The 56,549-nt window shown below is 72.6% G+C and carries 49 protein-coding genes (2 of these 49 cut by a window edge); 7 read left to right on the forward strand and 42 right to left on the reverse strand.

The window, feature by feature from the left end; translation table 11 throughout:
* The 5 genes from DEU31_RS14550 to DEU31_RS14570 all read right to left on the reverse strand — a co-directional run.
* Nucleotides 1-229, reverse strand: the start of a protein-coding gene (locus DEU31_RS14550; protein ID WP_133677658.1) for an amino acid carrier protein. 1,472 nt of this gene lie to the left of the window's left edge; the window shows 229 of its 1,701 coding nt (coding positions 1-229); its start codon is at nt 227-229; its stop codon lies off the left edge, out of view.
* A 400-nt stretch (nt 230-629) separates the two neighbouring features.
* The gene (gatB, locus tag DEU31_RS14555) at nt 630-2,141 is read right to left on the reverse strand and encodes an Asp-tRNA(Asn)/Glu-tRNA(Gln) amidotransferase subunit GatB (RefSeq protein ID WP_010552295.1); all 1,512 of its coding nucleotides are present in this window, start codon (nt 2,139-2,141) and stop codon (nt 630-632) included.
* Complete coding sequence (gene gatA, locus DEU31_RS14560) at nt 2,138-3,664, reverse strand: Asp-tRNA(Asn)/Glu-tRNA(Gln) amidotransferase subunit GatA (RefSeq protein WP_010552296.1); 1,527 nt, start codon at nt 3,662-3,664, stop codon at nt 2,138-2,140. The genes gatB and gatA overlap by 4 nt, the downstream gene beginning before the upstream one ends.
* An 8-nt stretch (nt 3,665-3,672) precedes the next feature.
* Nucleotides 3,673-3,969 (reverse strand): Asp-tRNA(Asn)/Glu-tRNA(Gln) amidotransferase subunit GatC, encoded by a 297-nt coding sequence (gene gatC / locus DEU31_RS14565; protein WP_133677659.1) that lies wholly within the window; start codon nt 3,967-3,969, stop codon nt 3,673-3,675.
* Nucleotides 3,970-4,050: 81 nt separating this feature from the next.
* Nucleotides 4,051-4,854, reverse strand: coding sequence for a GNAT family N-acetyltransferase (locus DEU31_RS14570; RefSeq protein WP_133677660.1), 804 nt, complete (start codon nt 4,852-4,854; stop codon nt 4,051-4,053).
* A gap of 100 nt (nt 4,855-4,954) precedes the next feature.
* Here DEU31_RS14570 and DEU31_RS14575 point away from each other — a divergent pair, with 100 nt between their 5' ends.
* Entirely contained in the window at nt 4,955-5,209 is a 255-nt protein-coding gene (locus DEU31_RS14575) for a hypothetical protein (protein WP_133677661.1), read from the forward strand.
* Nucleotides 5,210-5,215: 6 nt separating this feature from the next.
* On the opposite strand, the gene DEU31_RS14580 is transcribed toward DEU31_RS14575, so the two are convergent.
* Nucleotides 5,216-6,115 carry a hypothetical protein gene (locus DEU31_RS14580; protein ID WP_010552300.1) on the reverse strand — a complete coding sequence of 300 codons (900 nt, stop codon included), beginning with the start codon at nt 6,113-6,115 and terminating at the stop codon, nt 5,216-5,218.
* Nucleotides 6,112-6,663 carry a hypothetical protein gene (locus DEU31_RS14585; protein WP_010552301.1) on the reverse strand — a complete coding sequence of 184 codons (552 nt, stop codon included), beginning with the start codon at nt 6,661-6,663 and terminating at the stop codon, nt 6,112-6,114. The genes DEU31_RS14580 and DEU31_RS14585 overlap by 4 nt, the downstream gene beginning before the upstream one ends.
* 166 nt (nt 6,664-6,829) lie before the next feature.
* On the opposite strand from DEU31_RS14585, the gene DEU31_RS14590 reads away from it, so the two are divergent.
* Nucleotides 6,830-9,049: a RecQ family ATP-dependent DNA helicase gene (locus DEU31_RS14590; protein ID WP_133677662.1), complete on the forward strand. Its 2,220-nt coding sequence runs from the start codon at nt 6,830-6,832 to the stop codon at nt 9,047-9,049.
* Nucleotides 9,050-9,061: 12 nt separating this feature from the next.
* On the opposite strand, the gene DEU31_RS14595 is transcribed toward DEU31_RS14590, so the two are convergent.
* The 11 genes from DEU31_RS14595 to DEU31_RS14645 form a co-directional block, all read right to left on the reverse strand.
* Complete coding sequence (locus DEU31_RS14595; protein WP_208109996.1) at nt 9,062-10,309, reverse strand: hypothetical protein; 1,248 nt, start codon at nt 10,307-10,309, stop codon at nt 9,062-9,064.
* 129 nt (nt 10,310-10,438) lie between these two features.
* Nucleotides 10,439-12,997, reverse strand: a complete 2,559-nt coding sequence (locus DEU31_RS14600; protein ID WP_166649527.1) for an NAD-dependent DNA ligase LigA — start codon at nt 12,995-12,997, stop codon at nt 10,439-10,441.
* 51 nt (nt 12,998-13,048) lie between these two features.
* On the reverse strand, nt 13,049-14,173 hold the full coding sequence (locus tag DEU31_RS14605) for a hypothetical protein (protein ID WP_133677664.1): 1,125 nt from the start codon (nt 14,171-14,173) through the stop codon (nt 13,049-13,051).
* Nucleotides 14,170-15,285 (reverse strand): tRNA 2-thiouridine(34) synthase MnmA, encoded by a 1,116-nt coding sequence (gene mnmA / locus DEU31_RS14610; protein WP_133677665.1) that lies wholly within the window; start codon nt 15,283-15,285, stop codon nt 14,170-14,172. The genes DEU31_RS14605 and mnmA overlap by 4 nt, the downstream gene beginning before the upstream one ends.
* Nucleotides 15,286-15,399: 114 nt before the next feature.
* Nucleotides 15,400-16,593 carry a cysteine desulfurase family protein gene (locus DEU31_RS14615; RefSeq protein WP_010549575.1) on the reverse strand — a complete coding sequence of 398 codons (1,194 nt, stop codon included), beginning with the start codon at nt 16,591-16,593 and terminating at the stop codon, nt 15,400-15,402.
* Complete coding sequence (locus DEU31_RS14620; protein WP_010549576.1) at nt 16,590-17,561, reverse strand: hypothetical protein; 972 nt, start codon at nt 17,559-17,561, stop codon at nt 16,590-16,592. The genes DEU31_RS14615 and DEU31_RS14620 overlap by 4 nt, the downstream gene beginning before the upstream one ends.
* On the reverse strand, nt 17,558-18,541 hold the full coding sequence (locus DEU31_RS14625; protein WP_243733853.1) for a vWA domain-containing protein: 984 nt from the start codon (nt 18,539-18,541) through the stop codon (nt 17,558-17,560). The genes DEU31_RS14620 and DEU31_RS14625 overlap by 4 nt, the downstream gene beginning before the upstream one ends.
* Nucleotides 18,542-18,552: 11 nt before the next feature.
* Nucleotides 18,553-19,569 (reverse strand): vWA domain-containing protein, encoded by a 1,017-nt coding sequence (locus DEU31_RS14630; protein WP_239639325.1) that lies wholly within the window; start codon nt 19,567-19,569, stop codon nt 18,553-18,555.
* Nucleotides 19,566-20,081 (reverse strand): hypothetical protein, encoded by a 516-nt coding sequence (locus DEU31_RS14635; protein ID WP_010549579.1) that lies wholly within the window; start codon nt 20,079-20,081, stop codon nt 19,566-19,568. Before DEU31_RS14635 ends, DEU31_RS14630 begins: the two co-directional genes overlap by 4 nt.
* A complete protein-coding gene (locus DEU31_RS14640; RefSeq protein ID WP_010549580.1) occupies nt 20,068-20,964 on the reverse strand; it encodes a DUF58 domain-containing protein in 897 nt (298 codons plus the stop codon). The genes DEU31_RS14635 and DEU31_RS14640 overlap by 14 nt, the downstream gene beginning before the upstream one ends.
* Before the next feature lie 24 nt (nt 20,965-20,988).
* Nucleotides 20,989-22,179: a MoxR family ATPase gene (locus tag DEU31_RS14645; protein WP_100199636.1), complete on the reverse strand. Its 1,191-nt coding sequence runs from the start codon at nt 22,177-22,179 to the stop codon at nt 20,989-20,991.
* A gap of 320 nt (nt 22,180-22,499) precedes the next feature.
* Here DEU31_RS14645 and glgX point away from each other — a divergent pair, with 320 nt between their 5' ends.
* The 3 genes from glgX to glgB all read left to right on the forward strand — a co-directional run bounded on the left by glgX (nt 22,500) and on the right by glgB (nt 29,046).
* Nucleotides 22,500-24,710: a glycogen debranching protein GlgX gene (gene glgX, locus DEU31_RS14650; RefSeq protein WP_133677667.1), complete on the forward strand. Its 2,211-nt coding sequence runs from the start codon at nt 22,500-22,502 to the stop codon at nt 24,708-24,710.
* Nucleotides 24,711-24,806: 96 nt separating this feature from the next.
* Nucleotides 24,807-26,834 carry an alpha-1,4-glucan--maltose-1-phosphate maltosyltransferase gene (locus tag DEU31_RS14655; protein ID WP_133677668.1) on the forward strand — a complete coding sequence of 676 codons (2,028 nt, stop codon included), beginning with the start codon at nt 24,807-24,809 and terminating at the stop codon, nt 26,832-26,834.
* A gap of 1 nt (nt 26,835) precedes the next feature.
* Nucleotides 26,836-29,046 carry a 1,4-alpha-glucan branching protein GlgB gene (gene glgB / locus DEU31_RS14660; RefSeq protein ID WP_133677669.1) on the forward strand — a complete coding sequence of 737 codons (2,211 nt, stop codon included), beginning with the start codon at nt 26,836-26,838 and terminating at the stop codon, nt 29,044-29,046.
* A gap of 112 nt (nt 29,047-29,158) precedes the next feature.
* On the opposite strand, the gene DEU31_RS14665 is transcribed toward glgB, so the two are convergent.
* The 3 genes from DEU31_RS14665 to DEU31_RS14675 form a co-directional block, all read right to left on the reverse strand.
* A complete protein-coding gene (locus DEU31_RS14665; RefSeq protein ID WP_133677670.1) occupies nt 29,159-30,052 on the reverse strand; it encodes a co-chaperone YbbN in 894 nt (297 codons plus the stop codon).
* Nucleotides 30,053-30,223: 171 nt separating this feature from the next.
* Entirely contained in the window at nt 30,224-31,312 is a 1,089-nt protein-coding gene (locus DEU31_RS14670; protein WP_133677671.1) for a hypothetical protein, read from the reverse strand.
* A complete protein-coding gene (locus DEU31_RS14675; protein ID WP_133677672.1) occupies nt 31,309-32,283 on the reverse strand; it encodes a hypothetical protein in 975 nt (324 codons plus the stop codon). Before DEU31_RS14675 ends, DEU31_RS14670 begins: the two co-directional genes overlap by 4 nt.
* 233 nt (nt 32,284-32,516) lie before the next feature.
* Here DEU31_RS14675 and nucS point away from each other — a divergent pair, with 233 nt between their 5' ends.
* Nucleotides 32,517-33,224: an endonuclease NucS gene (nucS, locus tag DEU31_RS14680; protein WP_062950313.1), complete on the forward strand. Its 708-nt coding sequence runs from the start codon at nt 32,517-32,519 to the stop codon at nt 33,222-33,224.
* 34 nt (nt 33,225-33,258) lie between these two features.
* The gene (locus DEU31_RS14685) at nt 33,259-34,497 is read left to right on the forward strand and encodes an amidohydrolase family protein (protein WP_133677673.1); all 1,239 of its coding nucleotides are present in this window, start codon (nt 33,259-33,261) and stop codon (nt 34,495-34,497) included.
* A 106-nt stretch (nt 34,498-34,603) separates the two neighbouring features.
* On the opposite strand, the gene DEU31_RS14690 is transcribed toward DEU31_RS14685, so the two are convergent.
* The 21 genes from DEU31_RS14690 to DEU31_RS14790 form a co-directional block, all read right to left on the reverse strand.
* Nucleotides 34,604-35,053, reverse strand: a complete 450-nt coding sequence (locus DEU31_RS14690; RefSeq protein WP_133677674.1) for a DUF2550 family protein — start codon at nt 35,051-35,053, stop codon at nt 34,604-34,606.
* Nucleotides 35,054-35,070: 17 nt separating this feature from the next.
* Nucleotides 35,071-35,352, reverse strand: coding sequence for a F0F1 ATP synthase subunit epsilon (locus DEU31_RS14695; RefSeq protein ID WP_133677675.1), 282 nt, complete (start codon nt 35,350-35,352; stop codon nt 35,071-35,073).
* On the reverse strand, nt 35,349-36,821 hold the full coding sequence (gene atpD, locus DEU31_RS14700; RefSeq protein ID WP_010549592.1) for a F0F1 ATP synthase subunit beta: 1,473 nt from the start codon (nt 36,819-36,821) through the stop codon (nt 35,349-35,351). The genes DEU31_RS14695 and atpD overlap by 4 nt, the downstream gene beginning before the upstream one ends.
* Nucleotides 36,822-36,883: 62 nt before the next feature.
* Nucleotides 36,884-37,798, reverse strand: a complete 915-nt coding sequence (locus DEU31_RS14705; protein ID WP_133677676.1) for a F0F1 ATP synthase subunit gamma — start codon at nt 37,796-37,798, stop codon at nt 36,884-36,886.
* A 72-nt stretch (nt 37,799-37,870) separates the two neighbouring features.
* A complete protein-coding gene (gene atpA / locus DEU31_RS14710) occupies nt 37,871-39,496 on the reverse strand; it encodes a F0F1 ATP synthase subunit alpha (RefSeq protein ID WP_010549594.1) in 1,626 nt (541 codons plus the stop codon).
* 83 nt (nt 39,497-39,579) lie between these two features.
* Nucleotides 39,580-40,392: a F0F1 ATP synthase subunit delta gene (locus DEU31_RS14715; RefSeq protein ID WP_010549595.1), complete on the reverse strand. Its 813-nt coding sequence runs from the start codon at nt 40,390-40,392 to the stop codon at nt 39,580-39,582.
* 9 nt (nt 40,393-40,401) lie between these two features.
* Entirely contained in the window at nt 40,402-40,947 is a 546-nt protein-coding gene (locus tag DEU31_RS14720; RefSeq protein WP_010549596.1) for a F0F1 ATP synthase subunit B, read from the reverse strand.
* Between the two features lie 10 nt (nt 40,948-40,957).
* A complete protein-coding gene (gene atpE / locus DEU31_RS14725; protein ID WP_010549597.1) occupies nt 40,958-41,185 on the reverse strand; it encodes an ATP synthase F0 subunit C in 228 nt (75 codons plus the stop codon).
* A 110-nt stretch (nt 41,186-41,295) separates the two neighbouring features.
* Nucleotides 41,296-42,192, reverse strand: coding sequence for a F0F1 ATP synthase subunit A (gene atpB / locus DEU31_RS14730; RefSeq protein WP_010549598.1), 897 nt, complete (start codon nt 42,190-42,192; stop codon nt 41,296-41,298).
* Nucleotides 42,193-42,325: 133 nt separating this feature from the next.
* On the reverse strand, nt 42,326-42,805 hold the full coding sequence (locus tag DEU31_RS14735; protein WP_010549599.1) for a hypothetical protein: 480 nt from the start codon (nt 42,803-42,805) through the stop codon (nt 42,326-42,328).
* The gene (locus tag DEU31_RS14740; RefSeq protein ID WP_010549600.1) at nt 42,789-43,913 is read right to left on the reverse strand and encodes an MraY family glycosyltransferase; all 1,125 of its coding nucleotides are present in this window, start codon (nt 43,911-43,913) and stop codon (nt 42,789-42,791) included. The genes DEU31_RS14735 and DEU31_RS14740 overlap by 17 nt, the downstream gene beginning before the upstream one ends.
* Nucleotides 43,910-44,956 carry an L-threonylcarbamoyladenylate synthase gene (locus tag DEU31_RS14745; RefSeq protein ID WP_133677677.1) on the reverse strand — a complete coding sequence of 349 codons (1,047 nt, stop codon included), beginning with the start codon at nt 44,954-44,956 and terminating at the stop codon, nt 43,910-43,912. Before DEU31_RS14745 ends, DEU31_RS14740 begins: the two co-directional genes overlap by 4 nt.
* Nucleotides 44,953-45,951 carry a peptide chain release factor N(5)-glutamine methyltransferase gene (prmC, locus tag DEU31_RS14750; RefSeq protein ID WP_166649528.1) on the reverse strand — a complete coding sequence of 333 codons (999 nt, stop codon included), beginning with the start codon at nt 45,949-45,951 and terminating at the stop codon, nt 44,953-44,955. The genes DEU31_RS14745 and prmC overlap by 4 nt, the downstream gene beginning before the upstream one ends.
* Nucleotides 45,948-47,084 carry a peptide chain release factor 1 gene (prfA, locus tag DEU31_RS14755; RefSeq protein ID WP_133677678.1) on the reverse strand — a complete coding sequence of 379 codons (1,137 nt, stop codon included), beginning with the start codon at nt 47,082-47,084 and terminating at the stop codon, nt 45,948-45,950. The genes prmC and prfA overlap by 4 nt, the downstream gene beginning before the upstream one ends.
* A gap of 143 nt (nt 47,085-47,227) precedes the next feature.
* A complete protein-coding gene (rpmE, locus tag DEU31_RS14760) occupies nt 47,228-47,440 on the reverse strand; it encodes a 50S ribosomal protein L31 (RefSeq protein WP_010549604.1) in 213 nt (70 codons plus the stop codon).
* Between the two features lie 191 nt (nt 47,441-47,631).
* Nucleotides 47,632-48,612 carry a LacI family DNA-binding transcriptional regulator gene (locus tag DEU31_RS14765; protein ID WP_010549605.1) on the reverse strand — a complete coding sequence of 327 codons (981 nt, stop codon included), beginning with the start codon at nt 48,610-48,612 and terminating at the stop codon, nt 47,632-47,634.
* Nucleotides 48,609-50,627: an aldo/keto reductase gene (locus DEU31_RS14770; protein ID WP_133677679.1), complete on the reverse strand. Its 2,019-nt coding sequence runs from the start codon at nt 50,625-50,627 to the stop codon at nt 48,609-48,611. The genes DEU31_RS14765 and DEU31_RS14770 overlap by 4 nt, the downstream gene beginning before the upstream one ends.
* Before the next feature lie 271 nt (nt 50,628-50,898).
* Nucleotides 50,899-53,040, reverse strand: a complete 2,142-nt coding sequence (rho, locus tag DEU31_RS14775) for a transcription termination factor Rho (protein WP_133677680.1) — start codon at nt 53,038-53,040, stop codon at nt 50,899-50,901.
* A gap of 342 nt (nt 53,041-53,382) precedes the next feature.
* Nucleotides 53,383-54,297, reverse strand: coding sequence for a homoserine kinase (gene thrB, locus DEU31_RS14780; protein ID WP_010549608.1), 915 nt, complete (start codon nt 54,295-54,297; stop codon nt 53,383-53,385).
* Nucleotides 54,294-55,352, reverse strand: a complete 1,059-nt coding sequence (gene thrC, locus DEU31_RS14785) for a threonine synthase (protein ID WP_133677681.1) — start codon at nt 55,350-55,352, stop codon at nt 54,294-54,296. The genes thrB and thrC overlap by 4 nt, the downstream gene beginning before the upstream one ends.
* 4 nt (nt 55,353-55,356) lie before the next feature.
* Nucleotides 55,357-56,549: the 3' portion of a homoserine dehydrogenase gene (locus DEU31_RS14790; RefSeq protein ID WP_010549610.1), read on the reverse strand. Its footprint extends 163 nt past the window's final position; 1,193 of the gene's 1,356 nt are visible here — the last part of the coding sequence; its start codon lies beyond the right edge, outside the window; its stop codon occupies nt 55,357-55,359.

Below are 56,549 nucleotides of genomic sequence, written 5' to 3' on the forward strand. Positions count from 1 at the left end.
CGGGATCGGTCTTGGCGGTGTACCGCCCGCGGATCACCTGGATCGAGTGCTTGAGCCCGGTGATCGGCTGGAAGCGCAGCCAGACGGTCAGGAAGATCGCGGCCGCCATCAGCCACACGACGATGATCGGGACGCCGCCGAAGATCGGCGCCTCGTAGAACACGACGGCGCTGAGGAAGGCGGCGATGGGGCCGAAGATCGTCTCGACGGCCGCGTCTATTCCAGGCATCTGAGGGGGTTCTCCTTCGGCGGGGGTCCGCCGGGTCGGGGACTCGGGGCCCGCAGGGCGCCGGTCACCGAGGAGGGAGGCGGCACAGCGGACGACGAACGACTGTACCCAGGGGTAACCTGCGCGCTCCGCCGCACGCCGCGCACCTCCGACTGAGCGGAACCTGTGCATGACATGGGCTTTCGCCCGCCACCTCGGCGTGCTTGTCCGACAATCCGGCCAACAGATCCTTTACCCGCTCTTGACCTGAGCCGTGGAGACGCTCACATCGGCGCAGCGGTCAGAAGGTCCGCAGCGCACCGCGGTCCGCGTCCGCGCGGAGCCTCTCGGCGTCGACGCAGACAGGACGGGCCGCCCCTGCGCGGGGCGGCCCGTCCTTCGTGCGCTGTGCGGCGAGGGCTCAGCTGACGCCGAGCTTCTCCATGATGATCTCGCGGACGCGGCCGGCGTCGGCCTGGCCGCGGGTGGCCTTCATGATCGGGCCGATCAGGGCGCCGATCGCCTGGACCTTGCCGCCCTGGATCTTCGCGACCACGTCGGGGTTGTCGGCGATCGCCTGGTCCACGGCGGAGGTGAGCACGGAGTCGTCGGAGACGACGGCCAGGCCCTCGGCCTCGACGATCGCGGCGGGGTCGCCGTTGCCGTCGAGGACCTTCACCAGCACCTGCTTGGCGATCTTGTCGTTGATCTTCTTCCCGTCGACCAGGCCCTGCAGCTCGGCGACCTGCGCCGGGGTGATCTCAAGGTCCTCGATCTCGACGTCGCGGTCCTTCGCCACGCGGGCGAGCTCGCCCATCCACCACTTGCGGGCGGACTGGGCGGTGGCGCCGGCGGTGACGGTCTGCTCGATGAGGTCCAGGGCGCCTGCGTTGATGACGTCGCGCATCTCGAGGTCGGTGAAGCCCCACTCCCCCAGCAGGCGGCGCCGACGGGCGGCGGGCAGCTCGGGCAGCGCGGCGCGGATCTCCTCGACCCACTCGCGGCTCGGCGCGACGGGCACCAGGTCCGGCTCGGGGAAGTAGCGGTAGTCCTCCGCGTCGGACTTCGGACGGCCCGAGGAGGTGCCGCCGGTGTCCTCATGGAAGTGGCGGGTCTCCTGGACGATCGACTCGCCGGCGTCGAGCAGCCCGGCCTGACGGGAGATCTCGAAGCGCACGGTCCGCTCGATGGAGCGGAAGGAGTTGACGTTCTTGGTCTCGGTGCGGGTGCCGAGCGGGGCGCTCGGGTCCGTGCGCAGGGAGACGTTGACGTCGGCGCGGACGTTGCCGCGCTCCATCCGCGCCTCGGAGACGTCCAGGGCCCGGAAGATGTCGCGCAGGGTGCGGACGTACGCGGCGGCGACCTCGGGGGCGCGGCCCTTGGTGTCCGGGATCGGCTTGGTGACGATCTCGACCAGCGGCACGCCGGCGCGGTTGTAGTCCACCTGGGAGTGGGTGGCGCCGTGGATGCGGCCGGTCGCGCCGCCGACGTGGGTGTTCTTGCCCGCGTCCTCCTCCATGTGGGCGCGCTCGATCTCGACGCGCACGATCTCCCCGTCCTCGAGCTCGACGTCGACCCAGCCGTCGAAGGCGATGGGCTCGTCGTACTGCGAGGTCTGGAAGTTCTTGGTGAGGTCGGGGTAGAAGTACTGCTTGCGCGCGAAGCGGCAGGTCTCGGCGATGGAGCAGTTCAGCGCCAGGCCGATCCGGATCGCGTACTCCACGGCCTTCTCGTTCACGACCGGCAGCGAGCCGGGCAGGCCCAGCGAGGTGGGGGTGATCGCGGTGTTCGGCTCGGCGGCGAAGATGTTCGGCGCGCCGTCGAACATCTTGGTCGCGGTGCCCAGCTCGACATGGACCTCGATGCCGAGGACCGGATCGTAGCGGTCGATCGCCTCGTCGAAGTCGACGGGGGTGATGTCGGTGGTGGTCATCGGGCTGCGCCTCCTGCGAGCTCGGGAGCCTTGGCCAGCAGCGGTCCGCCCCAGGAGTCCTCGAGCAGCGCCTCGAGGGCGCCGCCCACCTGGTACAGGCGCTCGTCGGCGCGGGCCGGGGCGAGGAACTGGATGCCGGCGGGCAGGCCGTCCTCGGCGAGACCCGAGGGCAGGGAGATGCCCGGGGTGCCGGCGAGGTTGGCGGGGATGGTGGCGATGTCGTTCATGTACATCGCGGTGGGGTCGTCGATCTTCTCGCCGAGGCGGAAGGCGACGGTCGGCGAGGTCGGCGAGGCGAGCACGTCGACCTTCTCGAAGGCGGCGGCGAAGTCGCGCTGGACGAGGGTGCGGACCTTCTGGGCGCTGCCGTAGTAGGCGTCGTAGTAGCCGGCCGACAGCGCGTAGGTGCCCAGCAGGATGCGGCGCTTGACCTCGTCGCCGAAGCCGGCGCCGCGGGTCGCCTTCATGACGTTCTCGGCGGTGGGGTGGTCCTCGGGGATCACCCGCAGGCCGAAGCGCATGCCGTCGAACTTGGCGAGGTTCGAGGAGGCCTCCGAGGGCATGATCAGGTAGTAGGCGCCGAGCGCGTACTCGAAGTTCGGGCAGGAGACCCGGACGATCTCGGCGCCGGCGCGCTCGAGCTGGTCGAGGGACTCGGTGAAGCGGGCCCGGACCTCAGGCGCGAAGCCCTCTCCCTCGAGCTCCTCGATCACGCCGATGCGCAGGCCCTTGACGTCGCGCTTGCGGGCCGCCTCGGCGAAGGCGCCGACGGGGTCCGGCAGCGAGGTCGAGTCGCGCAGGTCGTGCCCGGCGATCAGCTCGTGCAGCAGCGCCGAGTCCTCGACGGTGCGGGTGACGGGCCCGGCCTGGTCCAGGGAGCTGGCCATGGCGATCAGGCCGTAGCGGGAGACGGAGCCGTAGGTGGGCTTGACGCCCACGGTGCCGGTGACGGCGCCGGGCTGGCGGATCGAGCCGCCCGTGTCGGTGCCGATCGCGAGCGGGGCCTCGAAGGCGCCGACGGCCGCGGCGGAGCCGCCGCCCGAGCCGCCGGGGATCCGGTCGCGGTCCCAGGGGTTGCGGGTGGGGCCGTAGGCGCTGGTCTCGGTGGAGGAGCCCATCGCGAACTCGTCCATGTTGGTCTTGCCGAGGATCGGCAGGCCCGCGGCGCGGAGCTTCTCGACGAGGGTCGCGTCGTACGGCGGGACCCAGCCCTCGAGGATCTTGGAGCCGGCGGTGGTGGGCTGGCCCTTGGTGACCAGGACGTCCTTGACGGCGATCGGCACGCCCGCGAGGGGGTGCAGCTCCTCGCCGGCCTCGCGGCGGGAGTCGACGTCGCGGGCGGTCGCGAGAGCCTCCTCCTCGTTGACGTGGAGGAAGGCGTTCAGGTCGCCGTCGACGGCCGCGATGCGGTCGAGGTGGGCGCGGGTGAGCTCCTCGGAGGAGGTCTCGCCGGCCTGCAGCGCGGCGGCCTGGGCGGCGGCGCTGCGGCGGATCATGTCGGGGGTGCTGGTGGAGTCGGTCATGCTCTCTCTCACTCCTCGCCCAGGATCTGCGGGACGGCGAAGCGGCCGTCCTGCACATCGGGGGCGCCGGCCAGCGCCTCCTCCTGCGTGAGGGTCTCGGTCACGACGTCCTCGCGGAAGACGTTCGTCATGGCAATGGGGTGGGAGGTCGCGGGGACGTCCTCGGAGGCGACCTCGGAGACGGAGGCGACAGCATCCATGATGGAGTCGAACTCGCCGGCGAAGCGGGCGATCTCCTCCTCGGTGAGCTGGATCCGTGCGAGGTCGGCGAGGCGTGCGACGTCATCTCGTCCGATCGAAGGCATGGGGACAGTCTAGGACGGGCGCGCGCTCCGGTTCGACGGCCGCGCAGGGGCGCCGCTCACGCGCGGGTGCGGCGGGCCGGCTCAGGGCCGGGTGAGGTAGCGGTATTCGCCGCAGGGCGTGAAGCCTTCGCCGCGGTACAGGGCGCGGGCGGCGGTGTTCCCGGTCTCGACCTCGAGCAGGGCGAGGTCCGCGCCCTGGACGGCGGCGAGGGAGAGCAGGGAGCGCACGACGGCTCGGCCGAGCCCCTCCCGTCGGCGGCCCGGGTCCACGGCGATCTGGTCGAGCACGGCGATCGTGCGGCGGCGATGCGGGACGAGGGCGGCGCGGCCGACGACGTCGATCTCGCGGGATTCCGGGTCGGTGAGGGCGAGGTAGATCGCGGGGGTGCCGGCCATGAGATCGCGCAGCGTCTCGCGGGCGCCCTCCTCGGGGCGCGGGGCGAGTCGCCAGGAGGCCTCGAGCCAGTCCTCGGGCGGTGCGCCGACGGTGATCGCGGCGCGGGGGTCGGGAGCGGTGCGGTGGTCGGCGAGCGGGCGGAGCAGGACATGGACAGGTGGTCCGGCTGCATAGCCGCGCTGCTCGAGAGCCGCGCGGACGGGCTCGTGGTCGAGGCCGTTGGCGGTGAACAGGCGGAAGGTGGGCGTCTCCCCCGCCGCGCCGAGGAGGCTCTCGATCCTCGTCAGTGCCGCATCGAGCGCCGCGGTGTCCGTCGGCGGGTCGATCGGGACGACGCTGTTGGCGCGGCGGGTCACGCCGCGGGAGCGCTGCACCGCGAAGCCGTCCACCTCGAGGCGTGACAGCGCCCGCCAGCCGCCGAGAAGCGTCTCGAGGAGGGCGGCGCCTGCGAGGGCCGGGGACGAGGTGGGGCGGGACCGCTTCGGCATGGCGGCGAGTGTACGGCGGGGACGGGACGGCGGCCGGTCCGCAGCGACCGGCGGAGGGTTAGACTTCCGTCTCCGCCGCATCGCACCGAAGGGACCCGCCATGTCCGTCGATCCGAACATCGATTACACCTCGCACGATCCTGAGGACGGCGAGCAGGCCTCCGAGGATCCGAGAATCCGCGAGGCGCAGGAGCTCGAGGCCCGGATGCGTCGGGCGCTGGCCACGAAGGAGAACCCGCTGAGCGACTCCGAGTCCACTTCGGAGCGTCTGCGCCGGCTGGAGCGCGAGGGCGCGCCGTCGGCCGAGTCCGCGGAGTCCGCTGAGGGCTCCGGGGACTCCGAGCCCGAGTCCTGAGCCCGCTCAGCGCCGCTCCGGCGGCGGCATGAGCAGCAGCGGCAGGTAGAGCACGCCCGAGAGGTTGTACGGGAAGGTGATCCGCATGATCACCTTGATCCCCCAGTGCATCGAGAAGGCACCGGCGGCGAACAGCCATCCGAGGCGTCGGTCCGCGAGGGCCAGCGGTGCGCCGAGCTCGAGCACGAGCGATCCCGCCGCCATCACCGTGAACAGCCCGGTGTGCGGGCCGAGAACGCGCAGCAGCGGGTTCGAGCCCTCGCCGAGCATCTCCTTGCGCAGCGAGTCCACCGCGACCTGACTGCGCATCGACGCGCCGCTCGCCCAGCGCATCCCGTCGGGGCCTGTGAGCTTCGCGAGACCTGCCAACAGGTAGGTCAGGGTGACCGCGCCGTTCATCACAGCAGGCGTCGCGCCGTACATCCACGAGCGCCGCTCGGGCAGCAGGATCCGGTCGCGCAGCAGGGCGTCCACGCTGAGCGCGTCGGCCGCGGGGGCGGCACCGAGCACCATCGTGTGCAGCACCAGGTTGTTCTCGTGGTGGAAGACCATCGACCAGGAGTTGCGGTAGCTGAAGTTCCAGGTCTGCAGCGCCGAGTGCAGCGGGCCGGTGACCCGGTGCCCGATCCCGGCGGTGAACAGCGCCCCCGTGACCAGGGAGGCATCCAGCAGCGCGTCCGCGACCCGGGGCGGGAGCGGCTTCTTCAGCACCCGCGCCACGCCCACGGGGTCGAAGCTCTCGGTCGCGGTGCGGTGCACTCCTTGATACAGCGAGCGGCGGCGGCCGACGTGCCACAGGTGGTAGCCGCCGACGGCGAGGCGCAGCAGGGCGGGGGCGGTCGGGGGCGCGGCGGGGGCCAGGTGACGCCGGGCGGTGTCCGCGAGACGGCGCAGCAGGGGGCTCATCGTCCGGCCTCCACCACAGCGGCGGGGCGACGGCCCGGGACGGGCGCCGCGCCGACCAGCTCGATCGAGCGGGTGAAGTCCTCGCGTTCGCTGCCGCGCAGGTAGGAATCGAGGTGGTAGCGGCCGCGGACCATGCGGACCTCGAGGATCCCGCGGTCCTCGGCGCGGTCGCGGGCGGCGAGCAGCGCGGCGGCGTGCTCGGCGAGGCGCTGACCGTGGCCGTCGCGTACCCGCCTGCGGACCTGGCGGCGCACGGCGTTCAGCCCGCCGGTGCCGAGATAGCTGTAGTGCAGGGGCCGGGAGGTGCCGTCGGCGTCGATGCCGAGCAGGTGCGCGACCCGGTAGTGGGCGGAGCGCCGGGCGGAGAACATCGGGTAGTGCGAGAAGGGGAAGGAGTCCCGCACCTCACCCTCCGCGGCGTAGCGGCGGGCGGGCAGGGCCACGGCGGTGAGCAGGGCTCCCGCGAGGAGGCCGGCGAGGAGGCGGGTGGCAGGGGTGTCGGGGACGGAGGCTCCGGCGGAGCGACGGTGCAGCGCTGAGGAGGTCATGGCCGGAACACTAGAGGGACCGGATGAGACGGGGTGCGCAGGGGATGAGAGGTGCATGAGAGCTGTCTCAGACACCCGCCCAGGACCGTTCCCCCCCCAGCGTGCGCGTGTCCACGACGCTGCCTCGGGGTCGTCGGGCGTCGGCCCGGCTTGCCACACTGGGTCCATGAGCACGACGCCGCACTCCCCCGCCGCCCCGACCGACAGCGCCGCGCTGCACGAGGAGGCCCTCGAGTCGCTGCGCGCCCTGACCGGGCGAGAGGACGCCCGCTTCCACCCCGGCCAGTTCGAGGCGATCCAGGCTCTGGTCGCCGAGCGGCGCCGCGTGCTGGTCGTCCAGCGCACCGGCTGGGGGAAGTCGGCGGTGTACTTCCTCTCCGCGCTGCTGCAGCGGCGGCGCGGCGCCGGGCCGGCGCTGATCATCTCCCCGCTGATCGCGCTGATGCGCGATCAGGTCGCCGCCGCGAGACGGGCCGGGGTGCGGGCCGAGGCGATCAGCTCCGCGAACCCCACCGAGTGGCGCGACATCGAGGAGGGGCTCGCGGCGGATGAGATCGACGTGCTGCTGGTCTCCCCCGAGCGTCTGGTGAATCCCCGCTTCCGCGAGGAGCAGCTGCCGCGCCTGGTGGACCGCTGCGGGCTGCTGGTGATCGACGAGGCCCACTGCATCTCCGACTGGGGCCACGACTTCCGCCCCGACTATCGCCGGCTGCGGGATCTCGTCGCCGAGCTCGGCTCCGAGGTGCCCGTCCTCGCGACCACCGCGACGGCGAACTCGCGCGTGGTCGCCGACGTCGCCGAGCAGCTCGGCACCGGCGGGGCCGACGGGGAGGTGCTGACTCTGCGCGGTTCGCTCACCAGGGAGTCGCTTCGGCTGGGGTCGATGAGCCTCGCCGATGACCGGCAGCGCCTGGACTACCTGGTGCGGCACCTGGACTCCTTCGAGGGCTCGGGGATCATCTATGCCCTGACCGTCTCCGCCGCGGAGGATCTCGCCTCCCTGCTGGACCGGCCCGGCAGGCGGGTGCGCGCCTATACGGGCCGCACCGATCCGGAGGAGCGGGCCGAGCTCGAGCAGGCGCTGAAGGACAACGAGGTCAAGGCCCTTGCCGCGACCAGCGCGCTGGGGATGGGCTTCGACAAGCCGGACCTCGGCTTCGTGATCCACCTCGGGGCGCCCTCCTCCCCCGTCGCCTACTACCAGCAGGTGGGCCGCGCGGGCCGTGCGACCGACCGGGCGGACGTGCTGCTGCTGCCGGGGAAGGAGGACCGGGCGATCTGGGAGTACTTCGCGACCGCCTCGATGCCCACCCAGGAGTCCGCCTCGCAGGTCCTCGCCGCGCTCGCGGAATCGGGGGCGCCGCTGAGCACCCCGGCGCTCGAGGCGCGGGTGGACGTGCGCCGCAGCGCCCTCGAGCTGCTGCTGAAGGTGCTCGCCGTCGACGGCGCGGTCCAGAACGTCAAGGGCGGCTGGGTCTCCACCGGCGCGCCCTGGCACTACGACGCCGAGCGCTACGAGACCGTCGCCCGCGCCCGCCGCGAGGAGCAGCAGGCGATGCTCGAGTACGAGGCGCTCTCCGGCGGGCCCGAGCAGTGCCGGATGGTGTTCCTCGCCCGTCAGCTCGACGATGAGACCGCCGTGCCCTGCGGCCGCTGCGATGTGTGCGCAGGGCCCTGGTACCCGGCGCCGGACGCACCGGCGACCAGCGCGAGTGAGGGCGGCGCCGACGACGGGGCCGATGCCCGCGTCGCGGCGCTGCTGGAGCGGGTCGGCGTGCCGGTCGAGCCGCGGGCGAGCTGGCCCTCGGGCCTGGACCGGCTGCTCGGCACCGGCGCGCCGAAGGGGCGGATCCCCGAGAGCGAGCGCGCCGCGGAGGGCCGGGTCATCGCACGCATGTCGGACCTGGGCTGGGCGGTGCCGCTGCGGGAGCTGCTGGGCACCGACGAGGACGGCCGGCCCGTCGACGCGGTCGTCCCCGAGCGGATCGGTGACCGGATCGTCGAGGTGCTGAAGGACTGGGACTGGCAGCAGCGCCCCGCCGCTGTGGTCGCCGTCCCCTCGACCACTCGCCCTCAGCTGGTGGGCTCCCTCGCGGCGGGCATCGCCTCGATCGGGCGGCTCGAGGACCTCGGCGCTCTCGACCTCGCCCCGGGCGCGGGGCCGCTGCGCGGCGGCGGGAACAGCGCCTTCCGCGTCGCGGACCTGTGGGAGCGCTTCGCCGTGGGTGCCGAGCTGCAGGCGCGGCTCGACGCTCTTGATGGCGCGCCGATCATGCTGGTCGACGACGTGATCGACACGCGCTGGACGATGGCCGTCGCCGCGCGGCTGCTGCGCCGCGCAGGCTCCGGTCCGGTGCTGCCGCTGGCGCTCGCGCAGCAGGCGTGAGCGGCAGGCCGGTCAGCTGTAGCCGGCCTGCTTCACGGCGAACACCGCACGGAATCCCTCGCCCTCGGTGAGGGACCACAGGAGGTCGGAGCCGTCAGCGTCCTCCCAGTAGCTGATCGACTGTCCCCAGGAGACCCAGGGATAGGTGGTGAGCGCTCCCTCGCCGGACCAGTAGCTCAGGGTCTTGTGGCGGGAGCTGTTGAACCACCACCGCCCGTTGTGGGAGCCGACGCCGTTGAGGAAGTGCAGCGGCACCTCGAGCACCTCGCTTGCGGTCGTGGTCCCGGCGAAAGTGGGACCACCCTCCTGGAAGTCGAAGCGCACCGCACGGGTGGTGCCCGTGGGGTAGTTGTCGCAGCTGTCATCGCAGCGGTACTCGGTCATCACGATCGAGCGGGTCACACGATCCAGCGAGATCGTGGACCACACCAGCGGCTCGGTGCCCTCGTCCACCTCCGAGGAGATGGTGCCGACCTGCGGCAGGACGTAGGCGTAGTTGTGCGCGTGGAAGGTGTCGCCCACCCGACCGATCTGGTCCTTCGTGCCGCCGGTGTCCGTGGTGAGGATCTTGCTCATGTCGAACACCCTCATCCCGCCGGGCTTCGCGGCGGAGTCCGCGACGTAGAGCAGGTCCCCGTACCAGGCGATCCCGCCGGCATGGATCTCCACGTCCTGGAAGCTGGGCTCCTCCGCGGACTCGGTCGGTTCGACGAGCAGGATCCGTCGATACTTGTTCGGATAGTTCGCGTCCCAGTCGATGAGGTTGATGCGACTGGACTTCGGGGAGTTGTTGTAGAAGCTGACGGCGATCACCTGGCGCCCGTCGTAGCGACCGTCCCCCGCGGTGCCCACGGCATCGCGGCTGGTGGCGATCCCCTGCGGGAAGGCGTCGGGGTCGTTCTCGTCGCTCGTGGCGAAGCGGAAGCCGTGGACCTGGGTGTCGATCACCGTGGCGGGGGTGCGCTCGTGGTTGGCGTCGTCCATCACCTGGCTGACGCTCGCCCGCCCGGCCTGCTCGAGCAGCGCTTCGACCCGTGCGGTGTACTTCGTGTAGTCGGCGGTCAGACGGAAGGCGGCCGGATCCACCGTCGTGGGTGCGGGGGCGGCCTGGGCGGGAGCGAGCGAAGCCCCGGTCGCGGCGACAGCACCGAGCAGGCCGGCTCCGCGCAGCAGCGTGCGTCGGTCGACCCCGAGGCGGGGCGCAGGTGGATGAGAGGTCGTGGTCGGGTCGGAGTGCTGTGCGTGACGCTGGGCGCTCATGGTCGAGCGGCCTTCCTGTCGGGTGCGATGTGCATCACGCACCCTTCCATCACGGGTGAGCGGTGTCGAGACCGTCGGCCCGCTCGACCTCGCCCGGCGGCGAGGACGGCAGCTGCGCTCACGGCCGGGTCACTCCGACTCGGCGTCGTCCCCGTCGGCGCCGTCGTCCCCGGCCTCCTCCGGCAGGGCGACCGCGTCCGGACCGCCGTCGAGCAGGGCCACGAACCCGGCCTCGTCGAGGATGCGCAGGCCGAGGTCGCGGGCCTTGGTCTCCTTCGAGCCGGCGTTCTCGCCGACCACCACGAAGTCGGTCTTCTTCGAGACCGAGCCGGAGGCCTTCCCGCCGCGGGTGATGATCGCCTCCTTCGCGCCGTCGCGGGTGAAGCCGTCGAGCCCTCCGGTGACCACCACGGTGAGGCCCTCGAGGGTCTTCACCAAGCCCTCCTCGACCTCGTCGGCCATCCGCACGCCGGAGGCGGCCCAGCCGTCGACGATCTCGCGGTGCCAGTCGGTCTCGAACCACTCCACCACGGCCTCGGCGATGATCTGACCGACCCCGTCGGTCTCGGCGAGCTGCTCGACGCCCGCCTCCCGGATCGCGTCCATCGTGCCGTAGGCGGTGGCGAGCGAGCGCGCGGCGGCCGGGCCCACGTGCCGGATCGACAACGCCACCAGCACCCGCCACAGCGGCTGGTCCTTCGCCTTCTCGAGCTCCGCGACCAGCTCCTCGGTGGTCTTCAGCGCCGCGGGCTCCTTGACCTGCTTCCAGGTGCTCTCGCGCTTGTAATGGCGGAACTGGGGGCGGGTCCAGAAGGCGGGCTGGATGCGCCAGTCCCCCGTCGGCACGCCGTCACGCCGCTCCGGCTGCCACACGAACACGTCGGCGAGCGCGTCGGCGGTGAGGTCGAAGAGGTCCGCGCCGGTGTCGATCACGGGCTCCTGCACGGCGGGCAGCAGCGGGTCGTCCACCGAGGTGATGCGCAGCAGCGGCACCCCGTCGGTGCCCTGGACCACGTCGCCGTTCTTGACGACCGCGAAGGCGTCGAGCTCGGTGTCGGAGACGTCGCGGATCGGGAGGTAGACCGCGTGGCCCTCGGCAAGCGCCGCGAGCGCCTCGGGGCGGCGCTTGTCCGGGTCGGTCAGCGCGATCGCGCTCTCCTCGCCGAGCGACTCGATGTCGAAGGCGCCGCGGGAGGCGGCGTGCTCGACCCGGCCGGTGACCTGGGCGGGGCAGTTGCGGCGGTTCGGGCAGCGCCAGTCCTTGTCCCCCTCCTTCTCGGGTCGGATCTCGGTGCCGCAGGCGGGGCACTCCGTCGGCATGACGAAGGGGCGCTCGGTGCCGTCGCGCAGCGACTCGACCGGGCCGAGGATCTCGGGGATCACGTCCCCGGCCTTGCGCAGCACGATCGTGTCGCCGATCAGCACGCCCTTGCGCTCGACGTCGAACTGGTTGTGCAGAGTCGCCTTCTCGACGGTGGAGCCCGCGACCAGCACGGGCTCCATGATCCCGAAGGGGGTGACGCGGCCGGTGCGGCCCACCTGCACCTGGATGTCCAGCAGCTTGGTGGTGACCTCCTCGGGCGGGAACTTCACCGCGGTCGCCCAGCGCGGGGCGCGGGAGGTGGAGCCCAGCGCGCGCTGCTGGGCGAAGGAGTCGACCTTGACGACGATGCCGTCGATCTCGTGCTCGAGGTCGTGGCGGTGCTCCCCGTGGTGCTCGACGTAGGCGGCGACCTCGTCGACCGTGTCGGCGACGCCGAGGTGGGCGCTGGTGGGCAGGCCCCAGGACTTCAGCAGCTCGTACATCTCGGACTGGGAGTCGACCGGCGGGTCCGGCCAGGCGCCGAGGCCGTGGACGGTCAGGCGCAGCGAGCCCAGGCGCGCCTCCCCGGCCTCGCGCTCGAGGCCGTCCTTCTTCTCCAGCTGCTGGCGCAGGCCTCCCGCGGCGGTGTTGCGGGGGTTGGCGAAGGTGGGGAAGCGGCGGGTCGCGGCGAGCATCTCGCGGTCCTCGTCGAAGGCGCGGGTGCCGGTGGTGCTGCGCGCCTCCCAGCGGGTGCGGGACTCGGCCACGGCGCGCTCGCGCAGCTCGACCTGCAGGTCGTTCAGCGCCGCGAAGGCCTTGGTGGGCATGAACACCTCGCCGCGCACCTCCACCAGCGGCGGATGCCCCTCCCCCTCGAGCTTCTGCGGGATCCCCTCGATGCGCAGCGCGTTGGCGGTGACGTCCTCGCCGGTGCGGCCGTCTCCGCGGGTCGCGGCCGTGACGAGCTGGCCGTTCTCGTAGCGGAGGTTGATCGCGAGCCCGTCGATCTTCAGCTCGTTCAGGAAGCGCACCGGGGCGCTGAGCTCCGCGGCGGCGTGCTCGCACCACTCGCGCAGCTCCTCGAGGGAGAAGACGTTGTCCAGCGACTGCATCCGCTCGGCGTGCACGATCGTGGGCAGGCCCCCGGCCGCTGCGCCGCCGACGGTGCGGGTGGGCGAGTCCTCGGAGGCCAGCTGCGGGTTCTCCTCCTCCAGCGCCCGCAGCTCCTTCTCCAGCGCGTCGTACTCGCCGTCGGCCATGGTCGGGGCGTCGTGCTCGTAGTAGTCCACCCGCGCCTGCTCGATGCGGGCGGTGAGCTCGGCGATGCGCTGCTGGGCATCGGCGGTCTCGTCGGCGGGGCGGGGATCGGGCTCGTTCGTCGTCACCGGGCCATTGTCGCGCACAGGGCCGACGGGCCGCGCCCTCCCGGGCCGGGATCAGGCGGAGACGCGCTCCGCCCAGGTGGGGGCGATCCGGAGCATCGCCTCGAGCGCGGACTCGTCCAGCAGGGTCGAGTGCTCGGGCTGGGCGGAGGGATCCACCCGGCCGGAGTGCAGGCCGTGGGAGGCGCCGGTGTGCACGATGACCGTGACGCCCGCGGCATCGGTCTCCGCGTGTCCGAGGCGCCTCCAGGTCTCCAGCATCGTCTCGAGCTCGGGGGCGAGGTTCCCACCGGGGCGGGGGTCGACCACGATCTCGAAGGCGCAGCCGTCGTCGGCGGCCTCGGCGATGCCCTCCCAGAGCGCGCGGCCCTCAGGGGTGGACAGCGAGGGCAGGCGGCGCGGGGCGATCGCCATGCGCCGGGCGCCCGCCTCGCGCGCCGCCCGCAGCAGGGCGATGTCGGCACCGACGCCGAGGGTCACGTCGCGGGCGTCCAGGCCGTAGTCCTCCAGCGCCACGTACAGCGAGCGCCACAGCACCGCGATCTCGGGAGCAGGGAGCGGGTCGTAGCGCCGGCGGCCCGAGGGCGTGGGGATGCGGCCCTGGTGGATCGCGGCGACCGCGTCCTCGCGCACCAGCACGTGCTGGTGGCCGCCGGGCACGCGCTCGCGCAGCTCGGTGAGGTGGTCCACCAGCCCCTCGGCCAGCAGCATCGGCAGGTCCCGCACCGCGCCGGGATCGGCGAGGGTCCGCTCCCCGGACTGCAGGAAGGTGGCGCCGGCGAGGGTCGCGGGCCCGAGGGTCGTGCCCATCACCGTGCCCTCGTAGCCGAGCCAGGCGATCCGGGCCGCGTCCAGCACCCGGGCCCGCAGCTCGCGGGCGTGCTGCCAGGCCAGTCCCGCCCCGGCGCCGAGCCGCCAGCCGTAGCTGACCAGGTCGCCGGTGGTCTCGGCGAGCAGCGCGAGGGTCGCGGGCAGCAGGTGGTCGGTCTCGTCCAGGCCGAGCGCGGAGGGCAGGTAGAGCCGGGTCGCGATCTGCTCCTCGAGGTCGTCGCCCAGCAGGGCGCGCAGGCGCAGCAGCGCGGCGAGGTGCGGGTCGTCGGGCAGATCGAGGCGCTGGGCCTCCTCCGCGGTCGGGGCGCGGAAGGTGCCGTCACCGGTGAGGGTGAGCAGGGGGCTCATGGGCGACGCTCCAGGGTGGCGGCGGCGAGCACGCGGTCGCCGTCGTAGAGGACGAGGGTCTGGCCGGGCGCGACGCCGCGCACCGGGGTGTCGAGGGCGACGCGCAGCAGGCCGTCGGCCGTGCCGCCGCTCGCGGGTGTCGTCGCCGCGGCGGGGACCTCGAGGATCCTTCCGGGCAGCGCCTCGCCGTGGGCGCGGATCTGCGCGGTGACGGCGCGGCCGGCCTCGAGCGGCTCGAAGGCGATCAGGTCGGTGGCGACCAGCTCGCGGCGGGAGAGCAGCTCGGCCGCACCGATCACCACCTGTCGGGAAGCGGGGTCGATGTCGACCACGTAGCGGGGTGCGCCGTCGGCGGCGGGCTGCTGGATCCCCAGGCCCCGGCGCTGGCCGACGGTGAAGCCGTGGGTGCCGCGATGGGTGCCGAGCACCGTGCCGCACGTGTCGACGACCTCCCCGGGCGCCTCGCCGAGGTGCCGCTCGAGGAAACCGCGGGTGTCGCCGTCGGCGACGAAGCAGATGTCATAGCTGTCGGGCTTGGTGGAGACGCCGAGCCCGCGCTTCCGCGCCTCGGCGCGGACGGCCTCCTTGGTCTCGTCCTCACCGAGCGGGAAGAGGGAGCGTCGGGCCGCCTCCGGGCCCATCACGGCCAGGACGTAGGACTGGTCCTTGGCCTGGTTGCGGGAGCGGTGCAGGGAGGGGGCACCGCCGGGGCCGTCGGCGCGGATCGAGGCGTAGTGCCCGGTGCACACCGCGTCGAAGCCCAGCGCCGTGGCCCGCTCGAGGAGGGAGGCGAACTTGATCCGCTCGTTGCAGCGCACGCACGGGTTGGGGGTGCGGCCGGCCGCGTACTCGGTGAGGAAGTCCTCCACGACCAGGTCGTGGAAGTCGTCGGAGAGGTCCCAGACGTAGTAGGGGATGCCGATCCTCTCGGCGGCGACGCGCGCGTCGGAGGCGTCCTCGACGGTGCAGCAGCCGCGGGAGCCGGTGCGGGTCTGGTCGCGGCTCTTCGACAGCGCCATGTGCACGCCGACCACCTCATGGCCGGCCTCGGCGGCCCGTGCGGCCGCCACGGCGGAGTCCACGCCGCCGCTCATCGCCGCGAGCACCTTCATGGTGCGTCCTCCTCCGTGGTGCGTCCCTGCCCGCCCCTGCGGGCGCATCCCCACGAGTCTACGGAGCCGGGGCCCCTCCCCCAGAGCCCTGGGGACGTGAGATGCGCCCCGTGCTCAGCGGCGCAGGGAGCCGACGGCGCGGGCCCGCTGGAGCGCCTCCGGCAGCGCGGCCAGCAGCAGCTCGACGTCGCGCTCGGTGCTCGTCCAGCCCAGCGACAGCCGCAGCGCGCCGCGGGAGTCCTCGTCGGAGACGCCCATCGCGGCGAGGACGGGGCTGGCCTGGGTGACCCCGGCCGAGCAGGCCGAGCCCGCGGAGGAGTCGATCCCGCGCTCGTCCAGCAGGAACAGCAGCGCATCGCTGTCCGCGCCGGGCAGCACGAGATGGAGGATGTGCCCGGACTGCGGGGAGTCCTCCGGCAGCGTGAAGCGGACCGACGGGTCGATCTGAGCGATCCCGCGACGCAGGCGCGCGGCGAGCTGCCGCACCTCGGCGGAGCGCTGCTCCCGCTCCGCGAGTGCCTCCTCGAGCGCGGCGGCGAAGGCCGCGGCCTGGGCGGCGTCCAGGGTGCCGGAACGGACCCCGCGCTGCTGTCCGCCGCCGGTGCTGGTCGGGGCGAAGGGCAGGCCCGGCCGCGCCACCAGCACGCCGACGCCGACGGGGGCGCCGATCTTGTGCCCGGACAGGGACATCAGGTCCACGTCCTCGGGGCCGGGCAGAGCCATGTGCCCGGCGGCCTGGACCGCGTCGGTGTGCAGGAGGGTGCCGTGGGCGCGAGCCGCCTCGGCGAGCGCGGCGATGTCCTGGACGGCGCCGGTCTCGTTGTTCACCAGCGCGGCGCTGAGCACGCCGACACGGGAGTCGGCCAGCGCCTGCTCGACCCCGTCGGGCCGCAGCACGCCGTGGGGGTCGACGGGCAGCTCCCGCAGCTCGAACGGCTCGGTGCCGGCGGCGAGAGCGCGGGCGGTGGCGAGCACGGCGGGATGGTCGGTCGCGGCGACCGCGACGGCGGTGCGGCCCGGGTCCTTCGCCCGCACCCCGAGCGGCGCGCCGCGCAGCGCGAGGTTGTCCGCCTCGGTGCCGCCGGAGGTCATGATCAGCCAGCTGCGGGGCACGCCGAGCAGCTCCGCGATGCGGCTCAGCGCGGTATCGAGCACTCCGCGGGCGCGTCGGCCCGCGGTGTGGACCGAGGAGGGGTTGCCCCAGGCGGTCGAGGCCTCGAGGAAGGCGTCCCGGGCGGCGGGGCGCAGGACCGTGGTCGCGGCGTGGTCGAGGTAGGCGCGCTCCGGGCTCGTCGCGCCGGCGGTCACCAGGGACGCTCCGGGTCCTGCGGCGAGCCGCCGGTCTCGTCGCCGCCGTCGCCGCCCTGGGCGTCGCGGTTGCGCTGCTCGACCTCGTCGTCCTTGCTGTCCTCCTCGGAGGGGCCGTCGGTGGGCTTCTCCTCCTCGGGGCCGTCCCCCTCGGGGTCGTCCTGCTTCGGCGTCCCGGGGTCCTGCTGCTGGGGGGTGCCGCCCTGGTCCTCGCCCTCGCCGCCCTGCTCGGTGCCGCGCTCGTCGGGATCGTTGCCGGCCTCCTCGTCGGCGCCGCGGCGCTTCTCCTCGACCCGCTCGCCGTTCTCCTCGGTGGTCTCGGAGTCCTCGTTGCCGGTGCCCTCGCCGGTGCCCTCGCCGCCACCGCCGCCGCCCTGGCCCTGACCCTCGCCCTCGCCGCCGCCTCCGCCGCCGGCGCACGGAGCGAGCAGCTCCTCGGCCTCGAAGAGCCGGTCGGCACGGGCCTGGGGGTCCTCGATCAGGTCGGCCTGGCGCTCGATGGAGAGCGCGAGGTTGTTGAGGATCTTGCACTGGGCGTGCATCGGGGAGTTCAGGTCGCTGTGGGAGTTCCACTCCTCCAGCGCGATCCGCAGCTCGGCCTCCGCGGCCGCGTCCTCCCCCTGCTGGAGGAGGGCCGTGCCCTCGGAGAGGTGCGGGAGGTAGGGCTCGAACCAGTTGGCGACCTGCACCGGGGCGAGGCGCTCGATCGCGGCCGGGTAGTCCTGCTCCCCGTAGGCGTCCAGGTGGGTGGCCTGCGCGATCGGCATGGAGACGAACTTCAGCGCCAGCAGGGCCAGGGCCAGGATCGGCAGGGCGAGGATCGCGAACACGATGATCCGCACCTTCCGCAGCCGGGCCCGGTTCAGCCCGAAGTCCTTCGCGCTGCCGCGGGTGTCCTGCGCGAGCGCGGGCGGCCGGGACTCGTCGCGGGCCGGCGTCGCGGGGCGCGGGTCGAGGGACGTGCTCATCGCTGTGCTCCTCGGATGTCGTGGCGGTCCAGCCGGCGCGGGAGGCGGTAGGTCATCTCCCCCAGCTCCCAGATCAGCAGGGCCGTCAGCGGGATCGAGGCGAGCCAGTACCAGTCGTCGAAGCTCGCCACGCCGCGGGTGGACTCCGTCGGGACCGGGCGCAGGGTGATGCCGTCCATGGTGCCCTCGATCGGGGCCTCGGGGTCGGTGCGGTGCAGATACGGCACGCCGAGCTCGCCCGCGATGGTCTGCAGCTGCTGCTCGTCGATCGTGGAGATGCCGGGCTGCCCGTCGGAGCCGGTGATGTACTCGCCGTGGTCCTCGCCGCCCTGGATCTTCATCGGCCCGCCCTCGGCCGTGCCGTAGCCGAGCACGCCGCCGCCGTCGACGAAGCCGGCCGCCTGCGAGAAGGACTCCGACTCCTGCTCGTCGGTGTTCTCGCCGTCGGAGAGGAAGTACACCAGCACGGACGAGTCGGGGTCCTCGCGCTTCGCGTCGGAGATCTCCCTCAGCAGGGACGGCAGCGGCCGGTCCACGTTGGAGCCCGTCGAATAGGCGGTGGGCTCGGTGGTCAGGGTGTCGACCCAGGCCTTCGCGGCGCCCGCGTCGGTGGTCAGCGGGAGCTGCTCGGTGGCGGTGGAGTCGAAGGCGATGATCGAGTAGCGGGCGCCCTCGGTCATGGACATCACCTGCTGCATGTCCTGCTTCACGCCCTCCAGGCGCGGCTGCTCGCCGGCGTAGTCCTCGGCGTTCATCGAGCCGGTGCGGTCCACGACGAAGAACACGTTCGCGTTCATGCGCTGGGTCTGCTCCCCCTCGATCGGGGTGACCGGACGCAGCGCGACCACGAGCAGCAGCAGCACCATCAGGGTGCGTCGCGCCCAGGCACCGCGCTGGCGGGGACGGCGCACGACCATCACCGTGCACAGCACCAGCATCGCCCCGAACAGCGGGATGATCGCCCACAGGGGCATCAACATCTGAAGGTGCATCAGCGCGACCTCCAGCCCAGCACGAGGATCCCCACCAGGGACAGGAAGGTCAGGGTGAAGCCGATCGCGGGATGGTCGGTGCGCACCACGGACGGCTCCGCCCCGAGCACCTCGGCCTGATTCTTCTGGATCTCTCCGATGATCGAGGGGATCGCCTGGGGGTCGGAGGACTCGTACAGCTCGCCGTCCTGGTCCTCGGTCGCCGTCTGCAGCTCCTCGAAGCAGCCGGGGCCGCACTCGTAGGCGCCGGGGTAGAAGGTGTACAGGTCGATCTCGCGGTCGGCGACGCGCTGGGTCGCCTCCTGCAGGGTGAACACCGGCTCGCCGTTGACCTCGTTGTCGGTCGCGAAGATGATCGAGCGCGACCGGTCCTGCTCCGCCTGGTCGAAGACCTGCGCGCAGGACGCGAGCCCGTCGGGCACGATCGAGGCCTCGTCGGGGATGCCCTTGGTGCCCTCGACGAACTCGACGTACTGGCGCACCTTCTCCTCGGGGTAGTCCTTGTTCCCGAGCCGGTAGCCGAACTCGTCGAAGTCGATCGCCTCCGCGCCCTCGCGCAGCTCGCGCTCGATCAGGTCGTAGTCGTTGGTCAGCGGGAAGACGGTGCGGCTGGTCGAGTTGAAGATCGTCAGCGCCACCCGCTCCCCCTCGAAGGAGTCGACCATCTCCGCGAAGGTGGAGAGGATCTCGGTGTCGTACTCGTACATCGAGCCGGACACGTCCAGGCACAGCACGATGTCGCGGCTGGCGAACTCGGGCGTCTCGATCCGCTCGCTCGCGATCCGGCCCGAGAGCAGCGAGGCGGCGAGCACCGCGAGCACGGCGATGCCGACCTGGGCGGCGCGCACCACGCGGGCGGCCCGTTGGGCCCGGGCGAAGCTCGGGATCCGGTCCATGTACTGCGAGTTCGCGATCAGCACCGGGGAGCGCCGCAGGGAGCGACGGTTCCAGAACGTGATCGCCCAGACCACGATCGCGGCCAGCAGCAGCAGAGCGGTGACCCACCAGAAGGTCATGACCATTCCCGGATCACCTCCCGCGCGCGCCGCACCGACTCCCGCAGCTCGCGGTCCGAGGCCAGGGCGAAGTCGGGCTCGTAGAGATCCGCGATCAGCTCGCCGACCGCGCGGGTGCGCTGATCGGCGCGCAGCGTGGCGAGGTCCTGGCTGGTGACGTCGTGGCCGGTGGTGCGCTTGACGAAGCGGCGCATGACGCCGGTGAGCTCGTGGTGGCCCTCGCGGGCGCCGAGCTCCTCGGCCTCGTGCCGGTCGGCGAGCTCGTTCACGGCGCGCAGGAACTCGGCCTTCAGCGACTCGAGGTCGCTGGGGCGCAGGCGGTAGGCGATCCGCTTCTCGATCGCGCGGGTGATCTTCAGCGTCCCCACGATCAGGGCGATGATCACCAGCACGCACAGCACCGCGAGGATCACCCAGGCGATCGAGTACTGGGGCGGGTCGATGATCTCGCCGGGCGCGGGCTCGGCGAGCAGGCGCGCCGCGGGGCGCAGCAGCGGGTCAGGCACGGGCATGGCGGTACTCCCGGGCGCGCAGCATCGCGATCATGTCGTCCACGACCGTGGTCTCGCCGCGCGTGAGCAGGTGGCTGACGTGGAGGCGATCGAGCATCTCGGTGATGCCCTCGCTGCGGGCGCGGCGGTAGGCGGCCACGTCCCGGGCGACCTTCGCCGAGGTGCGCGCCATGGACGCGATCTCGCGCGGGGCGTCGACGTCGACCACGTCGTGGTCGAGCTCCTCGCCCTGCAGCGGGTCCGCATCGGCGATGCGGATCACCAGCAGGTCGTGGCGGGTGGTCAGGCGGCGCAGCAGCGTGAAGTCCTCCACGGAGGGATGGGCCTCGTCGGTGATCAGGGTCATCAGCGTCGAGCGGGTGGTGACGCGGAAGGCGCGCTCGAGCAGCCAGGCGCTGTCCGCGCTCGGGGACGCCGTGGTGGTGCCCTGCTGGATGGTGCGCAGCAGCAGCTCGAGATGGCCGTCGCTGGAGCGGGAGGGCAGCTGGAGCGGCGAGGACTCGCTGCCGCCGACCATGCCGACCAGGTCACCGCTCTTCTGGGCCAGGAAGCACACCATCCCGGCGGCGAGGATCATCGCGTCGCGCTTGGAGGAGCCGTCGGCCGCGGTCGCCGCCATCGACGAGGAGGTGTCCGCCACGATCGAGAGGTGCCGCACCCGCTCCTCGTTGAACTGGCGGATCAGCGGCTCGCCGGAGCGGGCCGTGGCCTTCCAGTCGATGTCGGAGATCTTGTCCCCGGGCTGGTAGTACTTCAGGTCGTCGAAGTCCTCGCCGCTGCCCTTGAACAGCGAACGGCCGCGGCCCTGGATGAGGCCGCGCGCCCGGTTCGAGGTGTGCAGGTCCACCCGGGCCTTGACCCGGGTGAGGAGCGAGGTCGCCATCGCGGTCCTTTCGTGCGCGGCAGGTCAGGGCATCGGCACGGCGTGGAACACCGCGTCGATGATCTGCTCGGGCTTGATGCCGCTGGCGAGCGCGTCGAAGGTCAGCACGAGGCGGTGGCGCAGCACGCCGTAGCGCATGGCGCGCACGTCATCGGGGGTGACGTAGTCGCGGCCGTGCAGCAGGGCGTGCGCCTGCCCCACCCGCATCAGTGCGAGGGAGCCGCGGGGGCTCGCGCCGACGCGCACCGACTGGGTGAGGTTCGGGACGGGGCGGGGGCCGGAGCCGCGCGTGGTGAAGACCAGGTCGATGATGTACCGCTTCACGGCGGGGTCGACGTAGACCTGGTCGACCATCTGCTGCAGGAAGCGGACGTCCTCGAGGGTGACGGTGCCGACGGCCTCGCGGGGGCCGGTGAGGCTGCCGGCGGTGGAGCGGTCGAGGATCTCGTGCTCCTCGGCGGGGCGCGGGTAGGTGAGGATCTCCTTCATCAGGAAGCGGTCCATCTGCGCCTCGGGGAGGACGTAGGTGCCCTCCTCCTCGATCGGGTTCTGGGTCGCCAGCACCATGAACGGCTCGGGCAGGCGGTACACCTCGCCGCCGATGGAGGTCTGCCGCTCCTGCATCGCCTCGAGCATCGCCGACTGCGTCTTGGCGCTGGAGCGGTTGATCTCGTCCAGCAGCACCACGTTCGCGTGGACCGGCCCGAGCTGGGTGGTGAAGGTGCCCGAGCCGTAGTTGAAGATCTGGGTGCCGATGATGTCGTTGGGCATCAGGTCGGGGGTGCACTGGATACGGGCGAAGGAGCCCGTGATCGAGGAGGCCAGCGCGCTCGCGGCGGTGGTCTTCGCCAGGCCCGGCACCGATTCCAGCAGCACGTGCCCGCCGGCGGCCAGCGCGGTCAGCAGCGACAGGCGCAGGTTCTCCTGGCCCACCACGCGCGACTGGAACACCTTCGTGATCGTCGAGACGATCGCGCCGCTGCGCTCGAGGTCGCCGGGGGAGATCGCGCGGGCGGCGGGGGCGAAGCCGCCGGGCCGTCGCGCAGGGGCGCTGTGGCCCTGGGCCGCCTGGCCCTGGACGCCCTGAGTCGGGGCGCCCGGTCCGGAGGCGCTCGGTCCTGAGGCGCTCGGGGCTGAGCCCTGCGGCGCGGGGCGGGCGGGCGGCGCCGGGGGGCGCGCCGAGGACCCGGGCTGCTGGGTGGGTGGAATGCTCATGCGCTGCGGATCCCCCGTCATGCGATCGATTCGTGCCATCGGTGCTGGTGACCGCCGTGCAGAGGTCCAGGGGCGCTCCGGCCCCTCCCCCGAGGCGGCCGGACGCCGAGGCGCCCGCGGCCCAGCCGGCGGCGCCTCCCCGTCGGCGACGGGGCCGCACCACCGCACCGATCCTAGCGGTCCGACGGCACCGGGCGGGGACGCCGCCCGCCGACGCGCCCGCCCCGGAGGGGATCTGCCGTGCACGGGATCGGCCTCCGCCCGGGAGACCCCGCCCACCTCGAGTGGGACGGCGGAGGCCGGTTTGGGACACTGGGCCCGTGCCTGCAGACCGCTTCGACCGCGCGACCCCGCCCGTCGCCCCCACCTCCCCCGGCCTCGTCGTCGACGAGCAGGGACGGGGCACCTTCGCCGTCGCCGCCCCCCGCGCCCGAGCGGTGGACCTGTGCCTCCGCCAGGGCGCCGCCGAGCACCGCCAGAGGCTGCGCCACTACGATGGGGGCCTGCACTGGGACCACGTCACCGGCATGACCCCCGGCACCCGCTACGGGCTGCGGGTCGACGGTCCGTGGGACCCCGGCACCGGGATGCTCGCCAATCCGCGCAAGCTGCTGCTGGATCCCTGGGCGCGCGGCGTCTCCCACTCCTCCCCTCTGCTGAGCGCCTTCTTCCCCTTCGAGGTCGACGCGATGCTGGACCGCCGGGACGAGGTCCCCCAGCGCAGCGAGGTCGACAGCGGCGACTCCGCCGTGTGGTCCGTGGTGGTCGACGACGCCTTCGACTGGCAGGACGACCTGCGGCCGATGGTCGACTGGGACGCGACCGTGCTCTACGAGCTGCACGTCAAGGGCTTCACCCGGCTGCACCCGGAGCTGCCTCCGGAGCAGCGCGGCACCTATGCCGGGCTCGGCCACCCCGCCGTCACCGGCTACCTGCGCGACCTGGGCGTGACCAGCATCGAGCTGCTCCCGATCCACGCCGCGATGGACGAGCCGCACCTGACCCGGCTGGGGCTGACGAACTACTGGGGCTACTCGACCATGTCGTACTTCGCCCCCGAGCCCTCCCTCGCCACCGCCGCCGCCCAGCAGGCCGGCGCCCAGGCGGTGCTCGAGGAGGTCAAGACCATGGTGCGCCGCCTGCACGAGGCCGGCTTCGAGGTGATCCTCGACGTGGTCTACAACCACACCGCCGAGGGCGGCGGCGACGGCCCCTCCCTCTCGCTGCGCGGCCTGGATAACCTCGAGTACTACTGGACCGACCACGGCGTCCCCCAGGACGTCACCGGCACCGGCGGCACCCTCGACCCCCGCTCCGTGCACACGATGGACCTGGTCCTCGCCTCCCTGCGCTACTGGGTGCAGGAGGTGCACGTGGACGGGTTCCGCTTCGACCTCGCCACCACGCTCGGCCGCGACGACCGCGGCTTCCGCGCCGACCACCCGCTGCTGCGCGCGATCGTCACCGACCCCGTGCTGCGGGACGTGAAGCTCATCGCCGAGCCGTGGGACGTGGGCACCGGCGGCTGGCAGACGGGGAACTTCCCCGCCCCCTTCGCCGAGTGGAACGACGCCTTCCGCGACGACGTGCGCGCCTTCTGGCTGGCCGACCGCGCCGCCCGCGAGCGCACCGGGGAGCCGGGGATCGGCGGGGTCCGCGACCTCGCCACGCGCCTGGCCGGCTCCTCGGACATGTTCACCCGCCAGGACCCGCCGGGCCTGCCCGAGGGGCGCAGCCTGCGCGCCCCCTGGGCCTCGATCAACTACGTCACCGCGCACGACGGCTTCACCCTGCGCGACCTCACCGCCTACGAGTCCAAGCACAACGAGGCCAACGGCGAGGACAACCGCGACGGCACCTCGGACAACCGCTCCTTCCACCACGGGCACGAGGGCGAGCTCTCACCCGGCGACCCGCGCCGCGAGGAGATCGAGGCCGCCCGCCGGCGCACCGCCCGCAGCGTGCTGGCCACGCTGCTGCTGGCGTCGGGCACCCCGATGCTCACCGCGGGCGACGAGCGGGGCCGCACCCAGCGCGGCAACAACAACGCCTACTGCCAGGACAACGAGATCTCCTGGGTCGACTGGCGCCGCACCGCGGCGGCGGAGAGGCTGCGCGCGACCGTGGTGCGCCTGCTGCAGCTGCGCGGCGAGCACCCCCAGCTGCGGACCCCGCACTTCCTGCGCCCGGCGGACCCGGAGCAGCTCGACGCCGGACAGATCGCCTGGTTCGACGAGACCGGGGCGCCGATGGCGCACGAGGAGTGGATGGACCCCGCCCGCCACGTGCTGGTCATGCTGCGCCCGGCGGTCCACGGCCGCGAGGGCGCCGAGCACCTGCTGGTGATCCTCTCCGGCGCCGCGGAGCCGAACGAGGTGCGCCTGCCGGAGGCCCCCTGGCCGCAGGGCGCGGCGAAGGTGCTGCTGGACACGGCGCTGGAGTCCCCCGAGGACCTGCCGCCCGGACCGGTCGGTGACCGCACGGTCACCGTCGCGCCCGGCGGCGTCGTGGTGCTCGGCATCGCTCCCTGAGTCACGCCGCCCCTCCTCGAGCGGCTATCGTGAGGTCAGTCACCGCGATCGTCGCAGAGCCCCCTGTGACCAGGGAGCGCTCAGGCAGGAGAGGCCATGTCCGAGACCACTTTCCGCACGGGGCTGGACGCCGGGATCGGCCGCATCCCGATCATGGACGTGCAGCCCGTCGTCGACGGCGGGAGGTTCCCCGCCCGATGCGTCGAGGGCGAGACCGTCGCGGTGCGCGCCAACGCCTTCCGCGAGGGCCATGACGCGATGGGCGTGCAGCTGGTGCTGATCTCCCCCACCGGGGTCGAGACCCGTCGGCGGCTGCGCTCGACGAACCCGGGTCTGGACCTGTGGGAGGCCACGATCCGGCCCGACGAGCTGGGCACCTGGACCTTCCGCATCGAGGCCTTCTCCGCCCCGTACGACACCTGGGCCCATGTGGCCGAGGTGAAGATCCCCGCCGGCGTCGACCCGGAGCTGACCTGCGACGAGGGCGTGCTCGTGCTCGAGCGTGTGCTCGCCGAGATCGCCGAGGGCACCCGCCCCGCCTCCGACGGGCCGGTGGTCTCGGCCGCGCTCGAGTCGCTGCGCTCCCCCGGCCTGCCGGTCGCCGCGAGGATCGCCCCGGCGCTGGCCGCCGACCTGCGCGGCATCCTCGCCGAGCGACCGCTGCGCGAGGGCGTCACCGTCGCCGGCCCCTTCCGCCTGGAGGTGCAGCGCCGCCGCGCCCTGTACGGCTCCTGGTACGAGTTCTTCCCCCGCTCCGAGGGCGCGCACTTCGACCGCGAGCACGGCTGGACCTCCGGCACGCTGCGCTCCGCCGCACGCTCCCTGGACCGAATCGCGCAGATGGGCTTCGACGTCGCCTACCTGACCCCGATCCACCCCATCGGCACCACCTTCCGCAAGGGGCGCAACAACACCCTGGAGACGCAGCCGGGCGATCCCGGCTCCCCCTACGCGATCGGATCGCCCGCGGGCGGCCACGACGCGATCCACCCCGATCTCGGCACGATCGAGGACTTCGACGCCTTCGTCGCCCGGGCGAAGGAGCTCGGCCTCGAGGTGGCGATGGACATCGCCCTGCAGTGCTCCCCCGACCACCCGTGGGTGCAGGAGCACCCCGAGTGGTTCGTGGTGCGGGCGGACGGCACCATCGCCTACGCCGAGAACCCGCCGAAGAAGTACCAGGACATCTACCCCCTCAGCTTCGACACGGACTACGAGGGGCTCTACGCCGCGATCCGCGACGTGCTCGAGCACTGGGTCAGGCACGGCGTGACCCTCTTCCGCGTCGACAACCCGCATACCAAGCCGGTCCGTTTCTGGGAGGAGCTGCTGGCGGAGTTCGCCGAGAAGCATCCGGAGGTGATCTTCCTGGCCGAGGCGTTCACCCGGCCGACGATGATGCACACCCTGGGCAAGGTCGGCTACCACCAGTCCTACACCTACTTCACCTGGCGCGAGAGCGCCGAGGAGCTGCAGGAGTACCTCGAGGAGCTGGTCGAGGCGGCGCCCTACATGCGCCCGAGCTTCTGGCCCACCACCCACGACATCCTCACCCCGTACATGAGCTCCGGCGGGCGGCGCGCCTTCGTGCTGCGCGCGATCCTCGCCGCCACGCTCGTACCGACCTGGGGCATCTACTCCGGCTACGAGCTGGTCGAGGACGTCCCCCGGCCCGGCGCGCAGGAGCAGATCGACAACGAGAAGTACGAGTACAAGCCCCGCGACTACGCCGGCGCTCTCACCCGTGGCGAGAGCCTCGAGCCGCTGCTGGGCACCCTGAACCGGATCCGGCGCGAGCACCCCGCGCTGCAGACCCTCACCACCATCCGCTTCCACGAGGCGGGCGACCCCCAGGTGCTGGTCTTCTCCAAGCACCTCGACGCCGACGCGAGCGGCACCGGCCGCCCCGACACGGTGCTGGTCGTCTCGCTGACCGCCCACGACCGCGACGCCTCCACCCGCCTGCACCTCGAGCTCGACGCGCTCGGGGTCGAGGGGGATTTCGAGGTCGAGGACCTGCTCACCGGTGAGCGGTTCCGCTGGGACCGGGAGCCCTTCGTCATCCTGAGCGCCGCCGACCGGCCCGCCCATGTGCTGCGCATCATCCACCCCGAGGAGAGCTGACATGTCCCACACCACGGAGAGCACCGACCGTCCCGTCCCGGTGATGCCGCTGGGCGAGCACGAGCTCGGCGCGACGGCGACCGGCAGCCACCACGAGCCCCATGCGGTCCTCGGCGCCCACGAGTACGAGGGCGGCGTCACGGTGCGCACCCTCAAGCCCTTCGCGAGCGAGGTCGCGGTGCTCCTGCCCGACGGCTCCGCCCACGCGATGGAGCACGAGCACGACGGGATCTGGACCGTCGCCCTGCCGCTCGCGGAGGTCCCCTCCTACCGGATCCGGGTCACCTGGTCCGCCGGGGAGAACTGGGTCGACCTCGAGGAGCCCTACCGCTTCCTGCCCACGATCGGCGAGCTCGACCTGCACCTGATCCGGGAGGGCCGCCACGAGGAGCTGTGGCGGGCGCTCGGCGCGCACGTGCGCACCGTGGACGGGGTGGAGGGCACCTCCTTCGCCGTCTGGGCGCCGAACGCCCGGGCCGTCCAGGTGATCGGCTCCTTCACCAGCTGGGACGGTCGCCTGCACTCGATGCGCTCGCTGGGCACCTCCGGCGTCTGGGAGCTGTTCGTGCCCGGGGTCGGGGCGGGCGAGGTCTACAAGTTCCGGATCCTCGGGGCCGACGGCACCTGGCGCGAGAAGGCCGACCCGATGGCGCGCGCGGCCGAGGTGCCGCCCGCGACCGGCTCCGTGATCACCGTCAGCGACTTCGAGTGGACCGACGACCACTGGCTCGCCGAGCGCGCCTCCGCCGAGGCGGTCTCCTCCCGCATGTCGATCTACGAGGTGCACCTGGCCAGCTGGCGGCCGGGCCTGGGCTACCGGGAGCTCGCCGAGGAGCTCACCGCATACGTCGCCGAGATGGGCTTCACCCACGTCGAGTTCATGCCGGTCGCCGAGCACCCCTTCGGCGGGTCCTGGGGCTACCAGGTCACCGGCTACTACGCGCCCACCTCCCGGCTCGGCTCCCCCGACGAGCTGCGCCACCTCATCGACACCCTCCACGGCGCCGGCATCGGCGTGATCATGGACTGGGTGCCGGCCCACTTCCCCAAGGACGAGTGGGCGCTGGGCCGCTTCGACGGCACCCCGCTGTACGAGCACGCCGATCCCCGCCGCGGCGAGCACCCGGACTGGGGCACGTACATCTTCGACACCGGCCGCCACGAGGTGCGCAACTTCCTGGTCGCCAACGCCTGCTACTGGCTCGAGGAGTTCCACGTCGACGGGCTGCGGGTCGACGCGGTCGCCTCGATGCTCTATCTCGACTACTCGCGCGAGGACGGCCAGTGGGTGCCCAACCGCCACGGCGGCCGCGAGGACCTCGAGAACATCGCCTTCCTGCAGGAGACCACCGCGACCGCGTACAAGCGCGCGCCCGGCATCGTGATGATCGCGGAGGAGTCCACATCCTTCCCGGGCGTCACCCGCCCCACCGAGACCGGCGGCCTCGGATTCGGGTTCAAGTGGAACATGGGCTGGATGCACGACACCCTGCAGTACCTGGGCCAGGACCCGATCAACCGCCAGTACCACCACGGCGAGCTGACCTTCTCGATGGTCTACCAGTACTCGGAGAACTTCATCCTGCCGCTGAGCCATGACGAGGTCGTGCACGGCAAGGGCTCGCTGCTGCGCAAGGCGCCGGGCGACGACTGGCAGCAGGCCGCGACGCTGCGCTCCTATCTCACCTTCCAGTGGACGCATCCGGGCAAGCAGCTGGTGTTCATGGGGATCGAGTTCGCCCAGGGCACCGAGTGGTCCGAGCAGGCCGGGCTGCCGTGGTGGCTGCTGGAGTACCCGCTGCACCGCGGGGCGCAGCAGCTCGTGCGCGACCTCAACGCGGTCCAGGCCGAGTTCCCGGCGCTCTACCAGCGGGACCAGGACCCGGGCGGCTTCGAGTGGCTGATCGGCGACGACGCGCAGCACAACGTGCTCTCCTTCGTCCGACGCGACGAGGCCGGCGATCCCGTGGTCGTGGTCGTGAACTTCTCCCCCGAGCCGTGGCACGAGCACCGCATCCCGCTGCCCGAGGGCGGGGACTGGCTCGAGGTGCTGAACTCCGACGCCCCGGTCTACGGCGGCAGCGGGGTCGGGAACCTGGGACGGGTCCACGCCGAGCCGCTCCCCCAGCACGGGCGCGACCACTCGGTGCGCCTCTCGGTGCCGCCGCTCGGCGCCGTGATCCTCGCCCCCGCCCGCCTGCGCGAGGGCTGAGCACGAGGGCCGCGGCCCGCCCCAGGGCTGCCGCAACGCCATGTGCCGCTGTGCTCCACGAGTGGAGCACAGCGGCTCATGACGTGCAGCGCAGGGCGGCGCCCGGCGCGGCTCAGTACAGGAGGTTCGCGAGGCGCTTGCGGGCCGGGGCCACGCGGGGGTCATCGGCCCCGGCGACCTCGAACAGCTCCAGCAGGCGCGTGCGCACCGCGTCCTTGGTCTCCTGGTCCGCGCCGCGCAGCTGGTCCAGCAGGCGGGTGAAGGCATCCTCGACGTGGCCGCCGAGCATGTCGAGATCCGCCACCAGCAGCTGGGCGTCGAGATCGGCGGGGGCGTCGGCCGCGGCCTGACGGGCGGCGGCGAGATCCGCGCCCTGGGTGCGACGCATCAGCTCGACCGTGGCGAGGCCCGCCTTCGCCTCGCCGTCGGCGGGGCTCTCCTGGAGCTGCTTGCGATAAGCGGCGACGGCGGCATCGAGATCGCCCCGCTCGATCGCCTCGTAGGCCTCGGCCAGCAGCGGCGGCAGCGGCTCCTCGGGAGCGGCGGCCTGCTCGGCCTCGCCGCCCGGCAGCTCCATCCCCTGCTGACGGGCGACGTCGACGACCTGGTTCAGCAGGCCGTCGATCTCCGCCTCGGGCAGCACGGAGTCGACGATCGGCTGCAGCTGGCCCTGCAGCAGGAGCAGCAGCGTGGGCAGCTGCTGGACCCGCAGCGCGGCGGCGACCCGCTGCTGGGTGTCGGCGTCGACGACGGCCAGGCGCAGCGCGCCGCCCTTCGCGTCGACGCCGCGGCGCAGTGCGGCGAGATAGGTCGGGCCCTCGGGGACCCGGCCGCTGGTGACCAGCAGGAGGGTCGGGACCTGCTGCGAGTCGGCGATAAGCTGCTCGAGGCCCTGCTCGGTGACGGCGACCTCGTGCGCGGAGGGCTCCCCCGCGTCGGTCGCCCCGGCGCCGCCGGCGGGCTGCTTGAGCGCGGCGAGATCGATGATGCCGTACGGATCAGACACGGAGGTACTCCTTCGACGGGTGCGTGACCGTCCCAGTCTAGGGAGTGGCTCCCGGGAGCGGACCCGGGGCCGGCGGGACCGGACGCGGATCACGGCCCGACCGACAGCCCGATCTCCCGACCGACCGCCGCCCGCGGCCGACGAGCCGCGGGCGCGGTCACCGCCGGCGGGTCACTCCCCGCTGGCGGCGAGCGCGGTCTGGGTCGCGCCGATCGGCTGGACCTGTCCCCCGGCGTCGGCCGAGGGGATGTACAGCGCCACGTGGGTGCCGAACTCGCGCACGTACTGCTTGGTGAACTCGCGCGAGCCGATCACCTTGGTGTACTTGTTGTCCTCCGCGTAGCGCATGGTCGCGCCGTCCTTGATCGCGACCTTGCGCGAGGACATCAGCGTCGCCATCACGATCGCGCCGCCGTCCTCGGTGCGCAGGCCCGCGAGCTCGCCGTCCCGCACGGAGTAGGTCTCACGGATGGTGCCGGCCTCGTCCCACTCCACGCCCTTGTTCAGCTCCTTGCGCTCGGCCTGGATGCGCTCGTGCGTGCCGGTCTGGAAGGGGTTCGCGGCGAGCTTGTCGTCGGGGTCCGCGGCGTCGCCGTCGGTGAGCACCTTCGCGTAGAGGTCGAGCGCCTGCGCCGGGGTCATGACCAGGCCCTCGGCATCGGCGGTGAGCGCCTCGGAGCCGACCACGGCGTTGGGGACGGTGGGCATGTCCACGCCGACCGCCTGCTGGGCCCAGCCCCAGGCGGTGTAGCCGGACTTCGCGTCCTTCTGCTGCATCGCCAGGAAGTACGGCACGCCGTCCTGCACGGAGTCCTCGACCAGCGCGATCGCGACGCGCGGGAACTCGGCGCTGACCGAGCTCATGGGCACGATCGTCCCGGCGCCGGGGACCTTGAGGTCCTCGGCCCACTCGGGGGCCTTCTCGATCAGGCCGTAGACGGCCTTGCGGAACTCCGCGGCGGAGCCGGACACGCGCGGGGCGAGCTTCGCGGCGTCCTTCGCCTCGTCGGCCGCGACCACGGCGGCGTTGACCTCGGGCACGATCTCCTCGATCTGCTCGGTGGTCTGCACGGGTGTGGGCTCGGCGAGCTGCTTGCCGGTGGGCGGTGCGGGCGGTGCGGAGGGCTCGGAGCCGCAGGCGGCGAGCATACCGGTGGCGAGCACGCCACCGGCTCCGAGCAGGAGGCCACGGCGGCCGACGGGTCGAGTGCTCATCACGGTGTCCTTCCGCGCGGTGCCGCGCAGCGTCTGGGGGGTCATCGTCGCTCCTGGTCCGCGTCGCCGGAGGGGTCCGCGTCCGGGGAGCCGCCGTTGGAGGGGGCGTCGGAGGCGGTGCCGTCGGAGCCGGCGTCGGAGGCGGTGCCGTCGGCGCCGGTCCCCGCGTCGTCGGCCCGGTCGCCGAAGGACCACACGCTCTGCTCGCCGACCTCGCGGGCGCCGGGGGCGTCCAGGGGGTCCTCGGCGCGCGGGGCGTCGGAGCCGTCCCGGTCCTCGGACAGACCGCCTGCCGCGGCCCCGGCCGCGGCGCCGCCCGTGGCGAGCGACGTGCGCGCCTCGCTCGAGCGCGCCTCCTGGGGCTCCTCGAGCAGCTCGTCCTCGTCCTCGTCGCCGCGGCGGCCGATCGAGACGACCAGGAGCACCAGGCCGATCACGGCGATCGCGGCGCCGCCGGCGTAGGCGTAGGGCACCCACTCGTTCTCCTCGTCCACCGGCCAGGTGATCGAGATCTTGTCGGCGCCGGCGGCGGTGCCGTCCGTGACGATCAGCAGGGAGCGGTAGACCTGCTCGTTCTCGCCGTTCTCCGCGGCCCAGAACTCGGCGATGTCCAGGGTGTAGGGGCTGGCGGAGGTGTCCACGGAGCGCCAGAGGTCCGAGCCGGTCGGGTCGGAGATCTCCGCGGCGCCGTCGGGCTCGACGTCCTCGGTGCTCAGCGTGCTCCAGTCGGAGGCGCCGGTGACGCGGGTGTGGTGGACGCCCTCGAGATAGGCGTCGATGTCGCTGTTCGAGGCGGTGATCACGGAGACGTCGGAGGCGCCCTCGATCACGACCTCCCCCTCCTCGCCGCCCACGTAGAGCACGCCCGGGTCGATCACGACGGCGGGACCCGGATCCTCCAGGGTCGCCGTGGCGGTGGTCTCGGTCTCGGGGGCCCAGGTGGTCTCGCCCAGACGGCCGAGCACGAGTCCGATCAGTCCAATCAGGACCAGCAGGACGGCCAGGAGTCGTTGCACGGTGGATTGCTCCTTCGATGGGGGCCGTCAGGGCCCCGGACACGGGACCGCTCCACGATACGAGCACGGCGCGCCGGCGACCAGGCCCCCGTGAGCATGGGCACCCGGGGTGAAGCACCTCTCACACCCCTCTCATCGCCCTCTCATCGGCGCCGGGCCGCTCCCCCGCCGCGGCTCCCGGCGCGCCCCGCCGGGTCGGCAGAGGCCCGCCGCAGGTGTCGTACCCTGTCGGGGTGCGTCTCGTCGTTGCCCGCTGCTCCGTCGACTACACCGGTCGACTCACCGCCCACCTGCCGCTCGCTCCCCGGCTCCTGATCGTCAAGGCCGATGGCAGCGTGCTCGTGCACTCCGACGGCGGCAGCTACAAACCCCTGAACTGGATGAGCCCGCCCTGCACGCTCACCACCTCGCGCCGAGACGACGCCGAGGCGGAGTCCGATCCCGAGGGCGACTGGATCGAGCAGTGGGACGTGGTCCACGACAAGTCCGGCGATCGCCTCCGGGTGCGGCTGCACGAGGTGCTCGAGGACTCCTCCCACGAGCTCGGCGTCGATCCCGGACTGCAGAAGGACGGCGTAGAGGCGCATCTGCAGGCGCTCCTCGCCGAGAACATCGAGACGCTCGGCGACGGCTGGTCGCTGGTGCGCCGCGAGTACTTCACCGCGATCGGCCCCGTGGACATCCTCGCCCGCGACGAGAACGGCGGCACCGTCGCGATCGAGATCAAGCGCCGCGGCGAGATCGACGGCGTCGAGCAGCTCACCCGCTATCTCGAGCTGCTGAACCGCGACCCGCTGCTCGCCCCCGTGCGCGGCATCTTCGCCGCCCAGGCCATCAAGCCGCAGGCGAAGGTGCTGGCCGGCGACCGCGGCATCGACTGCGTCACCCTCGACTACGACGCCCTGCGCGGCATCGACGACGCGGAGTCGCGCCTGTTCTGAGCCCCGTCCCCTCCGTCCCACCCCGGGAGTGCGCATGCCCACCGACGTGCCCGTGCCGACCGACCTCTCCGCGCCGACCGCGGACCTCGCCCTGCGCGGCACCGCCGTGCTCGAGCAGGGGCTGGTCCCCGACGCCCTGGTGCTCTGCGCCGGGGAGCGGATCCTCTGGGCCGGCCCCGCCGCGCACGCGCCCGCAGGGCTCCTGCCCGAGGACGACCGCGTGCTCGAGCACGACGGGCTGATCCTGCCGGGGCTGGTGGACCTGCACTGCCACGGCGGCGGCGGCGCCTCCTTCCCCGACTCCGAGGGCGCCGAGGAGATGCTCGCCGCGGTCCTCGAGCACCGCCGGCACGGCACCACCTCCCTCGTCGCCTCCCTCGTCACCGCCGACGCCGCGACGCTGCGCGAGAAGGTCGCCCAGCTCGCCGGTCTCCATCGCGACGGGGAGATCGCCGCGATCCACCTCGAGGGTCCCTTCCTCTCGGAGGCCCGCCGCGGGGCGCAGAACCCCGCCCATCTCACCGACGGCGACCCGGCGCTGGTGCGCGAGCTCGCCGAGATCGCCGGCGGCGCTCTCGCGACGATGACCGTCGCCCCCGAGTCCGCCGGGGCCGACGAGGTGATCGACGTGCTCGCGGGCAGCGGCGCCGTCCCCTCGCTCGGCCACACCGACGGCGGCAGCGCGGAGATGACCCGCGCCGTCGACCGCTCGATCGCGGCGCTGCGTCGCCGCCGCGGGCGCTCCCCGCTGCCCACGGCGACCCATCTCTTCAACGGCATGCGCCCGATCCACCACCGCGACCCGGGCCCGGCCCTCGCGGCGCTCGATGCCGCCTCGCGCGGGGAGATGGTGGTCGAGGTGATCGCCGACGGCGTGCACCTGGATGCGCGCACCGTCGCGCACGTCTTCTCGATCGCCGCCGAGGACAGCGTCGTGCTGGTCACCGACGCGATGGCCGCCGCCGGGATGGCCGACGGCCGCTACCGGCTCGGCGCGCTCGACGTCACCGTCGAGGAGGGCGTCGCCACGCTCACCGAGGGCGGGGCGATCGCGGGCGGGACCGCGCACCTCGTCGAGGTGCTGCGCCTTGCCGTGCTCGAGGCGGGCGTCGAGCTGGTCGCCGCGGTCCGCGCGGCCTCGACCGTCCCTGCCCGGGTGCTGGGGCTCGAAGACGAGATCGGGTCCCTCGCCGCCGGTCGACGGGCCGATGTGCTGATGGTGGACCGGGCGCTGCGCCCGGTCACGGTGCTGCGGGGCGGCCAAGAGGTCTGAGGCCGGGCCTGCCGGGGCTCCGTCCGGCCCGGTGGTCCGGGCCCGGCGCCGCCCGAGTCCGCCCGGCCCGTCGTCGACCGCTCGGCCCCGCCGCCGACCGCTCGGCTCAGTCCGCGTCGCCGATGACGAGCCCCGTCGGCGCGGCCTCGAGCCAGGAGTTCAGCGCCGCACCCGGGACGAGGTCGACGATCGCGTGGACCTCGCGGCGGTCGCGCAGGGTGAAGGCGAGCAGGTAGGCCTCCTGGCCGCCCTCGACACGGGCCGGGAGCCGGCGCCGGTTCACCTCGACGATCTCACCGCGGCGGATCACGACCTCGGGACCGATCCGCACCGAGAACGCACGGAACCAGCGCAGGCGGTCGGTGCCGAAGCGCATCATGCCGTGCTGCCAGCGCTCACCGCCCACGATCCCCCGCCGTTGCAGCGAGCACTCGAAGGCACCCCGGGTGCGCGAGCCCAGCACCTGGCGCTGGGCGACCAGCAGCACTGCGAGCACCACCAGAACGACGAGCATCCCGACCCCCACCAGGAGGATCGGGATGCCCTTGTCGTCCATCTGCGATGCGCCGCCGCTCAGATCCGGTCGGCGTGCGGCGCCTGGGCCTCCGCATCATCGACGCCGATGGTCACGACGTCCGAGTCCACGGAGACGAAGCCGCCCGACACGAAGCGCTCGTCGACATGGCCGTCCAGGTCGTGGATCCGGATGATGCCGTCGCCGAGGATCGCGAGCGTCGGCTGCATCTGCGGCAGGATGCCCATCGAGCCGTCGATCGCGGGCACGACCACCTGCGAGGCCTGCCCGGTCCAGACGGTCCGGTCGGCGGTGACGAAGGTGACCTCGAGCGCACTCACGCGCCGAGCTCCTTGTCGATGCGGTGCTGGTTCTCCAGCACCATGTCGATGCCGCCCACGTTGAAGAAGGCCGACTCGGTGATGTGGTCGAACTCGCCGTCGCAGATGCCCTTGAAGCCCTCGATGGTGTCCTTCATGGGGACGTCCGAGCCGTCCACGCCGGTGAACTGCTTGGCGAGGTGGGTGTTCTGCGACAGGAACTGCTGGATGCGGCGTGCCCGCGAGACGATGACCTTGTCCTCCTCGGACAGCTCGTCCACGCCCAGCATCGCGATGATGTCCTGCAGCTCCTTGTTGCGCTGGAGGATCTGCTTCACGCGCACCGCGGTGTCGTAGTGGTCCTGGCCCACGTAGCGGGGGTCGAGGATCCGCGAGGTCGAGGCCAGCGGATCGATCGCCGGGTAGAGGCCGCGCGAGGCGATCTCTCGCGAGAGCTCCGTGGTGGCGTCGAGGTGGGCGAAGGTCGTCGCCGGGGCCGGGTCGGTGTAGTCGTCGGCCGGGACGTAGATCGCCTGCATCGAGGTGATCGAGTGGCCGCGGGTCGAGGTGATGCGCTCCTGGAGAACGCCCATCTCGTCGGCCAGGTTCGGCTGGTAGCCCACCGCGGAGGGCATGCGGCCCAGCAGGGTGGAGACCTCGGAGCCCGCCTGGGTGAAGCGGAAGATGTTGTCGATGAACAGCAGCACGTCCTGCGCCTGCTCGTCGCGGAAGTACTCGGCCATGGTCAGGGCCGAGAGCGCGACGCGCAGACGGGTGCCCGGCGGCTCGTCCATCTGGCCGAAGACCAGGGCGGTCTTCTCGATGACGCCGGACTCGGTCATCTCCTCGATGAGGTCCCAGCCCTCACGGGTGCGCTCGCCGACGCCCGCGAACACCGACACGCCGTCGTGGTTGTTGGCCACGCGGTAGATCATCTCCTGGATGAGCACCGTCTTGCCCACGCCCGCGCCGCCGAACAGGCCGATCTTGCCGCCCTTGACGTACGGGGTGAGCAGGTCGATCGACTTGATGCCGGTCTCGAACATCTGGGTGGCCGACTCGAGCTGGTCGAAGTTCGGTGCCTTGCGGTGGATGGGCCAGCGCTCGGAGATCTGCAGCTGATCGGCGGGCTTGTTCAGCGGGGTGCCGATCACGTCGAACACGGTGCCGAGGGTCGCATCGCCGACCGGCACCGAGATCGGGGCGCCGGTGTCGGTCACGGCCTGGCCGCGGACCACGCCGTCGGTGGGCTTCAGCGCGATGCCGCGCACCATGCCGTCGCCGAGGTGCTGGGCGGTCTCGAGGGTCAGGGTCGACGCCTCGAGGCCCGAGCCGGTGTCCTCGATCTGGATGGTCAGCGCGTTGTAGAGGTCGGGGATGTTCCCCGGGGGGAACTCGATGTCGACGACGGCGCCGGTGACGCGCGCGACGCGCCCGGAGGCGGTCGGCGCCGAGGCGACGGGGGCCTGGCTGTCAGTGGTGGTGGTCATGTGTTCTCTCCATGTCGAGCCGACGCTGGGGCGAGGTCGGCCACAATCTGTCGGCGGATGTCTCAGCGTTCGGTGCGGCCGGATCCCGAGAGCGCGTCGGCGCCGCCGACGATCTCCGTGATCTCCTGGGTGATCTCCGCCTGGCGGGCGGAGTTCGCCAGCCGGGTGAACTTGTCGATCTGCGTCTGGGCGTTGTCGGTCGCGGTCTTCATCGCACGCTGCGTGGAGGCGTGCTCGGAGGCCATCGCCTGCAGCAGGATGTTGGTGATGCGCGAGCGGATGTACCGGGGCAGCAGCTCCTCGATCACCGCGTCCGCGTCCGGCACGAACTCGTAGAGCGGGTAGGTGGGCGCGTCCTGCTCGGCGCCCGCCTCGACCAGGCCCATCGGCACCATGCGGACGGACGTGGTGCGCTGGAGGAACCGGGACTCGAAGCGGGTGCCGACCACGTACATCTCATCGAGGTGGACCTCAGGGTCCTCGGTGAGGAGGTCCTCGGTGAGCACCGAGGCGATCTCCCGCCCGAGCTCCGGGATCTCGTTCTCCTTGTACGGCGTCCACGCGCGGTGCGGGGGCCGGTTGCGGAACTGGTAGTACGACTCGCCCTTGAGGCCGACGACGTACATCACGGGGGTCTTGCCCTCGTCGCGCAGCGTGTTGGCCAGCTGCTCGGCGGCCCGGATCACGTTGTGCGAGTAGGGGCCGGTCATGCCTCGGTCCGCGGTGATCATCAGGATGCCGACGCGGCCGGTCTCGTGCCGCTCGCTGTCCAGGAACGGGTGCGAGATCTCCGTGGAGTGCGTCGCCACCGAGCCGATCGCGCGGGTGAGCGCCTCGGCGTACGGCGTGGTCGCCTCCACCCTGGCGTGCGCCTTGGCGATGCGCGAGGCCGCGACCATCTCCTTGGCCTTGAAGATCTTCTTCATCCCCTGGGCGGAGCGGATCCTCTGCTTGTATACCCTCTGCTGGGCTCCCATTGCTCTCCTCGTGCGAGATCGGTGCGTGGCCGGCGGGTGCCGCCGCCCCGTGCGGGACGGCGGCAGCTCGCATCAGCCTCGGACGATCTGCTCCTGCTCGATCTCGCCGGCGTCCAAGCGCCCGTTCTCGTCGGTGCGCGCGGCGCCCTCGCCCTTCCCTGCCAGGAAGTCCTGCTTGACCTGGTCGAGGATGCTCGAGAGCTCCTCCTCGGTCGAGGACTCGAACTTGCCGGTGGTGCGGATGGTCTCGAGCACGCCACCGTTGTGGCGCAGGTGCTCCAGCAGCTGGGCCTCGAAGTCTCGGACGTCCTCCACCTCGACGTCGTCGAACTTGCCCTTGGTGCCCGCCCAGATCGAGACGACCTGCTCCTCCATCGGGAAGGGCGAGTACTGCGACTGCTTGAGCAGCTCCATCAGGCGAGCGCCGCGGTGCAGCTGCTGCTTCGAGGCCGCGTCGAGGTCGGAGGCGAACATCGCGAAGGCCTCGAGGTCGCGGAACTGCGCGAGCGAGAGCTTCAGGGTGCCCGAGACCGCCTTCATGGCCTTCGTCTGCGCGGAGCCGCCGACGCGGGAGACCGAGATGCCGACGTCGACCGCCGGGCGCTGGTTCGCGTTGAACAGGTCCGACTGCAGGAAGCACTGGCCGTCGGTGATCGAGATGACGTTGGTCGGGATGTACGCCGAGACGTCGTTCGCCTTGGTCTCGATGATCGGCAGGCCGGTCATCGAGCCGCCGCCCATCTCGTCGCTGAGCTTGGCGCAGCGCTCGAGGAGGCGGGAGTGCAGGTAGAACACGTCGCCGGGGTACGCCTCGCGGCCCGGCGGGCGGCGCAGCAGCAGCGACACGGCGCGGTAGGCCTCGGCCTGCTTCGAGAGGTCGTCGAAGACGATCAGGACGTGCTTGCCCTCGTACATCCAGTGCTGGCCGATGGCCGAGCCGGTGTAGGGGGCGATGTACTTGAAGCCCGCGGGGTCCGAGGCGGGGGCGGCGACGATCGTGGTGTACTCCAGCGCGCCGGCCTCCTCGAGGGTGGCGCGCACGGAGGCGATGGTCGAGCCCTTCTGGCCGACGGCGACGTAGATGCAGCGGACCTGCTTCGAGGGGTCGCCGGACTCCCAGTTGGCCTTCTGGTTCAGGATCGTGTCGATGCCGATCGCGGTCTTGCCGGTCTGGCGGTCGCCGATGATCAGCTGACGCTGGCCGCGGCCGATCGGGGTCATCGCGTCGATGGCCTTCAGACCGGTCTGCATCGGCTCCTTGACGGCCTTGCGCTGCATCACGCCGGGCGCCTGCAGCTCGAGGGCGCGGCGGCCGACGGTCTCGATCTCGCCGAGGCCGTCGATCGGGGCACCGACCGGGTCCACGACGCGGCCGAGGTAGCCGTCACCGACAGGGACCGACAGCACCTGGCCGGTGCGGCGGACCTGCTGGCCCTCCTCGATGCCGCTGAACTCGCCGAGGACGACGACGCCGACCTCGCGCAGCTCGAGGTTCAGGGCGAGGCCGAGGGTGCCGTCCTCGAAGCGGACGAGCTCGTTGGCCATGACGTTCGGGAGGCCCTCGACGCGCGCGATGCCGTCGGCGGCCTCGCTGACGCGACCGATCTCCTCGCGCTCGGTGGCGCCTGCCTGGTAGGTGGACACTGCGGTGTCCAGGGCGTTCCGGATCTCCTCCGGGCTGATCGTGAGCTCCGCCATCTGGTGCTTCGCTTCCTCTCGGTCTCCCCGCGATGGGGAGTGTCTGGTCAGTGCTGGGGGACGCCGGGGCGTCGAGGGCTGGTTCAGGCCACGAGCGAGGACCGGGCCCGCGAGAGCCTGGCCAGCACGGTGGCGTCGTAGAGGTCGTCGCCGACCTGGATCCGGAGCCCGCCGACCACCTCCGGGTCGACCTGGAGGTTCAGCTGCACCTCACGGCCGTAGATGCCGGCCAGGACCGCGGAGAGGCGGGCCTGCTGCGATTCGTTCAGCGGGACGGCGCTGGCGACCTCCGCGAAGACGCGCCGGCGACGGTCCGCGGCGAACCGCGCGAACTCCTCGACACGACGGGCCGGCTTGAGCTCGCTGCGACGTCCGACCGCGCGCGCCGCGAGGATGACCGTGAGCGAGTGCACGCGGCCCTCCAGCAGCCGGCGCAGCAGCACCGCCCGACGAGCGGGCTCGTCCCGAGCTCCGTCGAGGGCCGAGGTGAGGTCCCCGCTGCCGTCGATCAGGCGGGAGACCTGGAAGAGCTCCCCCTCGATCTGCTCCAGCACTCCCTCGCGTAGGGCGAGGTCGAGGAGGGTCGAGACCCCGAGCAGCTCGAGGGCGTCGAGGATGTCCTCCTGCTCGGACCAGCGTCGCCGCACGACCTCGAGCGCGAGCTCGAGGGTCCGGGGCCCGACCCGGCCTTCGAACAGCGAGCGCACGGCGGCCTCCTTGACGGCCGCGGGGCGGCCGGCATCGGAGAGCATGCGCACCAGCTGGTTGCTGGAGTCGATGGCATCGGCCATCGAGAACAGCTCCTCGGCCTCGGTGTCCGGCACGGCGTCGGCCGCGGGGGCGGCCTCTGCCTGTCGGAGCACCTCGGCGAAGGAGGTGGAGGAGGTTCCTCGCATCACGGGTCCTTATCGGGTGGTGGTCTGGCTCGACTCGAGGTCGTCCAGGAACCGGTCGATCACACGGCGGGAGCGCTCGTCGTCGGTGAGGGACTCCCCGACGATCTTCGAGGCGAGATCGCTGGCGAGGGTTCCCACCTCGCCGCGCAGCTCCGTCGAGGCGGCTACCCGCTCGGCGCTCAGCTGCTGGCGTCCTGCGGAGAGCAGGCGCTCGTTCTCCGCCTCGGCACGGGCACGGGCCTCGTCGACGATCTTCTGGCCGTCGGCGCGCGCCTTCTCGCGGATCGCAGCGGCTTCCTGACGCGCCGCCGCGAGCTCCTGCTCCTGGTCGTTCCTGAGCTGGTCAGCCTGCTCCTGGACCTGCTCCGCATGGCGGATGCCGCCCTCGATCTTCTCGCTGCGCTCGTCGAGCACGGCGTTCATGCGCGGGAGCACGAACTTCATGAAGACGCCCGCGAAGATCAGCAGGAAGATCGCCGACCAGACGATCTCCTCCGGGAGCGGGATGAGCAGCCGCCAGCCGGGTACGGTGTCTGCTCCTTCGGCAAGAATCATCGACTCTGCCTCAGAAGATCAGGCCGGTGACGATCGCCAGCAGCGCGAGGATCTCGGTGAACGCCACACCGATCAGCATGGTGGTCTGCAGCTGCGAGCGCATCTCGGGCTGACGGGCCTGCGCCTCGGCGGTCTTGCCGACGAGGATGCCGAGGCCGATGCCCGGGCCGATCGCGGCGAGGCCGTATCCGAGGGTCGCGATGTTGCCGGTCACCTCAGCGAGGATGGTGGACTCCATGGGGTGTTTCCTTTCGTTGTGCCGCGCTGGGGGCGACGATCAGGTTCTTGGGGGTCGGGAAGGTCGGGGACCGCTCGGCGGGGCCGGGTGACCTGCCGCCGCAGCGGGGGTCAGTGCTCGTCGGAGGTGGCGAGCTGGATGTACACGGCGGTCAGCATCGTGAAGATGAAGGCCTGCAGCGCGGCCACGAAGATCTCGAATCCGTAGATCCCGATCGCCATCGCGCCGGCGAAGGGCGAGATCGCGATCAGCCAGTCGCCCGAGAACAGCAGCGCGTGGGTCATGCCGATGAACACCACGATCATCATGTGCCCGGCGACCATGTTCGCCAGCAGTCGGATGGTCAGTGAGGCCCAGCGGATCACGACGACCTGGAGCAGCTCGATCGGGATCAGCAGGATGTAGATCGGCCACGGGATGCCGGGGGGCATCGTCTCGGCGCGGAGGTAGCCGAGGAAGCCGTGCTTGCGGATGCCGGCGCCCACGTAGGTCACGAACGTCCACAGCGCCATCAGCAACGGCAGGCCGATGACCGAGGTCCCGGCGAGGTTGAGGCCGGGGACGACTCCGGCGAGGTTCATCGACAGGATGAACACGAACATCGTGATCAGCATCGGGGCGAAGCGCTTGCCGTCCTTCAGGCCCAGCGTGTTCGCGATGATGTTGTTGTTGACGAAGTCGATGACGAGCTCGACCGCACTCTGGACCCGGCCGGGGACCAGCTTTGCGCGCGAGGCGACGATGCACATGAAGATGAGCACGGCCGCGAGCACGATGAGACGCACGAGCTGGACCCGGTTGAACTCGAAGACGGTGCCTTCGAAGAGGATCGCGTCGGGGAAGAACTCACCCAGCGTCGGGATGTGGAAGAACGAGTCGTCCTCGGCGTGCAGCGTGGGGCTGAGGTCTGCGGTGTTCAGCTCGATCTCCCGTGGTCTGGGGCCGACAGCGGGGTGCCGTGCCTCGGTGTCATTCTCGATCGGTGCCGTCCCGGATGCGGCCTCCATGGTGTCCAACGATGGACGTGGACGGGGCGGCCCGGCTGGTCGATCAGTGCTCGGCCCGCTCCCGGTTATGCACCGTGATCAGCGCTCGAACACCTCGTGAAGCATAACAGAGGATCGCCTTCCGGCCTGGGTCCTAGGAGTGCTCGTCGGGGCTCCCGGCAGGGTCCACATCGAGCGGCTGCCGAGTGCGGGCCAGCACCACGGCCTCGATGAGGACGGCCGAGACCGCACCGACCAGCAGTGCGAGCCCGATCCATGTGCTCGAGACGGAGTCGACGTCCCTGACCAGCAGTAGGACCAGGATCACAGCGAACATCTTGACCGCCCAGGAGCCCAGCACGGTCGCGGCCATGCTCACCGGGGTGAGGCGGGGCCCGGCGAAGGTGATCGCGACGGTCGGGAGGACGATCGCCAGGGTGAGCCCGGTGCCCACCAGCGCGCCGAGCAGGGCGGCGCTCTCGGGGCGGATCGCCGCGATCGCGAGCAGGACGAGATCGGCGACCAGGCCGACGCCGGCGGCGATCAGCGTCGCTCGCTGCATGGAGCGGTCGCTCGCGGCGCGCCGCGGGGAGCGCGGGCTCGAGGAGGCGGGGGTCTCAGGCTGAGCGGGCATCGGAGTCCTTCCGGTGGCGGCCGGGCCGCCATCTGAGCGGGTCGAAGGTGAGCAGGACGGCCAGGAGCATCCCGATCGCCCAGAAGATCCCGACCACGTGCCGCGGGGCCATCAGCGGGAGCAGCAGGCCCACGCAGATCACGATCGTCCAGGTGTACATGATCAGCACCGCGGTGCGCTTGGAGTGCCCCAGGCCCAGCAGGCGGTGGTGCAGGTGCGCCTTGTCGGCGTGGAAGGGGGACTTCCCCGAGCCGATCCGTCGCACCACGGCGAGGCCGAAGTCGAGGATGGGGATCACCATCACGCCGATCGGCAGCAGGATCGGCAGGAACTGACCGAAGAAGTCTGCGCCGGAGAGGGTCACGGGGTCGACCTGGCCGGTGACGGCGATCGTGGAGGCCGCGAGCAGCAGGCCCAGCAGCATCGAGCCCGAGTCCCCCATGAAGATCCGGGCTCGCGTGAGGTTGTGCGGCAGGAAGCCCAGACAGGCCCCGATCATCACGGCGGTCAGCAGCGCGGCGAGCGAGGAGTAGTCGGAGGCCGAGGTGTCGCGCGTGAGCATGTACGCGTAGTAGAAGAAGGCGGAGCCGCCGATCGCCATCACGCCGGCGGCGAGGCCGTCCAGGCCGTCGACGAAGTTCACGGCGTTCATGCTGACCACCACCACGAGGACCGTGAGGATCAGCGCCGCGCGCCCCGACAGGACGGTCATGCCGTTGATCGGGAGGGTCACCAGGCTCACCCCCTGCCAGGCGAGCAGCAGCGCGGCGAGCACCTGGCCGGCGAGCTTGGTCATCCAGTCGAGGTCCCAGCGGTCGTCGGCCGCGCCGAGCAGACACACCAGCGCCGCGGCCGAGAGAATGGCCCAGGGCTGGCGGGAATCGTGGAAGAGCCCTTCGAGGAAGGGCACGTTGCTCGCGATCAGCATCGCGGCGACCACGCCGGTGAGCATCGCCAGCCCTCCCAGGCGCGGGGTGACGGCGTCGTGAACGTCGCGCTCCCGCACCGCGGTCATCGCCCCGGCGCGCCGGGCCAGCAGCCGCACCGCGGGCGTCACCAGGAAGGTGACCGCCGCCGCGAGCAGCAGCAGGAACAGGTAGATCCTCACCCGGGCATGTGCTCCGGGCGGGCGGGGCCGTCGTCCGGCCGGTCCTCCGGCGCGGCGGCCGTCGACCCGGAGGTCGAGGGCTCGGAGACCGGGGACCCGGAGTCCGATCCGGCGGTCGAGGCCTCAGCGGTCGAGGGCTCGGAGGTGGAGGGCGCGACGTCCGACGGCGCGGCGGCGTCCTCGCCGGGAGCGGCCAGCGGCGTCTCGGCCGGGCCCTGCGGGACGCTCTCGAGCTCGGGCTCGGAGGGCAGGTCGAGGACGGAGGGGGCGTCCCCGTCGGCCTCGCCGGCGGGTGCGGCGTCGGAGGCGCTCTCGGCGCTCTCCGTCGAGGTCCCGGGCTCGCCGTCCTCGCCCTGCTCCCCTGCCGCGTCCTCGGCCTCCTCCTCGGAGGGCTCGGGCTCGGGGGCGGTGAAGATGTCGCCGACCACGTCGATGATCTGCTGCTTCGTGATGGCGCCCTCGCGCACGATCTCGGCGGGCGTGACGGTGGCGTCGAGGATCGTGGAGCTCGCGCCGATCCGGGCGGCGCCCCCGTCGAGGTACACCTCGACCGCGTCGCCGAGCTGGGTCGCGGCGTCGAGCACGGAGGTCGCCGCCGGCTTGCCGTGGCGGTTCGCGCTGGAGACGGCGAGCGGGCCGGTGCGGCGCAGCAGCTCGAGCGCGGTCTCGTCCTCCGGCATGCGCAGCGCGACGGTGCCGCGGGTCTCGCCCAGGTCCCAGGTGAGCGAGGGCTGGGCGGTGAGGATGATGGTCAGCGCACCGGGCCAGAGCGCCTCGGCGAGGTCCTCGACGTACTCGGGCAGGTCCGTCGCCAGCGCCATCAGCACGGCGTGGTCGCCGATCAGCACGGGCGGCGGGGTGTCGCGGCCGCGGCCCTTCGCCTCGAGCAGGTCCTGCACGGCCTGCGGGGTGAACGCATCGGCGCCGATCCCATAGACGGTGTCGGTCGGCAGGACGATGAGACCACCGCCCCGCACGGCGTCGACGGCGGCGGCGAGGGCGTCCTCGCGGGTCTCTGGGTTCTGGGTGTCGTGCACGCTCACCGTGACAGTCTCCCACGTCCGTCCTGCGACTCCGATGCACGACGGCGCGCGATCAGGAAACGGTCGCGTCCGGTGAGGTCGGGGGCCGTGAGGATCCCCTCGAAGCCGCCGTGGTCGCGGGCAAGGGCGCGCGTCGCCCCGCCCTGCACGTCGGCGTGCTCCATCACGAGCAGGCCGCCGGGTCGCAGCAGCCGCGCCGCCCAGGCCACGACGGCGCGCGGGACCGCGAGACCGTCCTCTCCCCCGCCGAAGAGGGCGCGGTGCGGGTCGTGCGCGAGGACCTCGGGGTCCTGGGGCACGGCGCCGGCGGGGATGTAGGGCGGGTTCGAGAGCACGGCGTCGACGGGGGCCGCCGCGGCGAGCTCCGGGACCTCCCCCAGCAGGTCGGCGTGCAGCACCCGGCCGCGGCCGGGACCGGCGAGCTCGAGGTTCTCGGCGGCGAGCTCCGCGGCGGCGCCGTCGACCTCGACCGCCAGGACGCGGGCGCCGGGCAGCTCGTCGAGCACGGCCGCGCCGAGCGCGCCGCTGCCGGTGCAGAGGTCCACGATCTGCTCGAGCGGGCCGCTCGCGTGCTCGAGCAGCAGGTCCAGGGCGAGCTCCGTCTCCGGCCGCGGGATGAACACGCCGGGGCGCACCCGCAGCTCGAGGCGGCGGAACGGGGCGCGGCCGAGGATCAGCTGCAGCGGCTCGCGCGCCTCACGCCGTGCGGTCGCGGCCTCGAGGCGCGCGTCGAAGTCCTCCGGGATCTCGTCGAGCAGGACGAGCGGCCGGTCCGTGCGTGCGGCGTGGGCGATCAGCGCCCGGGCGTCGACGCTCGGCGAGGGGACGCCCGCCGCGCCGAGGCGCGCGGTGGTCCCGGCGAGGGCGGCGCGCAGGCGGAGGCGCGTCCGTCCTCCGGGGGTCCCTCCCCCGGGAGCCTCTCCACCAGGTGCCCGGCCGCCGGGGCTCCCGCCGTCGGCCCGGGTCTGCTCGGCGCCCTCCGCCGTGCCGTTCATGCCGGGTCCTCCGTGCCCTCGCGGGCCGCCTCGGCCAGCCGGGCCTCGCGCTCGGCGCGGCGGGAGGAGTCGATCAGGTCGCCGAGGTCGCCGGCGAGGACCTGCGCGAGGTTGTTCGCCTTGTAGCCGGTGCGGTGGTCGGCGACCCGCGACTCGGGGAAGTTGTAGGTGCGGATCCGCTCGCTGCGGTCGACGGTGCGCACCTGGGAGCGGCGCGCGGCGGAGGAGGCCGCCTCCTGCTCGGCGCGGCGCGCGTCCAGCAGCCGGGTGCGCAGGATCCGTAGGGCCTGCTCGCGGTTCTGCAGCTGGCTCTTCTGGTCCTGGCAGGAGACCACCAGTCCCGTGGGCACGTGCGTGATCCGCACGGCGGAGTCGGTGGTGTTCACGCTCTGGCCGCCGGGGCCGGAGGAGCGGAAGACGTCGATGCGCAGGTTCGCGGGCGCCATCGCCTCGGCCAGCAGCTCGGACTCGTCGGTCTCGTCGGCCTCGGGCAGCACCAGCACGCCGACGGCGGAGGTGTGGATGCGGCCCTGGGACTCGGTGACCGGGACCCGCTGGACGCGGTGGACCCCGGCCTCGTGCTTGAGGTGCGCGTAGACGCCCTCTCCCGGTGCGCTGGCGCCACGGGCGGCGATCGCGACGGTGACGTCCTTCAGACCGCCGAGCTCGGTCTCGGAGGAGGTCAGCACCTCGGTGCGCCAGCCGCGGGCGTCCGCGAAGGAGCGGTACATCCGCAGCATCTCGGCGGCGAACAGCGCGGACTCCTCGCCGCCGGCGCCGGCCTTGATCTCCAGGATCACGTCGCGGGAGTCGTCGGGGTCGCGGGGGGCGAGCAGGTCCTCGAGGTGCGCGCGCTCGGTCCGGAGGCACTCGGCGAGCCGTTCGGTCTCGGCGGCGAGCTCCTCGTCGTCCTCCCCCAGCTCGGCGAGCTCACGGGCGGTGGCGAGATTATCGGCCGTGGAGGACACGCGGCCCGCGGCCTCCAGGATCCCCTCGAGCTCCGCATAGCGTCGGCCGACGCGACGGGCCCGGGCCGGGTCGTCGTGCAGCGTCGGGTCCGCCATCGATGCCTGCAGGGAGGCGTGCTCCCGCCGCAGGGTCGCCAGTCGGTCGCCGTCCTCGTGCTCGCTCATCCGTGCTCCTCCCCGGTTCCTGCAGATCCCGCCTGCACGCGACGACGCCGGTGCACGCCCTGGGGCGCGCACCGGCGTCGGAGACCTGCTGTGCGTGGATCAGGCCGCGCAGGCGGCCGTGACCCTCGCCGCTGACACTCCGGTCAGGAGTTCTTCTTGCCGTAGCGGGCCTGGAAGCGGGCGACGCGGCCGCCGGTGTCCAGGATCTTCTGCTTGCCGGTGTAGAAGGGGTGGCACGCGGAGCAGACCTCGGTGCTGATGGCGCCGTCGGTCTTGGTGCTGCGGGTGGTGAACGTGTTGCCGCAGGTGCAGGTCACCTGGGTCTCGACGTATGCGGGGTGGATGTCAGCCTTCATGTCTCTCCTTGCTCGGGGTCGCTGGGTCGGTGCCCGGCGGGCGCCGTGAACCAGAACCGACGTCACAGTCTGCCACGCCGGGGCGGGGCGGGGCGAGGGCTCGCGGTGCGGCGTGCGCAACATCGCAGCAGCCGACGGCGGATGCGCCCGTCGGGCGCGGCCCCCGCCCTGCAGACCCGCCCACGGGGCGCTCAGGTCGACTCGCGCACCACGAGCCGGTAGTCGACCCGGCGGTGGGCCTCCTCGCCCCGCAGCGGCACCGTACCCTCGAGCATCCCGGCGACCAGCTCGACGGCCTCCCGGGCGACGCGGTCGATGTCCAGGGCGAGCGTGGTCAGCTCCGGGGAGACCAGGGTCGAGATCTCGAGGCCGTCCACCCCGGTCACGCGCACCCGGGAGGGCACCTCGATGCCGGAGCGGCGCAGGGCGCGCAGCATCCGCACGGCGAGCTCGTCGTTGAAGGCGACCAGCGCGTCGGTGCCCCCTGCGAGGAGCTCCGGCAGCGCCTCCTCGTGCCCCTCGTGGGGGTGGACGGTGCGCACGGGCACCTCCCCGCCCGGGGCGAGGCCCGACAGGGCGCCGACGAGGGCGCGGGTGCGCTCGTCGGTCTCCTTCGTGCCGTGGTCGAGCACGACGGGGCGCCGCACGCCCCGCTCCCGCAGGTGCGCGGCGAGGTCCGCCATCGCCTCCGTGCGCGGCAGCTCGAGCACGCCGGCCTGGTCGATCTGCTCGGGCGTGCCGTCGACCTGCACGATCGGCATGCCGCCGCCGCGGATCCCGGCGGTCGCCACGCCGTAGCCGACCAGCGCGTCCACGCGACGTGAGAGGTCCGCGGCGACCTTCTCGGGCTGCGGGGCGTCGCCCGCCTCGGCCAGGACGACGTTCCAGCCGTGCGGGGCGCAGGCGCGCACCACAGCCGCACCGAGCTCCGCGTAGTAGGTGTTCGAGAGCCGGCCGACGACGAGACCGAGCGTCGTCGGTCCCTGCTCGACCAGTCCCCGCCCGAAGCGGGAGGGCCGGTAGTTCAGCTCCTTCGCGGCGGCGAGCACCCTCTCGCGAGTCTCGCCGCTGATGCCGGGCATGTCGTTCAGCGCCCGCGAGACCGTCTGCCGCGAGACCCCGGCGCGGGCGGCGACGTCGATGATCGTCGCCCGCCGGCCCTGCCTGCTCATCGGGACGGGGAGCGCAGGTCGAGCCAGGCCATCTCCTGGGCGCTGAGCTGGACGCCGAGTCCGAGGGTCGAGGAGCGCATCTCGCCGATGCTGCGCGGCCCGAACAGGGCGAAGGTCGGGAACTGCTGGTGCAGCACGAAGGCGAGCGCGATCGCGGTGGCGGGCACGCCGCGCTCGGCGCCGAGCTCCTCCGCGCGGGCGAGGCGCTCGAAGTTCTCGTCGCTGTAGTAGCAGCGCACGAGCTCGGCGTCCGAGCGGTCCTCGGGGTGGGCGCGGCCGGTGAAGAAGCCCCTGGCCTGGGAGGACCAGGGCAGGAGGGCGATGCCCCGCTCCTCGAGCCAGGCCTTGGAGTCCGGATCGGTGGCGTGCACGCAGCCCGCCCACGGCACGTCCAGCGCCTCGGCGAGGCCGAAGTGGTTCGAGAGGATGGTGAAGCCCGTGCGGCCGTTGGCCTTCGCGTAGGCGTTGGCCTCGTCGACCCGCTCCGGGGTCCAGTTCGAGCCGCCGTAGGCGCGGATCCGGCCCGCGCGCAGGTGCTCGTCCATGACGTCCACGAACTCGCCGACGGGGATGTCGGTGTTGTCGCGGTGCATCATGTACAGGTCCGCGTAGTCGGTGCCCTGCCTCTCGAGGGACTCCTCGAGCTGGCGGGTGAGGGACTCCGGATCGCAGTACGGGGTGTGCGCGCCCTTGGTGATCATCACGACGTCCTCGCGCACGCCGCGATTGCGGATCCACTGCCCCACGAGCTTCTCGATGTACCCGCCGCCGTAGATGTAGGCGGTGTCGAAGGTGGTGCCGCCCATCTCGAAGAAGGCGTCGAACATCGCCGAGGCGTGGGTGAGGTTCGTCTGGTTGTCGCAGCCCATCACGAGGCGGGAGACCTGCTTGCCCACGCCCGGGATGCTGCCGTAGGCCATGGGCACCCCGGCGCCGGTGGGCACGCTGCCGGCCTGCAGCGGCCGGCCGGTGAGGGTGGGAATGTCGGCGGTGTCGGCCTCGAAGGGGAAGCGCAGCGAGAGCTCCTCGCGCCAGGCGTCCAGGGCCCGGGCCTGGCCGAGGGAGCTCTCGGCGGTGAGCTCGGGGACCTCACCGCCCTCGCGGGCCGCGCGGACGAGCGCATCGGCCTCCAGCGCGTAGGCGGAGGCGCGGGGGATCTCGAGCCGGCGCGGCTCCTCCCCCACCACATCGAGCTCGATCACCTGCTCCTCGCCGAGACCCCACGGGTCCGACAGGCGGATCACGCCGCGGGAGCCGGTGATCGTCGCGGACTGCGGATCGGCCAGGCGCACGCCGGTGCGCAGGGAGGCGGTCGCGCCGCCGGGGAAGCTCAGCTCGGCGACGGCCCATTCGTCGACCCCGGTCTCCCCGATCGTGCCGCGGCCGGTGAGCGAGGCGGGCTCGACGGAGGGACGGCCCACGGCGGCGCCGGCCACGAAGCGGGCGAGCGAGAGCGGGTAGCAGCCCACGTCGAGGATCCCGCCGCCGGCAGTGGCGGTGTCGAAGAGGCGGCCGCTGCGGGATCCGGTGTCGAAGGCGAAGGAGGCGTCGACGTGGACGAGCTCGCCGATCGCGCCCTCGGCCACGAGCTCGAGGACCCGCACGGTCTGGGGGTGGAAGCGGTACATGTACGCCTCGAGCAGCACCTTCCCGGAGCGGGCGGCGAGGTCGAGCAGCGCCATGGTGGTGCCGGAGTTCGGGGTCAGCGGCTTCTCGACGAGCACGTGCTTGCCGGCCTCGAGGGCGGCGGCGGCGAGACGGGCGTGGCCGGTGTGCACGGTGGAGACGTAGACGGCGTCGACCTCGTCGCTGGCGAGGACCTGCTCGTAGTCGCCCACGAGCGCGGGCCCCTCGAGCGCGAACTCCTCCGCGAAGGCGCGGGCCCGCTCGGGCGAGCTGCTGCCGACGGCGACGAGGACGCCCTCGGCCGAGTCGGGCAGCTGGGAGGCGAAGCGGCGGGCGATCGCCCCGGGGCCGAGGACGGCCCAGCGGAACGGGGTGGAGGAGGTGCTCATGGGGCGGGATCCTTCGATGGGGGCGGGCGTCGTCGGCCGTGGACGCTCGGCGACGCGACCTGGAGGGCCCGCTCGTCGTGAACGTTCACCATCCCTTACGGTAGCCGCTCCGACGACCGGTCACAAGCGCTTCCCCGGAGCTCGCCGGATCGGATGCGCCCGTCCCCGCCGGGACGGCGCGCCCCGGAACGACCGCTCACGCACGGACGGGCCGGGACCGCTGCGCAGGGCAGCGCTCCCGGCCCGTCCGTCGGCCGTGGCGGCAGCGGGATCATTCGCCGCTGCGCGCCCCCACGCTCGGGGTGTTCTTCTGGACCGTCATGAGGAACTCGGTGTTGGACTGGGTCTTCTTGACCCGCTCCAGCAGCAGCTCGAGCGCCTGCTGCTGCTCAAGGGCGCCGAGGACCCGGCGCAGCTTCCACATGATCGAGAGCTCGTCCTTGCCCATCAGCACCTCCTCGCGGCGGGTGCCGGAGGCGTTGACGTCCACCGCCGGGAAGATCCGCTTGTCGGCGAGGTGGCGGGACAGGCGCAGCTCCATGTTGCCGGTGCCCTTGAACTCCTCGAAGATCACCTCGTCCATCTTCGAGCCGGTCTCCACCAGCGCCGAGGCGAGGATGGTGAGCGAGCCGCCGTGCTCGATGTTGCGCGCCGCGCCGAAGAAGCGCTTGGGCGGGTACAGCGCCGAGGCGTCCACGCCGCCGGAGAGGATCCGACCGGAGGCCGGGGCCGCGAGGTTGTAGGCGCGGGAGAGGCGGGTGAGCGAGTCCAGCAGCACCACGACGTCCTTGCCCAGCTCCACCAGGCGCTTCGCGCGCTCGATCGCGAGCTCGGCGACGATGGTGTGGTCCGAGGCGGGGCGGTCGAAGGTCGAGGCGATGACCTCGCCCTTGACCGTGCGCTGCATGTCGGTGACCTCCTCGGGGCGCTCGTCGACGAGCACGACCATGAGGTGGACCTCGGGGTTGTTCGCGGTGATCGCGTTGGCGATCTGCTGCATGATGATCGTCTTGCCGGCCTTCGGGGGCGCGACGATGAGGCCGCGCTGGCCCTTGCCGATCGGCGAGACGAGGTCGATGATCCGCGGTGCGACGGAGTTCTGCGCGGTCTCCAGGCGCAGGCGCTCGTCCGGGTACAGCGGGGTGAGCTTGGAGAAGTCCACCCGCTGGCGGGCCCGCTCGACGGGCATGCCGCTGACGGTGTCGACCTGCACGAGCGCGGCGAACTTGCCCTGGTTCTGGCCGCCCTTGCCGCGGCGGTTGCGGCCGCCGCCGTGGTGCTGGACCTGCTCGACGCGCTGCTCCTCGCCCTCGCGGGGAGCCTTGACCTGGCCGGTCACAGCATCGCCCTTGCGCAGGCCGTACTTGCGGACCTGGTTCATCGTGACTTGGACGTCGCTCGGGCCGGGCAGGTAGCCGGTGGTGCGCACGTAGGCGTGGTTGTCGCGGATGTCGAGGATGCCCGCGATGGTCATCAGCTCGTCGCCCTCGCGGACCTCGTTGTCGTCCTGCGAGCCCTGACCGCCCTGCTGGTTCTGGCCGCCCTGACCGCCCTGCTCGCCGCCGCGGCCGCGGCGCTTGCGGTCGCGCGAGCGGCTGCGGCTGCGCGAGCGACCGCGGCGGTCGTCGTCGTAGCCGTCGCCGCCCTGGCCGTCCTGCTGCTCGCCCGATCGGTCGGGAAGCTCGATGTCCTCGAGGCGGCGGCGCGGGGACCCGCCCTGCTCGTTGTTCCGGCCGCGGTTCTGCTGACCGTCGCGGTTCTGCTGGCCGTCGCGGTTCTGCTGCTCGCCGCGGCCCTGGCCACCGCGCTGCTGCTGGTCGCGATTCTGCTGGTCGCGGTTCTGCTGGTCGCGGTTCTGCTGGTCGCGGTTCTGCTGGTCACGACCCTGCTGGTCGCGGTTCTGCTGGTCACGACCCTGCTGGTCGCGACCCTGCTGGTCGCGTCCGCCCTGGTCCTGCTGGTCACCGCGGCGGCCGCGGCCGCCCTGCTGCGTGCCCGAGTCCTCGCGGGCGGCGCTGCGGTCGGGCAGCTCGATGCCCAGATCGGGGGCGGTCGCCTCGGGGACGGAGGCCTCGCGGGTGCTGCGCGAGCGGGAGCGGGTGCGGGGACGCTCGGAGGCCGCGTCGGACGAGCCGGCGGCCTCGGGAGCGGAGGAGGCGGCATCGGCGGGCGCCGAGGCGGCGGACGTCGCCGCTGACGACGTGGGAGCGGTGGGCTCCGCGGCGGGCGCCGGGGCGCTCTGAGCAGGGGCGGAGGCGCCGGCCGAGGCAGGGACCGCTCCCCCACGGAGCGCCTCGATCAGCTCGCCCTTGCGCAGTCGCCGGGCCCCCTTGATGCCGCGCTCGGCGGCCATGGCCTGCAGCTCGGGGAGCTTCTTCGCCGCGAGATCCGCGCCGGAGGTGGTGTCGTTCACCCGGGTTCCTTCCTGTCGAACCGGCCGCGCCGGTTCATGTCTGGTCTGGATGCCGCTCAGGGCCGGGGAACGTGCCCGGGCGCTGCGGCGGCGGGTCCGTGCAGGGGGTTCGTCCGCGGTGCGGGGCATCCGCGACCGACCTGCCGGTGTGCTTCGGGGTGCGTCGAGGGCGGCGAACGGACCCATGGGGCATCTCGACGAGGAGATGCGGGGACCGTGCGCGGCGCTGCTCGGAGAGACAGCTCAGCGAGCACATCGGGGGCGCGGAGATCTGCGCAGAGGATCCCCCGAGGGGACCATGGTGCAGGGATCAGCGTCGTGCGATGTCGCCTGGACGCAGGGTCAACCTACCACAGGGGCCGAGGACTGCTCACGCAGCGCCACCTCGGCGATCCGCCAGCCCGCGGGATCGCGGACGAAGCGGCGCACCAGCGGTGCGAGCTCGCGGCGGCTGCCCGCCATCACGAGCACGGAGGGGCCGGCGCCCGAGACCACCGCGGGATGCCCCTCCTGGCGCAGCACCCTCATCAGCTCGACGCTCTCCGGCATGCCGGGGGCGCGCTGCTCCTGGTGGAGCCGGTCCTCGGTCGCCTCCATCAGGAGCTCCGGCGCTCCGGCCAGGGCGTGGACCAGCAGCGCGGCCCGCGAGGCGTTGAACACGGCGTCGGCGTGCGGCACCTCCGCGGGCAGCAGGCCCCGCGCCCGGTGGGTGGACAGCGTCGCGGTGGGCAGCAGCACCACGGGGCGCAGCACGTCCGCGGCGTGGTGCAGCGGCACCGCCCGCGCGAGAGGTCCCTGCATCCAGGAGAGCACCGGTCCGCCCAGCAGCGCGGGCGCGGCGTTGTCGGGATGGCCCTCGAACTCGGTGGCGAGCTGGAGCACCGTCTCGTCGTCGAGCGCCTCCGGCTCCGAGATCATCCCGCGGGCGAGCAGCAGCCCGGCCACGGTCGCCGCGGCGCTCGAGCCCAGCCCGCGGCCGTGCGGGATCCGGTTCACGGCGTGCAGGGCCAGCCCGCTCTGGGGAGCGCCGGCGTGGTCGAGGCCGCGTCGCAGGGCCCGCACCACCAGGTGCTCCTCGCCGTGGGGCACGGAGCCCGCGCCCTCTCCGTCGACGGTGATCTCGAGACCGCCGGTGGTCGCCCGGACGCTCAGCTCGTCGCACAGGTCCAGCGCCAGGCCCAGGGTGTCGAAGCCCGGGCCGAGGTTCGCGGAGGTCGCGGGGACCTGCACGGTCACCTGCGTGTGCTGGATCCTCACAGCCCGATGGCCTCCGCGGCCGCCGCGATGTCCACCGGCACCACCGTCGAGGTGAGGTCGTGCTGGGTGAGGGCGGTGTCGGTGTCCTTCAGGCCGTTGCCGGTCACGGTGATCGCGATCGTCGCACCGGCGGGCACCTGCCCGCGCTCGGCCTGCTGCAGCAGCCCGGCCACGCCCGCGGCGGAGGCCGGCTCCACGAAGATCCCCACCTCGCCGGCGAGCAGCTTCTGGGCGTCGAGGATCTGCTGGTCGGAGACCGCGTCGATCAGGCCGCCGGAGTCGTCGCGGGCCTCGACGGCCAGGTGCCAGGAGGCGGGGGCGCCGATGCGGATCGCGGTCGCGATCGTCTCGGGGTCGGCGATCGGGTGTCCGGCGACGAAGGGGGCGGCGCCCGCGGCCTGGAAGCCCCACATCGCCGGCAGCGAGTCGGTGATCCCCTTCTCGCGGTACTCCTTGTATCCCATCCAGTAGGCGGAGATGTTCCCGGCGTTGCCGACCGGCAGGACATGGATGTCCGGGGCGCGGCCCAGCGCGTCGGCGACCTCGAAGGCGGCGGTCTTCTGCCCCTGCAGCCGGAAGGGGTTCACGGAGTTCACCAGCTCGATCGGGTGCTCCGCATCGAGCTTGCGGGCGATCTCGAGGCAGTCGTCGAAGTTGCCGTCGACCTGGATCAGCTTCGCGCCGTGCACCACGGCCTGGGCGAGCTTGCCCGCGGCGATCTTGCCCTGCGGGATCAGCACCGCGCAGGTGATGCCGGCCGCTGTCGCGTAGGCCGCGGCGGAGGCGGAGGTGTTGCCGGTCGAGGCGCACACCACCGCGGTCGCGCCGTCGCTGACCGCCCGCGACATCGCCGAGACCATGCCGCGGTCCTTGAAGGAGCCGGTCGGGTTCATGCCCTCGACCTTCACGTGCACCTCGGCGCCGACGCGCTCGGAGAGCGCAGGGGCGGGGACCAGCGGGGTGCCGCCCTCCCCGAGGGTCAGCAGGGTGTCACCGTCCTCGAAGGGCAGGTGCTCGCGGTACTCGGCGAGGACGCCGCGCCACTGATGGGCCATGGGGTCAATCTCCTTCGATGCGGAGGACGGAGTCGATGCTGAGCACGGTCGCGGTCGAGGAGAACATGTCCAGCGACGCGGTCATCGCGCTCTCGAGCGCCCGGTGGGTGCTGATCCCGATGTGGGCGAGGGACTGGGAGCCCTCCTCCCGCGAGTGGAGGAGCTCCTGGTGGATCGTCGAGATCGAGATGCCGTAGCCCGAGAGGGTCCCGGCGATCTCGGCGAGCACGCCGGGACGGTCCTGCACGGTCAGCGAGATGTAGAAGGCGCTGCGCAGCTCCTCGAGCGGGACCGACTCGAGCTCTGCGTAGCGGGACTCGCGCGGCCCCACTCCCCCGTGCACGCGGGAGCGCGCCGCGGAGACGACGTCGCCGAGGATCGCCGAGGCGGTCGGCGCGCCGCCGGCGCCCTGGCCGTAGAACATCAGGGAGCCGGCCGCCTCGGCCTCGATGAACACCGCGTTGTACGCCTCGGAGACGGAGGCCAGCGGGTGGGAGTCGGGGATCAGCGCCGGGTAGACGCGGGCGGAGATCCGCTCCCCGTTCTCCTCCTCGACCCGCTCGACGATCGACAGCAGCTTGATCGTGCGGCCCATCCGCCTGGCGGCGGCGATGTCCTGCGCGGAGACGGCGGTGATGCCCTCGCAGTGCACGTCGGCCAGGCGCACCCGGGAGTGGAAGGCCAGCGACGCGAGGATCGAGGCCTTCGCCGCGGCGTCGTGGCCCTCGACGTCGGCCGTCGGATCGGCCTCGGCGTAGCCGAGCTCCTGCGCGCTCGCGAGCGCGTCGTCGAAGTCGGCGCCGGTGCGGGTCATGGCGTCGAGGATGTAGTTCGTGGTGCCGTTGACGATGCCCATCACGCGCTGGATCCGGTCCCCGGCGAGGGACTCCCGCACCGGACGGACCAGCGGGATGGCACCGGCGACGGCGGCCTCGAAGGAGAGGTCCACGCCGTGCACGTCCGCGGCCTCGTAGAGGGAGGCGCCGTCCTGGGCGAGCAGCGCCTTGTTCGCGGTGATCACGCTCGCGCCGTGCTCCATCGCCTCCAGCAGCAGGGCACGGGCCGGATCGATGCCGCCCATCACCTCGATCACGAGGTCGGCCTCTCGCACCAGGGCGCCGGGGTCGTCGGTGAGCAGCGCGGCGGGCACGTGCTCGCCGCGATCCTTGGTCCGGTCGCGCACGGCCACCCCGATGA

The sequence above is a fragment of the Brachybacterium sp. AG952 genome, assembly GCF_004362645.1.
Lineage (GTDB): Bacteria > Actinomycetota > Actinomycetes > Actinomycetales > Dermabacteraceae > Brachybacterium > Brachybacterium conglomeratum.

What these genes read in the sequence shown, in the direction of transcription:
- gatB (WP_010552295.1), bottom strand. Translation starts at nt 2,141, where the DNA reads ATGACCACCACCGACATCACCCCCGTCGACTTCGACGAGGCGATCGAC.
- gatA (WP_010552296.1), bottom strand. Translation starts at nt 3,664, where the DNA reads ATGACCGACTCCACCAGCACCCCCGACATGATCCGCCGCAGCGCCGCC.
- gatC (WP_133677659.1), bottom strand. Translation starts at nt 3,969, where the DNA reads ATGCCTTCGATCGGACGAGATGACGTCGCACGCCTCGCCGACCTCGCA.
- DEU31_RS14570 (WP_133677660.1), bottom strand. Translation starts at nt 4,854, where the DNA reads ATGCCGAAGCGGTCCCGCCCCACCTCGTCCCCGGCCCTCGCAGGCGCC.
- DEU31_RS14575 (WP_133677661.1), top strand. Translation starts at nt 4,955, where the DNA reads ATGTCCGTCGATCCGAACATCGATTACACCTCGCACGATCCTGAGGAC.
- DEU31_RS14580 (WP_010552300.1), bottom strand. Translation starts at nt 6,115, where the DNA reads ATGAGCCCCCTGCTGCGCCGTCTCGCGGACACCGCCCGGCGTCACCTG.
- DEU31_RS14585 (WP_010552301.1), bottom strand. Translation starts at nt 6,663, where the DNA reads ATGACCTCCTCAGCGCTGCACCGTCGCTCCGCCGGAGCCTCCGTCCCC.
- DEU31_RS14590 (WP_133677662.1), top strand. Translation starts at nt 6,830, where the DNA reads ATGAGCACGACGCCGCACTCCCCCGCCGCCCCGACCGACAGCGCCGCG.
- DEU31_RS14595 (WP_208109996.1), bottom strand. Translation starts at nt 10,309, where the DNA reads ATGAGCGCCCAGCGTCACGCACAGCACTCCGACCCGACCACGACCTCT.
- DEU31_RS14605 (WP_133677664.1), bottom strand. Translation starts at nt 14,173, where the DNA reads ATGAGCCCCCTGCTCACCCTCACCGGTGACGGCACCTTCCGCGCCCCG.
- mnmA (WP_133677665.1), bottom strand. Translation starts at nt 15,285, where the DNA reads ATGAAGGTGCTCGCGGCGATGAGCGGCGGCGTGGACTCCGCCGTGGCG.
- DEU31_RS14620 (WP_010549576.1), bottom strand. Translation starts at nt 17,561, where the DNA reads ATGAGCACGTCCCTCGACCCGCGCCCCGCGACGCCGGCCCGCGACGAG.
- DEU31_RS14625 (WP_243733853.1), bottom strand. Translation starts at nt 18,541, where the DNA reads ATGTTGATGCCCCTGTGGGCGATCATCCCGCTGTTCGGGGCGATGCTG.
- DEU31_RS14630 (WP_239639325.1), bottom strand. Translation starts at nt 19,569, where the DNA reads ATGACCTTCTGGTGGGTCACCGCTCTGCTGCTGCTGGCCGCGATCGTG.
- DEU31_RS14635 (WP_010549579.1), bottom strand. Translation starts at nt 20,081, where the DNA reads ATGCCCGTGCCTGACCCGCTGCTGCGCCCCGCGGCGCGCCTGCTCGCC.
- DEU31_RS14640 (WP_010549580.1), bottom strand. Translation starts at nt 20,964, where the DNA reads ATGGCGACCTCGCTCCTCACCCGGGTCAAGGCCCGGGTGGACCTGCAC.
- DEU31_RS14645 (WP_100199636.1), bottom strand. Translation starts at nt 22,179, where the DNA reads ATGAGCATTCCACCCACCCAGCAGCCCGGGTCCTCGGCGCGCCCCCCG.
- DEU31_RS14655 (WP_133677668.1), top strand. Translation starts at nt 24,807, where the DNA reads ATGTCCGAGACCACTTTCCGCACGGGGCTGGACGCCGGGATCGGCCGC.
- glgB (WP_133677669.1), top strand. Translation starts at nt 26,836, where the DNA reads ATGTCCCACACCACGGAGAGCACCGACCGTCCCGTCCCGGTGATGCCG.
- DEU31_RS14670 (WP_133677671.1), bottom strand. Translation starts at nt 31,312, where the DNA reads ATGACCCCCCAGACGCTGCGCGGCACCGCGCGGAAGGACACCGTGATG.
- DEU31_RS14685 (WP_133677673.1), top strand. Translation starts at nt 33,259, where the DNA reads ATGCCCACCGACGTGCCCGTGCCGACCGACCTCTCCGCGCCGACCGCG.
- DEU31_RS14690 (WP_133677674.1), bottom strand. Translation starts at nt 35,053, where the DNA reads ATGGACGACAAGGGCATCCCGATCCTCCTGGTGGGGGTCGGGATGCTC.
- atpD (WP_010549592.1), bottom strand. Translation starts at nt 36,821, where the DNA reads ATGACCACCACCACTGACAGCCAGGCCCCCGTCGCCTCGGCGCCGACC.
- DEU31_RS14705 (WP_133677676.1), bottom strand. Translation starts at nt 37,798, where the DNA reads ATGGGAGCCCAGCAGAGGGTATACAAGCAGAGGATCCGCTCCGCCCAG.
- atpA (WP_010549594.1), bottom strand. Translation starts at nt 39,496, where the DNA reads ATGGCGGAGCTCACGATCAGCCCGGAGGAGATCCGGAACGCCCTGGAC.
- DEU31_RS14715 (WP_010549595.1), bottom strand. Translation starts at nt 40,392, where the DNA reads ATGCGAGGAACCTCCTCCACCTCCTTCGCCGAGGTGCTCCGACAGGCA.
- DEU31_RS14720 (WP_010549596.1), bottom strand. Translation starts at nt 40,947, where the DNA reads ATGATTCTTGCCGAAGGAGCAGACACCGTACCCGGCTGGCGGCTGCTC.
- atpE (WP_010549597.1), bottom strand. Translation starts at nt 41,185, where the DNA reads ATGGAGTCCACCATCCTCGCTGAGGTGACCGGCAACATCGCGACCCTC.
- atpB (WP_010549598.1), bottom strand. Translation starts at nt 42,192, where the DNA reads ATGGAGGCCGCATCCGGGACGGCACCGATCGAGAATGACACCGAGGCA.
- DEU31_RS14735 (WP_010549599.1), bottom strand. Translation starts at nt 42,805, where the DNA reads ATGCCCGCTCAGCCTGAGACCCCCGCCTCCTCGAGCCCGCGCTCCCCG.
- prmC (WP_166649528.1), bottom strand. Translation starts at nt 45,951, where the DNA reads ATGAACGGCACGGCGGAGGGCGCCGAGCAGACCCGGGCCGACGGCGGG.
- prfA (WP_133677678.1), bottom strand. Translation starts at nt 47,084, where the DNA reads ATGAGCGAGCACGAGGACGGCGACCGACTGGCGACCCTGCGGCGGGAG.
- rpmE (WP_010549604.1), bottom strand. Translation starts at nt 47,440, where the DNA reads ATGAAGGCTGACATCCACCCCGCATACGTCGAGACCCAGGTGACCTGC.
- DEU31_RS14765 (WP_010549605.1), bottom strand. Translation starts at nt 48,612, where the DNA reads ATGAGCAGGCAGGGCCGGCGGGCGACGATCATCGACGTCGCCGCCCGC.
- DEU31_RS14770 (WP_133677679.1), bottom strand. Translation starts at nt 50,627, where the DNA reads ATGAGCACCTCCTCCACCCCGTTCCGCTGGGCCGTCCTCGGCCCCGGG.
- thrC (WP_133677681.1), bottom strand. Translation starts at nt 55,352, where the DNA reads ATGGCCCATCAGTGGCGCGGCGTCCTCGCCGAGTACCGCGAGCACCTG.